Annotated in this window: 55 protein-coding genes and 1 other RNA gene (1 of these 56 cut by a window edge); 21 read left to right on the forward strand and 35 right to left on the reverse strand. The window is 56.6% G+C overall.

What is annotated here, in order from left to right:
* Positions 1–149: 149 nt before the first annotated feature.
* Genes ODJ80_RS05575 through ODJ80_RS05600 form a run of 6 tightly spaced genes read right to left on the reverse strand, consistent with a single transcriptional unit; the run spans position 150 to position 6,919 of the window.
* On the reverse strand, positions 150–1,160 hold the full coding sequence (locus ODJ80_RS05575) for a sugar-transfer associated ATP-grasp domain-containing protein (protein WP_263041275.1): 1,011 nt from the start codon (positions 1,158–1,160) through the stop codon (positions 150–152).
* A 14-nt stretch (positions 1,161–1,174) separates the two neighbouring features.
* The gene (locus tag ODJ80_RS05580; RefSeq protein WP_263041276.1) at positions 1,175–1,387 is read right to left on the reverse strand and encodes a DUF3006 domain-containing protein; all 213 of its coding nucleotides are present in this window, start codon (positions 1,385–1,387) and stop codon (positions 1,175–1,177) included.
* Positions 1,384–2,343: a ComEC/Rec2 family competence protein gene (locus ODJ80_RS05585; protein ID WP_263041277.1), complete on the reverse strand. Its 960-nt coding sequence runs from the start codon at positions 2,341–2,343 to the stop codon at positions 1,384–1,386. Before ODJ80_RS05585 ends, ODJ80_RS05580 begins: the two co-directional genes overlap by 4 nt.
* An 8-nt stretch (positions 2,344–2,351) precedes the next feature.
* Positions 2,352–5,102, reverse strand: a complete 2,751-nt coding sequence (locus ODJ80_RS05590) for an FtsK/SpoIIIE family DNA translocase (RefSeq protein ID WP_263041278.1) — start codon at positions 5,100–5,102, stop codon at positions 2,352–2,354.
* Positions 5,103–5,160: 58 nt separating this feature from the next.
* On the reverse strand, positions 5,161–6,105 hold the full coding sequence (locus ODJ80_RS05595) for an undecaprenyl-diphosphate phosphatase (protein WP_263041279.1): 945 nt from the start codon (positions 6,103–6,105) through the stop codon (positions 5,161–5,163).
* A 43-nt stretch (positions 6,106–6,148) separates the two neighbouring features.
* Positions 6,149–6,919 (reverse strand): ClpP family protease, encoded by a 771-nt coding sequence (locus tag ODJ80_RS05600; protein ID WP_317619869.1) that lies wholly within the window; start codon positions 6,917–6,919, stop codon positions 6,149–6,151.
* A gap of 192 nt (positions 6,920–7,111) precedes the next feature.
* Between ODJ80_RS05600 and ODJ80_RS05605 the strand changes: the two genes are divergently transcribed.
* The 3 genes from ODJ80_RS05605 (at position 7,112) to ODJ80_RS05615 (ending at position 10,177) form a co-directional block, all read left to right on the forward strand.
* Positions 7,112–8,092, forward strand: coding sequence for an AEC family transporter (locus ODJ80_RS05605; protein ID WP_263041280.1), 981 nt, complete (start codon positions 7,112–7,114; stop codon positions 8,090–8,092).
* A 166-nt stretch (positions 8,093–8,258) separates the two neighbouring features.
* Positions 8,259–9,476: an NADP-dependent isocitrate dehydrogenase gene (locus ODJ80_RS05610; RefSeq protein ID WP_178864422.1), complete on the forward strand. Its 1,218-nt coding sequence runs from the start codon at positions 8,259–8,261 to the stop codon at positions 9,474–9,476.
* A 41-nt stretch (positions 9,477–9,517) separates the two neighbouring features.
* On the forward strand, positions 9,518–10,177 hold the full coding sequence (locus ODJ80_RS05615) for a redox-sensing transcriptional repressor Rex (protein WP_263041281.1): 660 nt from the start codon (positions 9,518–9,520) through the stop codon (positions 10,175–10,177).
* A gap of 62 nt (positions 10,178–10,239) precedes the next feature.
* Here ODJ80_RS05615 and ODJ80_RS05620 read toward each other — a convergent pair whose 3' ends face one another.
* Positions 10,240–11,088: a peptidylprolyl isomerase gene (locus tag ODJ80_RS05620; RefSeq protein ID WP_263041282.1), complete on the reverse strand. Its 849-nt coding sequence runs from the start codon at positions 11,086–11,088 to the stop codon at positions 10,240–10,242.
* A gap of 235 nt (positions 11,089–11,323) precedes the next feature.
* Between ODJ80_RS05620 and ODJ80_RS05625 the strand changes: the two genes are divergently transcribed.
* Entirely contained in the window at positions 11,324–12,256 is a 933-nt protein-coding gene (locus ODJ80_RS05625; protein WP_263041283.1) for a S1 RNA-binding domain-containing protein, read from the forward strand.
* A gap of 164 nt (positions 12,257–12,420) precedes the next feature.
* Here the strand turns inward: ODJ80_RS05625 and ODJ80_RS05630 are convergent, their stop codons facing one another.
* Genes ODJ80_RS05630 through ODJ80_RS05645 form a run of 4 tightly spaced genes read right to left on the reverse strand, consistent with a single transcriptional unit; the run spans position 12,421 to position 16,929 of the window.
* Entirely contained in the window at positions 12,421–14,901 is a 2,481-nt protein-coding gene (locus ODJ80_RS05630; RefSeq protein ID WP_263041284.1) for an ATP-dependent Clp protease ATP-binding subunit, read from the reverse strand.
* A gap of 5 nt (positions 14,902–14,906) precedes the next feature.
* Positions 14,907–15,947 (reverse strand): protein arginine kinase, encoded by a 1,041-nt coding sequence (locus ODJ80_RS05635; protein WP_263041285.1) that lies wholly within the window; start codon positions 15,945–15,947, stop codon positions 14,907–14,909.
* On the reverse strand, positions 15,940–16,455 hold the full coding sequence (locus ODJ80_RS05640) for a UvrB/UvrC motif-containing protein (RefSeq protein WP_263041286.1): 516 nt from the start codon (positions 16,453–16,455) through the stop codon (positions 15,940–15,942). Before ODJ80_RS05640 ends, ODJ80_RS05635 begins: the two co-directional genes overlap by 8 nt.
* A gap of 12 nt (positions 16,456–16,467) precedes the next feature.
* Positions 16,468–16,929 (reverse strand): CtsR family transcriptional regulator, encoded by a 462-nt coding sequence (locus ODJ80_RS05645; protein WP_317619870.1) that lies wholly within the window; start codon positions 16,927–16,929, stop codon positions 16,468–16,470.
* A gap of 254 nt (positions 16,930–17,183) precedes the next feature.
* Between ODJ80_RS05645 and ODJ80_RS05650 the strand changes: the two genes are divergently transcribed.
* Positions 17,184–17,312, forward strand: coding sequence for a hypothetical protein (locus ODJ80_RS05650; RefSeq protein WP_263041287.1), 129 nt, complete (start codon positions 17,184–17,186; stop codon positions 17,310–17,312).
* Between the two features lie 108 nt (positions 17,313–17,420).
* Here ODJ80_RS05650 and ODJ80_RS05655 read toward each other — a convergent pair whose 3' ends face one another.
* The gene (locus tag ODJ80_RS05655; protein WP_178864429.1) at positions 17,421–17,684 is read right to left on the reverse strand and encodes a TIGR03905 family TSCPD domain-containing protein; all 264 of its coding nucleotides are present in this window, start codon (positions 17,682–17,684) and stop codon (positions 17,421–17,423) included.
* Positions 17,685–17,817: 133 nt separating this feature from the next.
* Here ODJ80_RS05655 and ODJ80_RS05660 point away from each other — a divergent pair, with 133 nt between their 5' ends.
* On the forward strand, positions 17,818–18,120 hold the full coding sequence (locus tag ODJ80_RS05660; protein WP_263041288.1) for a hypothetical protein: 303 nt from the start codon (positions 17,818–17,820) through the stop codon (positions 18,118–18,120).
* A 28-nt stretch (positions 18,121–18,148) separates the two neighbouring features.
* Here the strand turns inward: ODJ80_RS05660 and ODJ80_RS05665 are convergent, their stop codons facing one another.
* The 7 genes from ODJ80_RS05665 to ODJ80_RS05695 all read right to left on the reverse strand — a co-directional run bounded on the left by ODJ80_RS05665 (position 18,149) and on the right by ODJ80_RS05695 (position 24,159).
* A complete protein-coding gene (locus tag ODJ80_RS05665; protein ID WP_263041289.1) occupies positions 18,149–18,499 on the reverse strand; it encodes a hypothetical protein in 351 nt (116 codons plus the stop codon).
* 4 nt (positions 18,500–18,503) lie between these two features.
* Complete coding sequence (locus ODJ80_RS05670) at positions 18,504–19,352, reverse strand: hypothetical protein (RefSeq protein ID WP_263041290.1); 849 nt, start codon at positions 19,350–19,352, stop codon at positions 18,504–18,506.
* On the reverse strand, positions 19,321–20,385 hold the full coding sequence (locus tag ODJ80_RS05675) for an ABC transporter ATP-binding protein (protein WP_263041291.1): 1,065 nt from the start codon (positions 20,383–20,385) through the stop codon (positions 19,321–19,323). Before ODJ80_RS05675 ends, ODJ80_RS05670 begins: the two co-directional genes overlap by 32 nt.
* Positions 20,386–20,404: 19 nt before the next feature.
* Positions 20,405–20,992, reverse strand: a complete 588-nt coding sequence (locus ODJ80_RS05680) for an HD domain-containing protein (RefSeq protein ID WP_178864434.1) — start codon at positions 20,990–20,992, stop codon at positions 20,405–20,407.
* Between the two features lie 220 nt (positions 20,993–21,212).
* Entirely contained in the window at positions 21,213–22,109 is an 897-nt protein-coding gene (locus tag ODJ80_RS05685; protein WP_317619879.1) for a YitT family protein, read from the reverse strand.
* Positions 22,110–22,232: 123 nt separating this feature from the next.
* Positions 22,233–23,078, reverse strand: coding sequence for a sugar phosphate isomerase/epimerase family protein (locus tag ODJ80_RS05690; RefSeq protein ID WP_263041292.1), 846 nt, complete (start codon positions 23,076–23,078; stop codon positions 22,233–22,235).
* Between the two features lie 28 nt (positions 23,079–23,106).
* Positions 23,107–24,159, reverse strand: coding sequence for a Gfo/Idh/MocA family protein (locus ODJ80_RS05695; protein WP_263041293.1), 1,053 nt, complete (start codon positions 24,157–24,159; stop codon positions 23,107–23,109).
* Between the two features lie 171 nt (positions 24,160–24,330).
* Here ODJ80_RS05695 and ODJ80_RS05700 point away from each other — a divergent pair, with 171 nt between their 5' ends.
* The 4 genes from ODJ80_RS05700 (at position 24,331) to ODJ80_RS05715 (ending at position 26,437) form a co-directional block, all read left to right on the forward strand.
* Positions 24,331–25,041, forward strand: a complete 711-nt coding sequence (locus ODJ80_RS05700; RefSeq protein ID WP_263041294.1) for a nitroreductase family protein — start codon at positions 24,331–24,333, stop codon at positions 25,039–25,041.
* 159 nt (positions 25,042–25,200) lie between these two features.
* A complete protein-coding gene (locus ODJ80_RS05705) occupies positions 25,201–25,557 on the forward strand; it encodes a PadR family transcriptional regulator (RefSeq protein WP_263041295.1) in 357 nt (118 codons plus the stop codon).
* Positions 25,554–26,000 (forward strand): HAAS signaling domain-containing protein, encoded by a 447-nt coding sequence (locus tag ODJ80_RS05710; RefSeq protein ID WP_263041296.1) that lies wholly within the window; start codon positions 25,554–25,556, stop codon positions 25,998–26,000. The genes ODJ80_RS05705 and ODJ80_RS05710 overlap by 4 nt, the downstream gene beginning before the upstream one ends.
* Entirely contained in the window at positions 25,997–26,437 is a 441-nt protein-coding gene (locus ODJ80_RS05715; RefSeq protein WP_263041297.1) for a hypothetical protein, read from the forward strand. The genes ODJ80_RS05710 and ODJ80_RS05715 overlap by 4 nt, the downstream gene beginning before the upstream one ends.
* A gap of 60 nt (positions 26,438–26,497) precedes the next feature.
* On the opposite strand, the gene rnpB is transcribed toward ODJ80_RS05715, so the two are convergent.
* Together rnpB and ODJ80_RS05725 are read right to left on the reverse strand one after the other, a co-directional pair.
* An RNA gene (gene rnpB, locus ODJ80_RS05720) (RNase P RNA component class A) lies at positions 26,498–26,844 on the reverse strand.
* Positions 26,845–26,880: 36 nt separating this feature from the next.
* Entirely contained in the window at positions 26,881–28,335 is a 1,455-nt protein-coding gene (locus ODJ80_RS05725; protein WP_263041298.1) for a nicotinate phosphoribosyltransferase, read from the reverse strand.
* A 129-nt stretch (positions 28,336–28,464) separates the two neighbouring features.
* On the opposite strand from ODJ80_RS05725, the gene ODJ80_RS05730 reads away from it, so the two are divergent.
* Positions 28,465–28,857 carry a helix-turn-helix domain-containing protein gene (locus ODJ80_RS05730; protein WP_317619871.1) on the forward strand — a complete coding sequence of 131 codons (393 nt, stop codon included), beginning with the start codon at positions 28,465–28,467 and terminating at the stop codon, positions 28,855–28,857.
* 103 nt (positions 28,858–28,960) lie between these two features.
* Entirely contained in the window at positions 28,961–30,052 is a 1,092-nt protein-coding gene (locus ODJ80_RS05735; protein WP_263041299.1) for an AI-2E family transporter, read from the forward strand.
* Between the two features lie 76 nt (positions 30,053–30,128).
* Here the strand turns inward: ODJ80_RS05735 and ODJ80_RS05740 are convergent, their stop codons facing one another.
* The 3 genes from ODJ80_RS05740 to ODJ80_RS05750 form a co-directional block, all read right to left on the reverse strand.
* A complete protein-coding gene (locus tag ODJ80_RS05740; protein WP_178864443.1) occupies positions 30,129–31,100 on the reverse strand; it encodes a sugar phosphate isomerase/epimerase family protein in 972 nt (323 codons plus the stop codon).
* Between the two features lie 186 nt (positions 31,101–31,286).
* Entirely contained in the window at positions 31,287–32,885 is a 1,599-nt protein-coding gene (gene cimA / locus ODJ80_RS05745) for a citramalate synthase (protein WP_263041300.1), read from the reverse strand.
* A 2-nt stretch (positions 32,886–32,887) separates the two neighbouring features.
* Complete coding sequence (locus tag ODJ80_RS05750; protein WP_263041301.1) at positions 32,888–33,661, reverse strand: hypothetical protein; 774 nt, start codon at positions 33,659–33,661, stop codon at positions 32,888–32,890.
* Between the two features lie 376 nt (positions 33,662–34,037).
* On the opposite strand from ODJ80_RS05750, the gene ODJ80_RS05755 reads away from it, so the two are divergent.
* From ODJ80_RS05755 to tnpA, 4 genes are all read left to right on the forward strand, one after another.
* Complete coding sequence (locus ODJ80_RS05755) at positions 34,038–34,484, forward strand: cupin domain-containing protein (protein WP_263041302.1); 447 nt, start codon at positions 34,038–34,040, stop codon at positions 34,482–34,484.
* A gap of 15 nt (positions 34,485–34,499) precedes the next feature.
* Positions 34,500–35,537 carry an aldo/keto reductase gene (locus ODJ80_RS05760; protein ID WP_263041303.1) on the forward strand — a complete coding sequence of 346 codons (1,038 nt, stop codon included), beginning with the start codon at positions 34,500–34,502 and terminating at the stop codon, positions 35,535–35,537.
* Between the two features lie 19 nt (positions 35,538–35,556).
* On the forward strand, positions 35,557–36,246 hold the full coding sequence (locus ODJ80_RS05765; protein WP_263041304.1) for a carboxymuconolactone decarboxylase family protein: 690 nt from the start codon (positions 35,557–35,559) through the stop codon (positions 36,244–36,246).
* A gap of 187 nt (positions 36,247–36,433) precedes the next feature.
* Positions 36,434–36,868 carry an IS200/IS605 family transposase gene (gene tnpA, locus ODJ80_RS05770; RefSeq protein WP_263041305.1) on the forward strand — a complete coding sequence of 145 codons (435 nt, stop codon included), beginning with the start codon at positions 36,434–36,436 and terminating at the stop codon, positions 36,866–36,868.
* Positions 36,869–37,224: 356 nt separating this feature from the next.
* On the opposite strand, the gene ODJ80_RS05775 is transcribed toward tnpA, so the two are convergent.
* Positions 37,225–37,809, reverse strand: coding sequence for a Crp/Fnr family transcriptional regulator (locus ODJ80_RS05775; RefSeq protein ID WP_263041306.1), 585 nt, complete (start codon positions 37,807–37,809; stop codon positions 37,225–37,227).
* A 159-nt stretch (positions 37,810–37,968) separates the two neighbouring features.
* On the opposite strand from ODJ80_RS05775, the gene ODJ80_RS05780 reads away from it, so the two are divergent.
* Positions 37,969–38,667, forward strand: coding sequence for an ATP-binding protein (locus tag ODJ80_RS05780; RefSeq protein ID WP_263041307.1), 699 nt, complete (start codon positions 37,969–37,971; stop codon positions 38,665–38,667).
* A 57-nt stretch (positions 38,668–38,724) separates the two neighbouring features.
* Here the strand turns inward: ODJ80_RS05780 and ODJ80_RS05785 are convergent, their stop codons facing one another.
* The 6 genes from ODJ80_RS05785 to ODJ80_RS05810 form a co-directional block, all read right to left on the reverse strand.
* Entirely contained in the window at positions 38,725–38,994 is a 270-nt protein-coding gene (locus ODJ80_RS05785) for a hypothetical protein (protein ID WP_263041308.1), read from the reverse strand.
* Positions 38,995–39,008: 14 nt separating this feature from the next.
* Positions 39,009–40,136: a VanZ family protein gene (locus ODJ80_RS05790; RefSeq protein ID WP_178864545.1), complete on the reverse strand. Its 1,128-nt coding sequence runs from the start codon at positions 40,134–40,136 to the stop codon at positions 39,009–39,011.
* A 4-nt stretch (positions 40,137–40,140) separates the two neighbouring features.
* A complete protein-coding gene (locus tag ODJ80_RS05795) occupies positions 40,141–40,890 on the reverse strand; it encodes a hypothetical protein (RefSeq protein WP_263041309.1) in 750 nt (249 codons plus the stop codon).
* A 40-nt stretch (positions 40,891–40,930) separates the two neighbouring features.
* Positions 40,931–41,743, reverse strand: coding sequence for an amidohydrolase family protein (locus tag ODJ80_RS05800; RefSeq protein ID WP_263041526.1), 813 nt, complete (start codon positions 41,741–41,743; stop codon positions 40,931–40,933).
* Positions 41,733–42,395, reverse strand: a complete 663-nt coding sequence (locus tag ODJ80_RS05805; RefSeq protein WP_263041310.1) for an epoxyqueuosine reductase QueH — start codon at positions 42,393–42,395, stop codon at positions 41,733–41,735. The genes ODJ80_RS05800 and ODJ80_RS05805 overlap by 11 nt, the downstream gene beginning before the upstream one ends.
* A 94-nt stretch (positions 42,396–42,489) precedes the next feature.
* Positions 42,490–43,314: a Cof-type HAD-IIB family hydrolase gene (locus tag ODJ80_RS05810; RefSeq protein WP_263041311.1), complete on the reverse strand. Its 825-nt coding sequence runs from the start codon at positions 43,312–43,314 to the stop codon at positions 42,490–42,492.
* 174 nt (positions 43,315–43,488) lie between these two features.
* On the opposite strand from ODJ80_RS05810, the gene ODJ80_RS05815 reads away from it, so the two are divergent.
* The 3 genes from ODJ80_RS05815 (at position 43,489) to ODJ80_RS05825 (ending at position 46,849) form a co-directional block, all read left to right on the forward strand.
* The gene (locus ODJ80_RS05815) at positions 43,489–43,983 is read left to right on the forward strand and encodes a divergent PAP2 family protein (protein WP_263041312.1); all 495 of its coding nucleotides are present in this window, start codon (positions 43,489–43,491) and stop codon (positions 43,981–43,983) included.
* A gap of 366 nt (positions 43,984–44,349) precedes the next feature.
* On the forward strand, positions 44,350–45,936 hold the full coding sequence (locus ODJ80_RS05820) for a peptide chain release factor 3 (protein ID WP_263041527.1): 1,587 nt from the start codon (positions 44,350–44,352) through the stop codon (positions 45,934–45,936).
* Positions 45,937–45,988: 52 nt separating this feature from the next.
* The gene (locus ODJ80_RS05825; RefSeq protein ID WP_263041313.1) at positions 45,989–46,849 is read left to right on the forward strand and encodes an aminoglycoside phosphotransferase family protein; all 861 of its coding nucleotides are present in this window, start codon (positions 45,989–45,991) and stop codon (positions 46,847–46,849) included.
* Positions 46,850–46,928: 79 nt separating this feature from the next.
* Here ODJ80_RS05825 and ODJ80_RS05830 read toward each other — a convergent pair whose 3' ends face one another.
* The 4 genes from ODJ80_RS05830 to ODJ80_RS05845 all read right to left on the reverse strand — a co-directional run bounded on the left by ODJ80_RS05830 (position 46,929) and on the right by ODJ80_RS05845 (position 54,338).
* Positions 46,929–48,791, reverse strand: coding sequence for a glycerophosphodiester phosphodiesterase family protein (locus ODJ80_RS05830; protein WP_263041314.1), 1,863 nt, complete (start codon positions 48,789–48,791; stop codon positions 46,929–46,931).
* 157 nt (positions 48,792–48,948) lie between these two features.
* Complete coding sequence (locus ODJ80_RS05835) at positions 48,949–52,347, reverse strand: S-layer homology domain-containing protein (RefSeq protein WP_263041315.1); 3,399 nt, start codon at positions 52,345–52,347, stop codon at positions 48,949–48,951.
* A 6-nt stretch (positions 52,348–52,353) separates the two neighbouring features.
* Positions 52,354–53,196 carry a tyrosine-type recombinase/integrase gene (locus tag ODJ80_RS05840; protein ID WP_263041316.1) on the reverse strand — a complete coding sequence of 281 codons (843 nt, stop codon included), beginning with the start codon at positions 53,194–53,196 and terminating at the stop codon, positions 52,354–52,356.
* 299 nt (positions 53,197–53,495) lie between these two features.
* Complete coding sequence (locus ODJ80_RS05845) at positions 53,496–54,338, reverse strand: tyrosine-type recombinase/integrase (protein ID WP_263041317.1); 843 nt, start codon at positions 54,336–54,338, stop codon at positions 53,496–53,498.
* Between the two features lie 184 nt (positions 54,339–54,522).
* Between ODJ80_RS05845 and ODJ80_RS05850 the strand changes: the two genes are divergently transcribed.
* Positions 54,523–56,047, forward strand: the 5' portion of a protein-coding gene (locus tag ODJ80_RS05850; protein ID WP_263041318.1) for a right-handed parallel beta-helix repeat-containing protein. 461 nt of this gene lie beyond the right edge of the window; only the first 1,525 of its 1,986 coding nucleotides appear in the window; the start codon lies at positions 54,523–54,525; the stop codon falls past the right edge of the window.

Below are 56,047 nucleotides of genomic sequence, written 5' to 3' on the forward strand. Positions count from 1 at the left end.
GAACAGGATGGGGGAAAAGTGTAGCTGTTGTTTTGATGCTTTTTCCGTTTCCGCTTTCGTTTCCAAGCAAAAAACCTGCTCTGGCTTAATTGCCGGAGCAGGTTTTTCTACAGGCTGAGACAGCTACGCATGTAGCTGTCTTTTTTATTTCAGATCCCCTTCACAAATTCCCGGAAGCGGGGCAGCATGCCGATCTTATCCGGGGTGTGGGGCGGCATTTGCAGGATGTCATAGCCGGGCAGGTTGTTGCCCTCCACGAACACAGGGCCGTTGGGCGTGATGGCCACGTCCCAACCCACATAGCGCATCTGGGGCACCACCTGAGAGGCCTCCAGGCACATGGCCTTGGCCTCCTCCCAATAGGGGATGGCAAAGCCCTGGATCTTGGTGTGGGTGCGGGGATGCTCCGTATAGGTGTGGCGTGCCTTATCGTAGGCAGGGTACTGGATGACGCCCTTTTCCAGGTCAATGGGGGCGAACATGCCGCCGGAGTGGAGGTTGTCCACAGGCCGGTCGCTGTTGCCGATGCGGATATGGGCATAGACGATGTGGGGGCCCGTCTCGTTGAGCACTGTGACCACCCGCAGGGTGTTGATGGCGTGGGGGTTCATCTTGTTCATGGTTTCGTGCTGCTGGAGCACGTCCTCCACCACGCCGATGCCCTGCGCCTTTAACTGGTCGTACATGGCGTCCAGGCTGGAAAAATCCTTTTTGAAGAGCTTGTTCACCCCAAAGCCGCCGCTGGAGGACTCCGGCTTGACCATCACCGCATCGCGCGTCTCCATAAAGGCTTTGAAGTCCTCTTTGCTGGCCTTGGAGAAATCCAGCCACTGGCGGCCGATGTACTTGGCGAAGGTGGTGTAGAACTCCGTCTTGTTGTCAAAGAAATGGTAGTAGTCCCGGTCATTGAGAATGCGCACCAGGTCGTTGTTCACCTTGCGGGTGATGTAGGTGGCCCGCTGGGCATCAGTGAGGTTGTAGAACTCACACAGCAGATAATCGTTGAAGCCAGCACCATATTTCAGACCGCACTGGATCACATCCGTCAAGATGGCGGCGGAGTTCTTCCCGGTCAGCTTGTGAACTTTCCCCACCGTGCGGAACAGCTCGGCGTAATCCATGTCTTTGACACAGCGCAGAAGGAATTGCAGCTTTCCCATGGTCCTCTCCCCCTTTACCTTTTTTTGCCGCTTCGGCCCGCGCCCTTTTGGCCCGGCTTTGCGGCTTCCTCATCCAGGCGAAGCTCTCCCTCATCGGTGATGGTGAGCACGCTGCCAGCCTTTGCCCCTGCGGGCAGCTCTGGCAATTCGATGGCGAAGAACTTCTGGTCCTTATCGGTGCAGATGGCATATTTGCCCTCTAAACGGTCGATGACAAGCTGTTTCATGGCTTCTCTTCTGTCCTTTCCACTGTGTTGTAAAATTCACTCCAAAGGGACAATTCTTCCCCGTCCCAGGAGAATACCAGGTCCCCATCGGTATCGGTTCGGTAAATCTCAGCTCCCACGCTTTCAAGGCGGAGAAGAGTCTCCTCCCGGGGCAGGTTGCTGTTATCCGGCCCCACGGAAATTGCCGCGTATGTGGGAGAAACCGCTTCCAGAAAACGCTGTGAGCTGGAGCCCGCACTCCCATGATGGGCCACCTTGAGCAGGTCGGCGTCCAAATCCACGCCGGATTTGACCAGGTCCAACTCCGCTTGATATTCAATATCTCCGCAAAACAAAGCAGAAAATCCCAAATAGTCCAGCCGCAGCACCAGGGAACAATCGTTGGTTTCCTCATAGTCCCGCAACGGGCCCAGGACTTCCAGCTTTGTGCCGCCCAGGGAAAGGCTTTCCCCAGGGCGAACCTGCCGCACGGGAACAGCAGAGGATCGAGCCGCGTCTTCTAGGGCCCTGTATTCCAGGGTGCGGCGCATGGCCTCTGGCCAGGGATAAACCACCAGCTCTCCCACAGGGACTTCCTCCAGCACTTGGGAGAGCCCGCCGGTGTGGTCACTGTCCGGATGGGAGGCGATGGCATAGTCCAAGCTCTCTATTCCCAGCCGGAGCAAGTAGTCCACCACCCGGTCCCCGGAGGCAGAGGTGCCCCCATCCAACAAGGCGGCATGCCCTTCACATTCCAGAAGGAGGGCGTCGGCCTTGCCCACGTCAATCATATGAAGGCGCAGGCCCGCCTCCCCTTGGGGGCCGCGAAAGCCGGAAAGCGTATAAGCCTTGGTCCAAAAGGACTGTCCCGCCGGGGCGGCAGAAAACACCAGCAAGCCACATAATGCGCACAGCGCCGCACGGGAGGCCCAGGCACGAAGCAGACGCCCCTTCCCTTTAACGCGTCTCTCCCCCATGGCGGTTTTTACTCCTCTTCGTGGGGGGAATCCCCCTTCTGCATGTTCTTTTCAAGCCACTGGGCGTAGGTCATCAGCACCTGCCGCGGTTTCGACCCCTCGTGGGGACCCACCACACCCAGTTGTTCCAGCTCGTCGATGAGCCGTCCGGCACGGGCATAGCCCAGGCGGAGCCTTCTTTGCAGCAATGAAGTGGAGGCTTGGCCTGCCTCTACCACCACCTTGATGGCCTCGTCGATCATGGGGTCTCCCCCGCCCTCGCTGTCCCCGTTGTCCTCAGACTTGGGATCGCTGGCAGCATTGCGCTCGATCTCCTCGATGACCTTTTCATCATATTCGATGGACTTGGTCTGCTTGACAAACTCCACCACAGAAGAGATTTCCTCGTCGCTGACATAGCAGCCTTGAACGCGAAGGGGTTTCGTCACTCCCACCGGGGCGAAAAGCATATCGCCATTGCCCAGCAGCTTTTCTGCGCCGCCGGAATCCAAGATGGTGCGGGAATCTACGGCGTTAGAAACCGTCAAGGCGATACGGCTGGGAATATTGGCCTTGATCAAGCCGGTCACCACGTCCACAGAGGGGCGCTGGGTGGCCACCACCAGATGCATTCCGGCAGCGCGGGCCAGCTGGGCCAAACGGCAAATAGAGTCCTCCACCTCTTTGGGGGCGGCCATCATCAAGTCGGCCAACTCGTCGATTATAATGACGATCTGGGGCATGGCCGGCATGGGCTGGCCGTTTTCATCCTGATAGCTTTGGGAAGCTGCCAGGCTGTTATACCCCTTCAGGTTGCGGACGTTAAACTCAGAGAAGATCTTATAGCGCTTCATCATTTCAGAGACAGCCCACCCCAAAGCGCCAGAGGCTTTGCGGGGGTCGGTGACCACGGGCACCAGCATGTGGGGCATGCCGTTGTACTCCGTCAGTTCCACCGCCTTGGGGTCGATCATCAGGAAGCGCACCTCATCGGGGCTGGCCTTGTAAAGCATGCTGACGATGAGGGAGTTGATACACACGGATTTGCCAGAACCGGTGGTGCCTGCGATAAGCAGATGGGGCATTTTGGCCAGGTCCGCGATGACGGCCTGCCCGGCGATATCCCGGCCCAAGGCTACGGACAACTTGCTTTTGGAGGACTGGAAGGAGTTAGACTCGATCAGTTCCCGCATCCGCACGGTGCTGCGGCTCTTATTGGGCACCTCAATGCCTACGGCAGCCTTTCCGGGGATGGGCGCTTCAATGCGCACACCGGTGGCGGCCAGGTTCAGCGCCAAGTCATCAGAAAGGTTGGTAATCTTGCTGATCTTCACGCCGGCAGCGGGCTGGATCTCATACCGGGTGACAGAAGGGCCCCGGCAGATATCCAGGATCTTGGTTTGCACGCCAAAGCTTTTCAGGGTGTCCACCAGGATGCGGCCGTTCGTCTGCAGTTCCTCTGTCTCTTGAACAGGGTTGCCGTGGGGGCTTACCGCCAGCATAGTGACCGGCGGAAAGCAGTACGCCTTCGCGGGCTCCGCCGTTTGGTACTGAAGCTGCTGGGCAGGGGTAGCCTCCCTCCGGTCATTGCGCTTCTTCTGCTCCATGAATTTTTCCGTGAGCTCTTTCACGTCATCCGGAACAGCAGGGCCCTCCGGAACGGGAGCCGGGGCTTTGGCGCTTTCCTCCCCTGTTTCACCGGGGGGATCCAGATGGGGAGGATCGGAATGGACGGCTTCCACAGGCGGCGCAGGGATGTGGATTTCCCCAATCTCCTCCAATGCGCGCTCCAGGGCCTGTGTCCCCTCTTCCACCTGCTTCGCGGCAGCGGCCTCTGCAGGCCGTGTGCCGGATGCCGCCTGTTCCACGGAGGGTTCCGCCTCCTCTGGGGAGTCCTCTACGCCAAAGACGGCCTTCAAGCGGTCCAGCTTCTCGTTCTTCTTGGGGGACTTCTTCTTTTCTGGAGGAGGCGGGAACAAACTGGCGGGAGAGTCAGAACGCACAGGGTGGGCGGGCAGCTGTTCCTCAAGGGGGACATCAATGCTGGTTTCCCGCTCCAAAATCAGGCGCTCCTCTTCCCGGCGCAGCCGGGCGCTCTCCAGGCCCTCGCTGACCATATCCACCGGTTTTTTAACCACTCGGAACAGGCCGATAAGCGTGGTGCCGGTGAGAATCATCACCGCCACAAAAAGAAGCAGCACAATGATGATGCGGGCGCCCACACCCCCTGCCGCCCGAAGCAGCGGAAGGCCTAAAAGCCCGCCTACCACGCCGCCGCTGGTCCCTGCATTTTGGGTGTAGAGATATACTATGTATTCCCAAAAGTTCAAACCGTCTGGAATGGATTTCCCTCCAAAGATGAAGCCGGTAGCGCAAAATAACACGATGACCAAGGCGGTCATCCAAACCTTGCCGCTGATAGAGCCGCGAGGCTTTTCCATGGCAGTGATGACTGCCACATAGATCATCAGCACGGGCCACAGCAGCGCCCAGCTGCCAAACAGCCCTAAAATCGCGTTGTGGACCCAGCGCCAGAGATTGTCCCCTGGGATGAGTGCCAGGCAGCCCAGCAGAATGGCGCAGGCAAACAGCACCACTGCCCGAATCTGGTTCTTCTGCCGGATGGCTTCCGCCGTAAGGGGCGGGCTCTGGGTTCCCCTTCCTCCTCGGGAAGTGCTTTTCGCCCCATTCCTTCCTGTGGCCTTCTTTTTGGCGGAAGAGGCTGGCGGGGTCCGCTTTTGCGCCGGCCTCTTCTTCGATGCGCTCTGCTTTGTTGGCAAAAGTCTCCCTCCTTCTCTTCCACAAGCTCACCGGTTTGCCGCCCTCAGGCGGCACGCTTTACAGGGGCAGGCCTGTAAAAAGGTTTTTTCCCACAATATGCTCTACGATGCCCAGAATCGTCACAATGCCTCCTGCAATCAAGGTGTAGAACGCGAAGATCCGCAGCTTGTTGGTGGTGACGATCCACTTGAGCAGCTTAATGGCTAAAAAGCCAACCACAGCCGAGGTGACGATCCCCGCGATAAGCGGGCCAGCCCCCACAGCGCCGGCTTGGTCTCCCATATCCAGCAGGGACACCAGGGCGGCAGCCGCAATGGACGGGATGCCCAGTACAAAGGAATAGTCCAGCGCGGTTTGCTGATTGATGCCCCGCAGCAGCCCCACAGAAAGCGTAGATCCCGAGCGGGAAAGGCCGGGAAAGACGGCGGCCAGGCACTGGGTGACACCAATGCAGATGGCGTCCACGGTATGTATCTTTTTCCGGCCGCTGCTGGTGATTACGCGCCCCGAGCGATCCTTGCGGCGGTGCGTCTCTTTAACGCGCTTATTGGCATGGATGCCCGCAAAAAGCAAGGCGCTGGTGGCAAGCAGGGCCAAGCCCTCAACCAGGATATCGGAATCGGACCCCAGCAGGTCAGAAAGCCCCTTGATGTCCAAGCCAGTGCCGGGGATAGGCAGGAACAGCAAAAACAGGGGCAAAAGCCCAATGGCCAGCATGAAGAGCAGCCGCCGGTCATGATTCATCTCGCTCCACTTGAAATTGCGGTGAGCAATGTCCACGCAAAGGGAGCCAAACTCCTTGATGAGGCGCCAAATCAGCTGCCGGTAGACGAATACCACGGCAACCAGCGTGCCCAAGTGGAGCATAATATCGAACAGAATACCGGGAAGCTCGATGCCAAAAAGGTGTTTTGAAATAGACAGGTGGCCGCTGCTGGAAACTGGCAGGAACTCGGTAGCCCCTTGGATGATCCCCTGGATGATGGCTTCAAAAATAGTCATAAATCTCCTCCTTTTATGTAACGGCGGAAAAACCGCCGGTCTATCACTCTGCTTTCTTTCGTTTGGCGGAGCCTCTCTTCCGCCCTTTCTCCCGGTCAATCATTCTGCACAGGCAGTCCATGGCGTCAGAGAGGGAACCCAAAGAGTCAATCAAGCCCTCTTCCACAGCGTCGGGACCATCGAGCACCGTGCCCACATCCATGACCAGCTCCTGGGTGTTCATCGCCAGGCTCATAAAGCGCTCGGCGCTGATGTTGGAATTCTGTGTGACAAAATTTGTGATGCGGTCCTGCATGCGGCGGAAATACTCCAGAGTCTGGGGAATTCCCAGCACCAGCCCGTTCATCCGCACCGGATGGATAGTCATTGAGGCGGACTCCGCGATAAAAGACCGTTTGGCCGCTACAGCCAAGGGGACTCCGATGGAATGGCCCCCGCCCAGCACAAGGGAAACAGTGGGTTTTTTCATGCCCGCCACCAGCTCTGCCAAGGCCAGGCCCGCCTCCACATCGCCTCCCACCGTGTTGAGAAGCATCAGCAAGCCGTCAATCTGGGGGTCCTCCTCCACAGCCACAATCTGCGGGATCACATGCTCATATTTCGTGGTCTTGTTTTGAGAGGGCAGGATGTAATGCCCCTCAATCTGGCCGATAACTGTCAGGCAATGGATCGTTTTCCCATCACACCGGGTGGTGACAGAGCCGTCTCCCGCCAGGGCGTTCTGGGGTGCGGGCGCACTGATTTCTTCTTCTCCCGCCTCTTCTGCGGCGCTGGCCGCCAGGCGGCGAAGCCTCTTTTCCTCTTCCTTCTTCATGGCAGCATCCTCCTTTACAAAGGATAGTTTGCCAAAAAAGCCGGGGAAACATACTGGTCCTTCAAGAAAAAGGCAGGGCACAGCACGCCTATTTTGTTATTATATCATTTGTTTCCCAGCAGGGCAAGGGAAAGCGCCGTATTTCTTCTTTTGGGGAAGTTTCGTTTGCCTATCCTCTGCTTTAGTGCTATAATGAGATCAATCATTCTGGCAACGAGGAGCGTGGGCATTTTGCTGGACAGCCTGATTCTTTCCCTAGAGATCGTGCTGCCCTTGTTCCTGCTGATGGCGGTGGGCTACGGCATCAAACTCACGGGGATGATGAACGAGACGACCGTCAAGCAGGTGAACAAGGTCATCTTTAAGATATTCTTGCCCTTGCTGGTGTTTGTGAACATCTACGATACCGAGCTGGCAGAGAGTTTTAACTCACAGCTGCTTCTATATGCGGTGTCAGGGGTAGCCATCCAGTTCGTGCTCTCCTTGTGCCTGGCCATCCTGCTGGAAAAGGACAATTCCCGGCGGGGAGTAATGCTGCAGGGCATGTTCCGCAGCAATTTTGTGCTGTTCGGCATCCCGATCAGCACGGCCCTGTTCGGGGATACAGCCGCCGGGTTGGCTTCCATTTTAATTGCTGTGATTATCCCCCTGTACAATGTGCTGGCTGTAATTTCTCTGGAGATATTCAACGGCAAAAAGCCCAACTTCGGAAAGATCCTTCTGGGCATTGTTACCAACCCGCTGATTATCGGTTCGGTGCTGGGGGTGCTCTTTGTGGTGTTCCGCGTTCCCCTGCCCACGCCGGTTTATGACACTGTCTCTCAGATGAAGGAAATTGCCACGCCCCTGGCCTTTATTATTTTGGGCGCCTCTTTCAACTTTGGGGACGTGGGCCGCTACATCAAAGAAGTGCTGATCGTCCTGGGTGCCAAGCTGGTTGCCTTTCCAGCCCTGTTCTTGGGCATTGCCATCCTGCTGGGCTTCCGGGATGCGCCGCTGGCGGTGCTACTGACCGTGTTTGGAGCACCCATTGCGGTTTCCTCTTTCACCATGGCACAGCAGATGGGCGGCGATGACAAGCTGGCGGGACAGCTGGTGGTGTTCAGCTCCATCTTTTCCATTGGCACCATGTTTTTGCTGATCTTTTTCCTGCGGGAAATGGCTTTCCTGTGAGAAAAGCGCTGCTTTTTAGGAAGAATGATGGGAAAATGCATTGACAGAACTTTGCTTTTCGGCGATAATAGAGCACATAGCCCAAGAATGGAGGGCGGCCTTTTGAGTTGTTAGAGAAGGAAAATTATTCCATATCAAAATAATGCGGCAAAGGAGAAGATGGACCATGGCTGAGTTTCAAAAAATACCCATGAAAACACCGTTGGTGGAGATGGACGGCGACGAGATGACCCGTGTCATCTGGAAGATGATCAAGGAGATCCTGCTTCTTCCCTACATCGACCTGAACACGGAATACTATGACCTGGGCCTGGAAAACCGGGATAAGACCAATGACCAGGTGACGGTAGACTCTGCCATGGCCACCAAAAAATACGGCGTGGCGGTGAAATGTGCCACCATCACCCCCAACGCCGCCCGGATGGACGAATACCACCTGAAAGAGATGTGGAAATCCCCCAACGGCACCATCCGCGCCATTTTGGATGGCACCGTGTTCCGCACCCCCATCCTGGTGCGGGGCATCACGCCCTTCATCCCCGGCTGGCGCAAGCCCATCACGATTGCGCGCCACGCCTATGGCGACGTGTATAAGAACGTAGAGGCGCAGGTGCCCGCGGGCGCTAAAACAGAACTGCTGGTGACTAAGGCGGACGGCACAGAGGAAAAATACTTGATCCATCAGTTCGATGGTCCCGGGATCATTCAGGGGCTGCACAACACGGACAAGAGCATTGAGAGTTTTGCCCGCTCCTGCTTTAACTTTGCCCTGGACATGAAGCAGGATCTTTGGTTTGCGACCAAGGACACCATCTCTAAAAAGTATGACCACCGCTTCAAGGATATTTTCCAGGATATCTTCGACAGAGATTACGCCGGCAAATTCAAGGAGGCCGGCATCGAGTATTTCTACACCCTCATCGACGACGCCGTGGCCCGTGTGATCCGAAGCGAAGGCGGGTTCATCTGGGCTTGCAAGAACTATGACGGGGACGTGATGAGCGACATGGTGGCCACCGCCTTCGGCAGCCTGGCCATGATGACCTCTGTGCTGGTGGCTCCTGACGGCACCTGTGAGTATGAGGCTGCCCACGGCACGGTGCAGCGCCATTACTACAAGTATTTGAAAGGCGAGACTACCTCCACCAACTCGGTGGCCACGCTGTTCGCGTGGACCGGCGCCCTGCGCAAGCGGGGCGAGCTGGACGGCAACGAGGCGCTGATGACCTTTGCCGGAAAGCTGGAAGCCGCCACCCTCTCCACCATCGAGTCCGGCGTGATGACCGGCGACCTGGCCTCTATGTCCACTTTGCCCGAGATCAAAAAAGTGGACACGGAAGGGTTCCTCCGGGCGGTGGATGAAAAGCTGCGGGAGATGCTGTAAACTCTCTCCCAAAAAATTTGTTCCACAGGAAGTAACGACACATGAACCAGAAAAAGCAGAACGTCTCTATGTCTGTTATCCGGCGCCTGCCCCGGTATTACAGGTTCCTCAATGAACTGGGGAAAAAAGGTGTAACCCGCGTCTCCTCCAAGGAGCTTTCGGAAAAGATGGGCTTTACCGCCTCGCAGATCCGCCAGGATTTTAACTGTTTCGGCGGGTTTGGCCAGCAAGGGTATGGCTACAATGTGAGCCAACTCTGCGGAGAGATTGAAAAAATCCTGGGCATCCAAAAGCGCCATCCCTGCATCCTGGTGGGGGCAGGCAACCTGGGCAAAGCCATTGCCCGGCACATGCCCTTTGAGCAGCTGGGCTTCACTTTGATCGGCGTATTCGATACAGCGCCCAACGTGATTGGAGGAAAGATCAGCGGCCATGAGATTCTGGATTACGCCGGAATACAGGCTTTTTACCAGGAGAACAGCCCCCTGATGGCCATTCTCTGTATTCCCCAGGTCTATGTAGAGGCGGTATCTGACGAGCTGTATAGGCTGGGAATCCGCTCTTTCTGGAACTTCAGCCATTATGACATCACCATGAAGCATCCGGACGCCATTGTGGAAAACGTGCATATGAACGACAGCTTGATGACGCTTTCCTACAAGCTGGCACAGGCAGAGCAGGATAAGCCCACTGAAGCATAAAGACACAGAAATCCCCCAGACATGCGTTCTGGGGGATTTTGCTATCTTTTTTGCGCCAGAGGTTATTCCGCCTCGTAAGGGACAATTTCAACGGACTGGATGACCATATCCTCCAAAGGCTTATCATTATCATCGGTATCGGCTTGAGAGAGGGTATATACCTGATCCATTCCCTCAAAAACCTGGGCGAACACAGTGTGGCCGCGGCCTGTGGTGGAGTAATACCCATCCAGCGTGGGATTGCCCCCGTGCTCCTCGTAAAGTTTTTTTACGGCGTCTGTCACCTTGTCCATATCCACCCAAGCGCCATAAGTAGAGGTAAAGGCCTCGGGGCTCTGCTCGTACACATCAAAGCCCTGCTGGTAGTAATCCCAACCGGCAGACATGCCTCCCGTGGCGTTGATGAAGAACTGGCTGCCATTGGTGTCGGCACCGGAGTTTGCCATGGAAACAGCCCCATCAATGTTCAGCAGGTTGTCGTTGAATTCATCGGCAAACGGCTCTCCCCAGACGCTTTCCCCGCCGGTGCCGTCACCCTGGGGGTCGCCGCCCTGGATCATAAAGTTTTCAATAATCCGATGGAATGTCAGGCCGTCGTAGTAGCCCTCTAAGGCATGGACTTTAAAGTTGTAGACGGCTTTCGGGGCCTCATCCGGGAAAAAGCGAAGCTTAAAGACCTCTCCGGACTCCATAGTGATGACGGCGATCTCTTCCCCTTCCTCGGGCATGTCCAGCTGATATCCTACCTTTTTGCCGTTATCCTTGGGCTGTAAGGAAGTATCTCCCTGAGAGACCACGCTCTCTGTAGTGCCGATGACAGTGGTAGCGGCGGTGGACTCAGCAGAACCGCAGCCCGCCAGCAGGCAGGCACACAGCAGGGCGGAAACCCCCGCAAAAAATGTACGCTTCATTGTGTTTCTTCCTTTCTTTATCCATGCCGGAGCCATCCGGCGCAGAAAACTGATGCAGAAAATATTGTACTCTAAAAGCGGACAAGATGCAACCTTTCCCCGCGCATTTTCCCTTTCTTGGATGCATAAACATGTTTGTATCACAGGAGGGGCAGGAGGCCGCGCCTGTTTTGGCGGCTTCCCGGGCCCTGGAACTCCCGGCGGTCCGCCCTTGCAGAGAAAGGAAGAACAGAAAATGCAGTTTCATCCGGAAGGCCATTTGATTGACACCTTTGAAAACAGGGCAGCGCTGCAAACGCCTGCTTCCCTGGCAGAGGCTATGCGGGACCAAACCATTTTGGAAGCCAAGGCCATCATGTGCGATTCCAAGCACAACCTGATCGTAGACCTGAAATTTATGCGGGGTCTTATCCCCCGGGAGGAAGGGGCAATCGGCATTAAGGATGGCAGCGTGCGGGATATCGCCATCCTTTCCCGGGTAAACCGGCCGGTGTGTTTTTTGGTGCAGGACTTTATCCGGGATGAATACGGGCGCATTACGGCGCTGCTCTCTCGCCGGGCCGCCCAGGAGAAGTGCCGGGAAGAATTTGTCCGCAAACTCTCCCCCGGCGATGTGATTGACGCCAGGGTGACCCACATCGAGCCCTTCGGAGTCTTTGCAGACATTGGCTGCGGCATCGTTTCCCTGCTGCCCATCGACTCTATCTCGGTCTCCCGCATTGAGCACCCACGGGAGCGGTTCCTGGTAGGGATGGACATTCGCGCGGTGGTAAAGTGCCGTGAAAATGCGAGGGTGACGCTCTCTCACAAGGAACTTTTGGGAACCTGGGCGGAAAATGCCGCTAGGTTTAAGCCGGGAGAAACAGTGGGGGGGATTATCCGCAGCATTGAGAGCTACGGGGTATTTGTGGAGTTAGCCCCCAATCTGGCGGGATTGGCAGAAGTGAAGGAGAACATCTATCCCGGCCAGCAGGCCAGCGTGTTCATCAAAAGCATTCTGCCCACCCGCATGAAGGTGAAGCTCATCCTCATTGAGACCTTTGACCCAGACCCCAAAAAGCCCAGCCCTCCAGAATACTTTTTCCAAGGGGACCACATGGACGAATTTATTTACTCACCCCCTCAATGCGAAAAACATATCGCCACCTGCTTTGGCCCTCGGACTTAAAGCCATCCCTGCCGGAAAAGCCTCTGCACCGCCCATCATGTATGGGCATTGCAAAAAGGCCCCTGATGTAGTCTGCATCCTACATCAGGGGCCTTTTATCTATGGCTCCGTTTTACCGGACTTGTTCCCACCCCAGGCAGTGCCCTTTTATATGGGAATGGATCTTACTGCTGGCCTTCGGCTTCAACAGGCTCGAAGGTGAATTTCCCCTCCGCGTAATCGCAGCGGTAGGTCTTGTTGGCTGTAACAGCCCCTTCCAGCATCTTCTCAGAGATGGGGTCCTCTACCACATTCTGAATGACGCGGCGCAGGGGACGGGCGCCGTAGGTGGGGTCATACCCCTTATCAGCCACGGCCTCTATGGCGGCATCGGTAAAGCTCATCTGGATATCCATATCCTTCAGCTTCTGCTCCAAGGTGGAGAGCATCTTCCGGGCAATCTGCTGGGTATCGTTCTTGGTGAGCTTGTGGAACACAATGATGTCATCCACACGGTTGAGGAACTCTGGCCGGAACAGGGCTTTCAGTTCCCCCATGACCAGCTCCTTAGTCTTTTCAAAGTCCGCTTCGGCAGCGGCCTCTTGGGAGTCGTTTTGAGAGAACCCCAGGCTCTTTTGCTTGTCGGTGATCAGCCGGGCGCCCACATTGGAGGTCATAATGATGACGGTGTTTTTAAAGTCCACCGTTTTGCCCTGGGAGTCGGTGACACGGCCGTCCTCCAAAATTTGCAGCAGGATGTTGAACACATCCGGATGGGCCTTCTCGATCTCATCGAATAGCACCACGGAGTAGGGCTTGGTGCGCACGGCCTCTGTCAGCTGGCCGCCCTCGTCAAACCCCACATACCCGGGAGGGGAACCCACCAGGCGGGAGACAGTGTGCTTTTCCATATACTCGGACATGTCGAAGCGGATCATGGCCTTTTCATCGCCGAACATGGCCTCAGCCAGGGCCTTGCACAGCTCCGTTTTACCTACGCCGGTGGGGCCCAGGAAGATGAAGGACCCGATGGGCCGGTTTTTATCCTTCAGGCCCACGCGGCCCCGGCGGATGGCTTTTGAGATGGCGGTGACGGCTTCCTCCTGGCCGATAACACGCTTGTGCAAGGTTTCCTCCAAGCGCAGCAGCCGCTGGCTCTCCTCTTCCGTCAGCTGGGTGACGGGCACCCCGGTCCACATGGAGACAATATCCGCAATGTCGCCGGGGACCACCACGCTGTTGCTCCGCTCGTTTTTAGAGGCCCACTCATCCTTGGCGCGCTCCAGCTGCTCTTGCAGTTCTTTCTCTTTATCCCGCAGGGACGCGGCGCGTTCAAAGTCCTGGGCATTGACGGCGGCAGCCTTGTCGATCTCAATGTCCTTAATCCTCTTTTCCAGGTCCTGCAGGTCCTCCGGCGCGGTGAAGGTGCGCAGCCGCACCCGGGAGGCCGCCTCGTCGATCAGGTCGATGGCCTTGTCGGGGAGATACCGGTCCGCAATATACCGGGAGGAGAGCTTCACAGCAGCATCAATGGCCTCATCGGTGATGGTCACCTTGTGGTGGGCCTCATACCGGTCTTTCAGACCCTTCAAAATCTGGACAGCCTCTTCCTCTGTGGGCTCCCCCACCATGACGGGCTGGAACCGGCGCTCTAGGGCGGCGTCCTTTTCAATGTGCTTGCGGTACTCGTTGATGGTGGTGGCGCCGATGACCTGGAAATCACCCCGGGCCAGGGCGGGCTTCAAGATGTTGGCAGCATCCGCCGAGCCTTCGGCGGAACCGGCGCCGATGATGGTGTGCAGCTCGTCAATGAACAGGATGACATTGCCGTCCTGCTTCACCTCGTCAATGGCGCTCTTGATGCGTTCCTCAAAGTCGCCGCGGTACTTGGTGCCGGCCACCATGCCGGTCAAGTCCAGGGACACCAGGCGCTTGTTTTTTAGCAGTTCCGGCACTTCACCCGCTTGGATTTTCAAGGCCAAGCCCTCGGCCACAGCGGTTTTGCCCACACCGGGCTCGCCGATGAGCACGGGGTTGTTTTTCGTGCGGCGGCACAAGATCTGGATGACCCGCTCGATCTCGTTCTGGCGGCCAATGACAGGGTCGATCTTGCCTTGGGCGGCCAGCTGGGTCAGATCCCGGCCGAATTGATCCAGGGCCCGGCCTCCCTGCTGCCCCTCTTCCCCATTGGCAGGATGGGACTGCCCCTGGCTGTGGAGGGAAGCGTTGTTCAGCATGGAAGAGAGCTCGGAGACGATGCGGTTGGGGTCGGCTCCCAAAATCTGCAGGAAGCGCATGGCGTAGCTCTGGCCATCCTCGATGATGGCGATAAGAAGATGCTCGGTGCCCACATACGCATTGTGAAGCTGCGCCCCTGCCACGGCCGCCACTTGCAGGATACGCTTGGTGCGGGGGGTGAACTCCTCTGTGGAAAGCGCAGTGGGCTCTCCTGTGCCAATGCGTTCCCGGATGAGCTTCTCGTAAGCCTCTGCCGTTACGCCCAGCTTATTCAGCACGGTGTAGGCCACGCCGGTTCCTTCCTTTAGCAGGCCCAGCATCACATGCTCGCTGCCCACATAATCGTGGCCCAGCTCCTCCGCAGAAGAGATGGCCAGGTTCATGGCATTGTTCGCCTTTTCAGTAAAACCATTGAAACGGTATTTCATAGCGTTCACTCCTTTATCTTCGCGCACACCTCTCGGGCCATATCCGCCCGAAGCACGTCGCGCTGTGTTTCATCCAATTGTTTGCCCGCCCTTGCCATCAGGGTGGCTGGCTGCGCATTCACCATCAGGGCGTTGAGCTCCTGGGTGGTGACGCCTTGCAGCACCCCGGTGGAAAGGCCCAGGCGTATATAGGAAAGCAGCTCCATAAACTCGCTGCTGGAAAGGACGCGGGCGCTTTTCAGGACACCCGCAGCCCGGTCTATCTTATCCTGCCAGGCAATTTCCTCACTCATCTGCGCCCTGGCCTTACGCTCCTCTTCCATCAGCTGTACCGTGATGGACCGCAGGTTCTCAATAGCCTCATTCTCGCTGAGGCCCAAGGTGATCTGATTGGAAAGCTGATATAGCGCCCCTATGCTTTTGCTTCCCTCTCCGTAGGTGCCCCGGATGGTCAGGCCCAGCTTGGAGAGATTGGAGGCGATACGGGGCATTGCGCCGCTCTCTGTCAATCCCGGAAGGTGCAGCATCACGGAGGCACGCAGGCCAGTGCCAAGATTCGTAGGGCACTGGGTAAGGTAGCCCAGCTCTGGGTCGAAGGCAAAATCCAGGTTTTCACTGAGCAGGGTATCAATGCGGTCAGCAGTCTCGGCGGCCTCCTTCAGGGAAAACCCCTCCCGCAGGACCTGAATGCGCAGGTGGTCCTCCTCATTGACCATGATAGAGATGCTCTCATCCGCCGAGATGAGCACCGCTTTGCCCCGGCGGTCCGCAATAAACTCAGGGCTTACAATGTGGCGCTCTACCAGGGAAACGGCTTCCTCCTGGGTGGTATTCTCCAAGGGGACAAACCGAAACTCCTTTGAGAGGATGCTGTTCCCAGAAAGCAGGGCGTCTTTCACCTGCCGCTCCACAGCCTCCCGCTGGCTCGCCGAAGCCCGGGCCGGAAAGGGATACTGCTTGAGATTTCTGGCCAGGCGCACCCGGGTGCTGACCACCACGTCGCCGCAGCTGCCAGCCTTTTCATACCATTTTGCAGTCTCAGTCATGGCTTTCCATCTCCTTGATTTCATCCCGCAGAACAGCGGCGGTTTCAAAATCCTGCTTCTCAATGGCCTGTTTCAGCAGGCGCTTTTTTTCCTCCAGGGGAGATTCCTGCACAGGCATCATCTGGTGTCCCCCCGTTGTAATGCGCAGGGCAGAGCCGCCGGGGACTTTCCCCTTGTGGCGGGTGGTGCCGTGAATGCGCTGAATGAGGGGGATCAGCTGGCTGCGAAAGGTTTTATAGCAGCCGGCGCAGCCGATTTTCCCTGTGCGGGTGATCTCTTCAAAGCTGGCGCCACAGGTGGGGCACCGTGTCACCTGAGAGCCGCCTTGGGCATTTCCCCAAAAGCCCCCCAACAGGTTGCCCAAATCCATGCTCCAACCGGAAAACAGGTTGTTGTATCCCTTCTGCTTGGCGCAGTCCGGGCACAGGTGGAATTCCGTCAGCTTCCCATTGACAATCGTTTTAACATGAGTGGTAGCAGTCTTCTTTCCGCAGGCTTGACACAGCATATCCATCCCTCCTTATTGGGTTCTGGTGGTTAACAGCATATTTTTGTAAATCGACGCCCGGACAGTGTCCCGGATTTCTTTGGGCACAGCGGCCAAGGCGTGTTCCGAACAGGCAGCCCGGATAAGGCCTGCCGCGCTTTGGTCCAGCATGCCATTTTGCAGCAGATTGCTTGTCATTGCCCGTGCCGTGGCGGCGTCCAGGCTGTCCCCCACACTGTTGACAATGTGCATGATCATATCTGACCGGGAGAGCCGCATGCGGGTAATGCGGATATATCCTCCTCCGCCCCGCCGGCTTTCGACAATGTATCCCTGCTCCGGGGTAAAGCGTGAGGTAAGCACATAGTTGATCTGGCTGGGGACACACCCCAAATAGCTAGCCAGCTCATTGCGCTGAATCTCTGCCGTTCCGTTCTCCTGGTTGAGCAGATCCAAAATATAGTTTGCCACGCTGTCGCTGATACGCATTTTCATTCACCCATCCTTACGCAGCTGTTTCTTGTCTTTGACTTTCTTTGACTTTAATTATACCAACTTCCCGCCGGAAATCAAGGTCAAAGAAAGTCAATCCGGATCATTGGGGAGACTCATTCTCTTGTTTTCTCCCTCTACCTCATGTTTTCTCTTGAAATCTAATTTTTAAAATTTTGATTTGGTAAAAAATGAAGGCTGTAACACTTTTCCCCGTACGCCATAAGATAGAGTGTAACTTGAAAGGAGGCTTTTCCATGTGTAACGGAAACTGCACTTGGCTCATCATCATCCTCATTCTGCTGTGCTGCTGCGGCGGCAACGGGTTTGGCTTTAACGGCAACAACGACTGTGGCTGCGGCAACTGCGGCGGCTGCGGCTGCTAAAGCTCCCTTTGGCTGAGAGGATGCCGGGCTTAACAGCGTAACGCCCGGCCTACAAAAAGCCCTTCCCCCTCGTTCTGAGGTGGGAAGGGCTTTTTCTTGTGGATTCACTTACAGGGTGATGCGGCCATCTTCTACGGCCTGAGAAAGGGCCTGCGCCAGCTGGTCCGGGCAAGAGGTGGGCCTAGCGCCGCAATGGATGCCCTGGCAGCGCTCCAAATACTCCTTGACCTTCATCCCTTTGGCTAGAGCTGCCACACCTTGGGTGTTTCCGCTGCAGCCGCCGGTGAACTTAACAGACTGGATCACGCCGTCCTCCACAATAATGTTGATTTGGCGGGAACATACGCCCTTGGGCGTGTACTGTATTTCCATAGCCTTCGCTTCCTTTCCTGTGTTTTTGCATGTCTTTATTTAATGTATCAAATTTAAAGCATGTTGTCAAGGAAACGCCTTGCGTTCCTCAAAGGGGTGTGCTAGAATGGGGCAAAAGAGAGGAGTTAAGGAAATGGATTCCATTTTGCTTTTGCTGATTGGCGTTTTGGGCATTGGCGGAGGCGTGATGAATTTTTTGGGATACATCACGGCCTCCCCAAAAGGCAGGCGCAAGGTCCCCGAAGAGTTTCGGCGGGTATATGGCCGCTGCGTGGGCACCGGAACCGCCTTGATCGGCGCTGCATTTTGCGCCGTGGGCATCCTGCGGTGGATCGCCTATTCAGAACAGACGGAGCTCATCATCCTCACCGTGGGGGTCATCGCAGGCGTGGCCCTGATCCTCTACGGGCAGCTGCGCTACAACCGAAGGTTCTAATTAAAGCCGCTGTTTACAGCGGCTTTTTCTATTCCTTCTCCAGAAAGGTCAGCTCGGTTCCATAGTGCTCGAAAAAGGCCCTCCCATCCAGCACAATGGAGAAAAAGGGGGTGAATTTGTTGTAGGCCTCCCGGTCCGTGGGCCGCTCTAAAGTGAGGAGCATGTGGCGGAAAGCGTCAGTCACCGGACCTTCCACCACAACGCCTCCCTCCCACTCCGCCGGTTTGAGGCTCCCATAGCCCAAGGCGAGCCGGGTCCAGGAGCACTCGTCCTTCCAGCAGTGGAGCTCGAAGCGCTGGGCGCGCCCTAGGGCCCTTGAAAGCAGGGAGCGCCACTCCTGAAAGGTGAGCTGAGAGGCATCCTGGTTCCAGACATCCATGTCCTCAGCCCTCCGGGGAACGGGAAAGCAGGCATTCCGGCTGGAACTGGCGGCTGGTCAAATTGAACAGGATGACGGAAAGCACTCCCAAACCTACCGCAATAGCGATCAGCAGCGGGGCCGTAACACGAAAGACACCTGTAAACTGAATCAGGTAAAGCAGAAGCAGGGGCAGAAGCAGGTAACCCATGGTCTGCAAAGCCTCTCCCGCGCTGTGCACCCGGCAGAGCTCCCAGCTGACGAAAACCACCGAGAACAGCGCCACGGCAGGCATTACCAGCACCAAGCAAGCAATCCACTCCCAATTGAGGAAATAAGGCGCCCCCATAAAGAGATCCGCCACAGAGATGGAAATGGCAAAGGCAATAAACGAGAGCAGGGAAATCAAGATGGAGAGCAGAGTGCAGCAGGTTACTTTGGCATGCAGCAGAGAGCGCGTATCCATAGCAGAAAGCATCAGTGTCTCCAAGGTACCCCCTTCTTTTTCCCCCACCAACACCTGGGAGGCTGCCACTACGGAGCACATGACCGGCACACAGAGAAAAAGCATTGGGCACAGCAACGTGGTAAAAGCCGCCATCCACTGCTGGCGGGGGCCATGTCCCTCCAAGCCGTGGAGCATGGCAGCCAGCCGTTCCGGCATTGCCAAGGATTCCTCCGTGGGCAAAAAGCTGATGGCCACTGAGTAGAGAAGGGGCACCAGCACTACCAGTACTACCGGCAGGAGCATCAGCAGGGCACGGGTCCCTTTATTGCGCCAAATGGCCCCTAAATCCTTTCCCACCAGGACAATCTCTGCCGAGGAGAAGATGCGGTGCAGGTCAAACCTCCTCTTCGGAGCTGCCTGTTTCAAGGGCGCTTCCCTCCCCCGCTCCGGGGCGTTCTTCCGGTGTGCAGCTCCCCTGGGTGAGCTCTGCGCTTTCTTCTCCGGAGGCTCCGTCCTCAGGGGACGTTTCTTCTGCCGTTCCATAGGGTTCCAACACCTTCCTTCTCCCGCCATCCAGCCAGGCGGAATAAATCTCTCGCAATGTGGGGCGGAGAAGCCTGGCCTCGTAAAGGGGAATCCCCTCCCCCACCGCCTGGGCGATGATTTGGCACATGGCTTCCTCTGTCTCGATCTCCTTTTCCCAAACATTTCCTACGGGATGGAATCCTGCCGGAGCAGGATTCCCTTCTTGCGTGCAGAGCTGTGCCCGGTATCCCACCCCCGCACCTTTCCGCAGGGATTCCACATCGCCCTTTGCCAACAGGACGCCCTGTTTCAACAAGGCGAAGCTCTGGCAGAGCAGTTGTGCATACTCCATATTGGAGCAGCACAAAAACAGGGAGACGCCCTCTTCCTGGGCCACACAGCCCATCAGCGCCTGAATGGCCTCCAGGCTTTCCTGGTCCATGCTGCTGGGAGGCTCATCCGCCAGCAGGATTTGCGGACGGTGCATCAACGCACGGGCCAAGGAAGCGCGGCGGAGCACCCCTGTGGGGAGGCTCTCTACCAGCAGATCCCTCCCCTCCCAAATATCCAGCTTATGCAGAAGGAATGAGGAACGCTCCAGGGCGTCGTTGTCATCGAAGCCGTGGATCCCCGCAAAAAAACGCAGGTTCTCCCACAGGGTCATTTTTGCATAGAGCCGGGCGGAATCCAGCACGGTGCCTGCTACCGCGTGGAGCCTTTGGGGCTCGTATGTGGGTGAAAGCCCCAGCACCGTGCACTCTCCAGAGGTGGGATTGGCTAAACCGGACAGCAGGCGGATCAGCGTGGTTTTCCCCCAGCCCCGCTGCCCCACACAGGCAAACGCCTGGCCCTGGGGCACCTGAAGGTTCAGGCTCTCCAGAACAGGGCGGCCTCCATATTCTTTTGTCAAATCGTAGGTGACGATGGCGTCCATAGAGCCTTCCTTTCCCGGCTCAGTGCCGGACCTCTGAGGTGCCGTGCTCCATCAGATAGGTTGCCTCCAAATCGGCAAGGTGAAGCTTCACCGCCAGGGGGTAGCGGTCGAACGCGGTGCTGATGGCAAAGCTTCCCCCTTTAACCGAGTCATCAAAGCCGCCCATGTGCCAGCGGATAGCCATGGCCTCGGCAGGCTTCAACCGCACGAAGCGCTCGATGAGGTAGACGGATTTCTCTCCGTGGCCATAGGGGAATGCGTCCTCGACTGTGTAGAAAGGCCGTTTCTCCCACTGGCCGGTCTCGTCGTTTTTCACGTTGCGGGTGGAGATTTTATAGAACTGGGCCTTGCAGATATCATGGAGCAGGCCGCACAGGGCGAAGCTCTCCTCGCTGTCCCCTTCCTCAAAATACTTTTCCCGCAGCACTTTATACACGTTCAAGCTGTGCATGACCAAGCCATATTCACAAGCGCAATGAAACTTGGTGCTGGCCGGCGCTGTAAAAAAATCCGTGTTCTCCAGCCACTCCAGCAATTGGTCGCCGCCCCGGCGGACGACATGCTCTTGAAAGATGGCCCGAAATTCCTCTTTATATTGATTTTCCATGCAGGTCCTCCATCCATTTCGGGCAGGGACAGGACCCTTCACCCTTTTCTACAAGGATACCATAAAAACCGCCAGTTTTCAATTTTTCTCAAAAGAAAAGCAGTCCCGCCCCCTTTCTCTGCGGCCCGCCGAAAAGGAAAGACAGCGCCTTGCTCAATCAAAAGCGCGGCGCTGTCTTTTATGATACTGCTATTTTTAGAAAACGGCCTTTGCGGGCGGCTCAATCGGAGCGGAAGCCCTTGCCGATGATCTCGCTGGTATTGGTGATGAACATGAAGGAGTGAGGGTCGATTTGCTTGCACTTCTGGCGCAGGCGCACAGCCTCTCCCCTGCGGACTGCTGTGAGCACCACTTTCCGGTCTTGGTGGGAAAAAGCCCCCTCGCCATCTACCACGGTGGAGCTGTGGTGCAGCTCTTGGATGATGTAATCACAGATTTCCTGGGGCTTTGAGGTGACAATGGAGAAAAACTTGCACAGGTTGATGCTCTCGATGACGGAATCCACCACAAAAGCCTTGAGAAACAGGCCCAGGATGGAGAACATGCCCGTCTCCACGCCGAAGAAGAAAAAGGAGGCCAGAGCAATCACGCTGTCACTGGCAAAAAGGGCCTTGCCAATATCGGAAATGCCCGTGTACTTCTTTAAAATCATTGCCACAATATCCGTCCCGCCGGAGGAGGCGTTGTAGTTGAACATCAGCGCAGAGCCCACCGCGGGAAGCATCATGGCAAAGCACAGCTCCAGAAGGGGCTGGTTCGTGAAGGGCCCATTCATGGGAAACAGGCGCTCCAAGGCCCAAGTCTCAAAGGAGTACATCAGGCTGCAATAGGTCGTCCAAAAGCCGAACTGCCGGCCCAAAAACAGATATCCCAGCACCAGCAGCAAAATGTTGATCACTGCCATCAGGGTTGCCGTAGAGATGCCAGGAATGAGGCTTCCCAGAATAATGGAGATACCGCTGACACCGCCCGTGGAAAAATTGTTGGGCAGCTTAAAGAAGTATACTCCCGTTGTCAATAACAGGACTCCCAGATTTACCAGCAAAAACGCTTTCAAATTTGCCCTGGTCAGTATAGGTGGACGCTCCTTCGCCCCGGCATCTTTTGCCATATCCATCGCCTCCAAATTTCTGGTTTCCCCTTCAAACCCCTGCGATTCTACCACAGAGGAAGGGGTTTTTCAACCATTTTTACGAAAAAACACCTCCGCCATTTTTTGCGGAGGTGTTTTTGCCAAAAATCAAGCCTGAAGCTGCTCCTGCAGGAAGCGGACGGCCAGGGCGATATCTGCCGCCGGGTCGTCGCCCACCTCCCTCTCGATGGTGAGGAAGCCGGTAAACCCAATGTCATCCAGCGCCTTCAGGTAACTGGGGAAATCCACATCCCCTTGGCCCAAAGGCAGCTCGATGTAGGAGGCGTCGTTGAGCATATCGCTCTCAACCATGCCGTAAAGGACCTCTGGGTCCACATAGTGGAGGCGGCGTCCGTCCTTGGCGTGGGTGTGGACGATGTAGTCCTGCAAGGTGTACACCGCCTGCACCGGGTCATCCCCTGTGACCATGACGAAATTGGCGGGGTCCAGGTTCACGGCTACGCCGGTGGAGTGGAGGCCATCCAGAAAGCTCTTTAGGGTTAGGGCCTTCTCCGGTCCCGTTTCAATGGCGAAGTGGGCCTCCATGGAATCGGCATAGGCGGCCAGCACGCCGCAGGCCTCCTGCATGATGGCGTACCGGGGATGGGCCTTATCCTCCGGTACCACGCCAATGTGGGTGGTGACCACATCGGTTTCCAGGTCCTTGGCCAGGTCTAGAATCCGCTTGGACTCCTCAATGAGCTCTGGATTCTTTTCCGGGTCCCCAAAGCCGTGGCCCAGATCCCCGCACAGAGCGGAGACCGTAAGGCCATGGTCCTTTACAGCTTGAAGAAACTCCCGGCGGCGGGCGGGGGTCATCTCTCGGGGGGACATCTCCCCGCGGGTGGCATAGACCTGAATGCCCCGGGCCCCCACGGCCTGGGCCTTATCCAGCGCGGTGTTCACATCGGTGCGGAAGGAATCCAGCATGACGCCAATGGGAAATGGATACATATTCCATACACTCCTTTATACAGTAAGATCACTCCAGCACAATCTCCCGGTGCTGCTCGGCGGAATCATAGATGGCCTGCATCATTTGAGCGGTGACGATGACCGTGTCGATGTGAGAGGGCAGCTTCTCCCCTGTTTTAATGCAGTTGATAAAGCCGTCGATCTCATTCTGGAACATATCGCGGGTCTGGAATTTGGGGGTATAACTGACCAGGGCGTTGTTCTCCGTGGTGTAGACGGTGAAGTCCGCGCCGTACTGCAGGCGGATGCCGCCCTTATCGCCCATAAAGTCGATGTAGCGGTCCTCTTCCCCGATGTTCTGGGCCCAGGCGCCGTTGATAGTGATGACGGGGCCGGAGGTGCGGACCATGCCGGTGACGGAATCGTCCACATCGTAGGTGCCGTCATACTGGGGAGGGCCGGCCCACATATCGGTGTAGACATAGTTTTCCATGTCTTTGCCCAGCTTGCAGAAGGTCTCTCCGGTGACGGTCTTGACCTTGGGGTCGCCGCAGCAGTACATGACGATATCCAGATAGTGGACACCCCAGTCGATGAGGGCGCCGCCGCCGGCGATGGCCTTGGTGGTAAAGGCGCCGCCCAGGCCGGGGATGGAACGATGGGCCCGGAAGCTGACGTACACATGGTGGATGTTACCCAACTTTCCTTGGTCGATGTACTCCTTGATGCGGTTGACGCCGTCGTTGAAGCGGTTGACCACACCGATGTTCAGCACCTTGCCGGTCTCATGCTGGACCTTCTGCATCTCCAACGCCTCCCCGTAGGTGCGGGCGGCGGGCTTTTCGCACAGCACGTTCTTCCCGGCCCGGAGAGCGTCCATGGTGATGGTGGGATGGACGTTGTTGGGCGTGCAGACGGAGACGGCCTCCACCTCTGGGTCGGCCAGCACATCGTGGTAATCCACCACAGCGGTGCCGCAGCCGTACTTCTCCACGGCGGCCTGGGCCCGCTCAGGGATGATATCGCAGAAATACTTGATCTCCGCTTCGGGATTCTTCATATAGGAGGGGATGTGGGCGGCATTGGCAATGGTGCCGCAGCCGATAACAGCGACTTTCATGGTTTTCAATACACTCCTTTGCTTTGTAAAGCCTGTGGCTGAGGACATTATACCCCAGTCCCACGGGATTTGCAATTCACATTTCAAAAAAGCCAGGGGCTTTGCTGTTTACATTCCCTGGCGTTCCATGCTATACTTTACCCAGATAAAACATTTTGGGAGGGACCGCCTATGAACGAGACGTTGGAACTGATGATGAAGCGCAAGTCCGTGCGGGTCTTTGAGGAAAAGCCCATCGGGCCGGAGGAAAAGCAGGCCATTTTAAACGCCGCGATGCGGGCTCCCACAGCGGGGAACTCCATGCTTTACTCCATTTTAGATGTGACGGACCAAACCTTAAAGGACAACCTCTCTGAAACCTGCGACCACCAGCCCTTCATTGCCAAGGCCCCCATGGTGTGGGTGTTCCTGGCGGACTACCGCCGGTGGGTGCGGAAATTCCAGCAGGCCGGATGTGAGAACATCCCCAACCCCCGCCTGAGCGATTTGATTCTGGCCACCAACGACACGGTGATCGCCGCCCACGCCGCCTGTATGGCCGCTGAAAGCCTGGGGATCGGCTCCTGCTATATCGGGTACATCATCGAGCAGTGGGAGGAACACCAAAAGATGTTCCAGCTGCCCCAGTTTGTGGCGCCGGTGTCCATGCTGGTGTTCGGCTATCCCACCCAGCAGCAGAAAGACCGGCCCCAGACCAGCCGCTTCCCCCAGAAGATGATCGTCATGGAGAACGGTTATCACGACCTGACGGAAGAGGAACTCCAGGAATTTTACCCGGACGACAAGGCGCGGGCTTTCTATAACAGAAAGTATATCTCCGACTTCGCCCTGGAGATGGTCCGGTCCGCCGAGGAGATCTTGAAAAACTGGGAAGGAAAATAAACGCATAGCAGGACTAAAAAAGGACGCTGAAACCAGCGTCCTTTTTTGTGGGATGCCCCGCCCGGTTTTCTCTTCCCCTCTTGACTTTTCCCCCAGGAGAGACTATACTATTGCCATACTATTTAGTATTGCTAAATAGTGAAAGAAAGGAGGTCTTCCATGGAGGGAAAGTATCTCCAGCAATTCAAAAAGGGCTCTTTGGAGATGATCCTTTTGTGCCTCATCGCCCAGAAAGAGACTTACGGTTATGAACTGCTGACACAGCTCAACGAGCACGGGGCCGGAGTACTGGGCTATGCCCGGGAGGGGACGATTTACCCCATCCTCTACCGCCTGCAGGAGCAGGGCCTGGTACAAAGCCGCCTGGCCAAGGCAAAGGCCAATGGAGGCACAAAGAAGTATTACTCCCTGACCCCGAAAGGGAAAGAGACTCTGGGGGAGCTGGTGGCGTTTTGGGAGGACTATGCCCAATGCGTTGATGGATTTATTAAAAGCTATAAGGAGGCGGAAGTGTGAAGCAGGAGTACATACGGCAGGTGGGGCGCAGGCTTCGCCTGCGCAGAAAGCAGAAAACCGCTGTGCTGCGGGACTTAGAGGAGATCTTTGCCTCCGCCTATGAGCACGGGGAGACAGAGGAACAGGTCATCCAGCGGCTGGGGCCTCCCTCAGAGTACGCCGCCAGCGTGGAAGGGCAGCTGCCCTCCAAGGGGAACGGCCTTCTGTGGGCAGGGCTGGTAGTATGCCTGCTGGTGTGCCTTGTGTCCATGGGGCTGTTCGCACTGGCGCGGCAGGCGTGGGTGCCGGAGGAGGCCATCGGTTTTGCCCAGGGGACCACGGGAATCCAGGTGGCCGGGGGATTCGGCCTCTCCCCTCTGCTGTTGGCCTTGGCAGGCCTTGCGCTGGTGCTGGCCGTGTTTTTCCTCTGGAGACTGGCTCGCAGAAAGAAGGGTGAGCGGTGAAAAAGAAAGCAGCTGTCCTGGGGTTGGCTCTCGCACTGGTGGTCCTGCTCTATAGTGCCCAGGCATCTCAGCCGCTCCGCATCGAGGACCGCGCTTGGAATATGACGCTCCTTTTGAACGGGGAGGGCAACGTCTTGGCCTGTGGGCCGGACTTGGCGGAGATTTACCCGGACACGGAAGTGCTGGCCCTCTCTTGCCAAGCCAAAGATGGCCAGCTGCGGCTGGCCCGGACAGATTCCAGCGAAACAAATACAGGGGTCTACCGCCAGACAGACCGGACGCAAGCGGGCCGTCTCTACGAGGTGGAGGTGAAGGATCTGGGATGGGGGTACGGCTCCTGTTCGTTCACAAACCCAAAAACCGGGGAAACCGCACCCACCTTGGTGCTCACTTTCCCGCGGGACTACACCCTGTATTTTACTGGAACAAAACCATGAAAAAAGCCCTGGAGGAAGTCCCTCCAGGGCTTTCGCAATGGGGTCTCCCCCTTACGTTCCTGTGTGACCAGGCCTATAAGCCGGGTTCTGTCGTGGACAGTCATCTATCTTGGCCGGACGTTGCCGTCCGGCTCACGCCACCTCCTCGGAACGCGCAGGGCTACGCTGAATGTTCCTCCACGGTGTTGCTTCGGATAGGGTTTACAGGGCCCCGTGGTCTCCCACGGGCCGGTGAGCTCTTACCTCGCCTTTCCACCCTTACCGGGTAAAACCCGGCGGTATATCTCTGTTGCACTTTCCCTGGGGTCGCCCCCGGCGGCGGTTAGCCGTTATCCTTGCCCTGGGAAGCCCGGACTTTCCTCAGGCGGAGGGTTTCCCCCCTCGCCCGCGACTGTCCAGCCTGCTCACACGGTGACTATTGTAAAAGAACAGGAAGCTCCCTGTCAATAGTTTTTTTCAGAAAGCAGCCGGTTCTTCTCATCCCACAGCTTTTGGGACAGGTCTACGTAGTAGTTGTGGGGGTTCTCAAAGCGGGTGACCTCTTCCCACAAATTGTCCACCTGAGCCATGCAATAGGCCTTGATGGCCTTCAGGGCACGGGGCGTATAGACACATTCACCGTTTTTGAAGATAGGCTGCAGCAGGGAAACCGCTGTAAAGTTCTCCACGGTCTTGCGCTTCCAGGTGTGGTCGGGGTCGAAGATGGTATAGGGCTTCTCATCGTCGATGACCTCATCGTGCAGGGTGATCACATCGGCGATGGCCTTGTCGGTCTCCCGGTCGAAAAGCCGCCACACGCTCTTAAAGCAGGGGGTGGTGATTTTGGAGACGTTCTCGCTAATCTTAATCTTGGGGGTGATGTTGCCTTCCGGATCCTCCACGGCGGCCAGCTTGTACACCCCGCCGAACACAGGCTCGGAGGAAGAGGTGATGAGCCGCTCGCCCACACCGAAGGAGTCCACCTTGGCGCCCTGCATCAGCATATCGCGGATGATGTACTCATCCAGGGAGTTAGAGGCGCAGATGGGGCAGTCCTCGAAGCCGGCGTCATCCAGCATTTTGCGCGCCTTGCGGGACAGGTAGGTGATATCACCGCTGTCGATGCGGATACCCGCGGGGCGGAAGCCCTGGGGCACCAGCACTTCGTTGAAAACCTTGATGGCGTTGGGCACGCCGGACTTCAGCACATTATAGGTGTCCACCAGCAGCACGCAGTTGCCGGGATAGGACTGGGCATAGGCTTTAAAAGCCTCATACTCGCTGGGGAACAGCTGCACCCAGCTGTGGGCCATGGTGCCCAAAGCAGGAACACCAAACATTTGGTCGCTGATGGTGCAGGCGGTGCCGGCACAGCCGCCGATATAGGCAGCCCGGGCTCCATACATGGCGCCGTCGAATCCCTGGGCCCGGCGGGAGCCAAACTCCATCACCGCCCGGCCCTGGGCTGCCCGCACGATCCGGTTGGCCTTGGTGGCAATGAGGCTTTGGTGGTTGACGCAGAGGAGCACCATGGTTTCTACAAACTGGGCCTGAATGGCCGGGCCCCGCACGGTGACAATGGGCTCGCCGGGGAAGATAGGCGTGCCCTCGGGGATGGCCCAAACATCACAGGAAAATTGAAAGTCCCGCAGATAGTCCAAAAACTCCCGGCTGAAGATATGCTTGGAATGGAGATACTGAATGTCCTCCTCTGTAAAGCGCAAGTTCTTCAAATAGTCCACCAGCTGCTCCACCCCTGCCATAATGGCAAAGCCGCCGTTATCCGGCACCTTGCGGAAGAACATGTCAAAATAGCAGATGGTGTCCTGATAGCCGTTGGCAAAGTATCCGTTCGCCATCGTCAGCTCGTAAAAATCGGTCAGCATGGTCAAGTTGGGTTCCTGGTAGCTTTTGTTCATGTTCACACACCCTCTGTGTTCAGTCCGGCGTAAGAGGCCGTCTTTTTTCCCTTTTATTATAACATTTCCAGGCCAAAAGTACAGGGAAAGTTTTACTTTCCGTCTATAAGTAAAAAGATATTTCCTTTTATGAAAAAATTTGTGAAAGTTCTGGCGCTTTTTCCTGAGAAATTAAAAAATGGCATTGATTTTTTCCATGGCTTTTTTTATAATGTAGAAAAGATTTTCATATTATGTATACTGCTGAGGGAGGTGGGAAATGGCATGCGGCTGCGTAATCAGCCCTTGGGCAACAAAAACCTAATCGGCGCCAGGGTGGAGGCGGCGCGGAAAGAACAGGGCATGAAGCAAAAAGAGCTGCTGGCTCAACTGCAGGTGCGGGGCGTGGACTTAAACGCCTCTGGGCTTTCCAAGCTGGAAGGGCAGATCCGCTTCGTCACGGATTTTGAGCTTTTGGCCCTCTCCGAGATATTGAATGTCTCTGTGTATTGGCTATTAACAGGAGAAGAAAGAGAAAAGTAAGGGTCCCGCACCTGAAATGCGGGACCCTTTTTTGGTCTAAAAGGGGTATAGCCTTCCTAAACTGCCCATACTATAAGGGAAAAGCGGAAAGGAGGGTGAACCCATGTTCCAAGCAAGCCGATGGAAGAGGTTGGCGCCGCTGGCCCTGTTTTTTGCCGGGTATTCCCTGCTGTTCTACCTCTGGGTAAAGACCTTTCTGTACACGCTGCCCTTTCTAGCGGGGTTTCTTATAGCTTTGGCCATTCAGCCCCTTGCAGGTTTTTTCCAAGAGCGCCTGCGCATACCCCGGGGAGGCGCGGCACTGGCCGCCACAACGCTTGCCCTGGTTGCGCTTTGCGGCAGCCTGGCCTTATTGGGCGTGTTGGCTGTGCGGGAGCTCACCGCTTTCTTAACCAGGGCTTCTCAAACGGGGTTTGCGGAGTTTTCCCAACCCGTGGCCGATTTTTTGGAACAGGCGGAGGGCTTTTTGGGGCAGCTGGATCTGTCATTTTTAGAGCGCCACCGGCAGGAGCTGCTGGACGCGCTACAGAACAGCATGGAACTGGTGACAGCCTGTGCGCGCGCAGCGCTGGACCTGGTGACCTCTCTGCCCACCGTGGTGACGCTGGTGATTGTGACTGTCTGCGCGGCCTTCTTCTTCACCCGGGACATGAAAGGGTTCCTGTCCTGGGGACGCGGTTTCTTCTCTGACGGAGCGGCGCGCCATGTCAGCGCGGCGGTGAAAAATTCGGGAGGGGCAGGACGGAAATATGTGCTCTCCTATCTGTTTCTCTATTTTCTCACCTTTTGCGAGACTTGCGTGATTATGGCGGTACTGGGAGTTCCCTACCCCCTGATAACCGGACTAATCGCCGCCGTCGCGGATGTGCTCCCCGTGTTGGGACCCGGCATGGTGCTGGCCCCGGTGGCAATCTATCAGCTGCTGGTAGGGGAATATGCCCGGGCCCTGGGAATTCTCATCGGCTGGCTGGTGATCGTGTGCATCCGGCAGGTAGTGGAGCCCCGGCTGGTATCCTCCACTGTGAAGATCCACCCGCTGGCTTCCTTAGCCGCCATCTACTTCTCGCTGGTGGCCCGGAACCTTTGGGTGCTTTTTTATGTGCTGGGGCTGTGCAGCCTGTACGCCGCCTTCCGTGAAACAGGGGCCCTGCCTCCCCTGTCGGAGCCGCCTCTGGAAAAAAACGGCCTTAAGTAGGACGCGTTCCTTTTCCGCCGGATAGAAAAGGGCCTCTCCGGCTTTCCCGGAGGGGCCCTTTTCGGTTGTATCGAGTTTATACCCAGCGCAGGTCCGTCATCTTATCTTCAAAGGTGATGGCGCGCTTGAGCACGTCGCAGGCCTTGACCAGGCCCTCGTTCTTGCTCATCAAGCTGTCCTCATGCTCGATGGACAGGACGTAGTCGTAGCCCACCAGGCGCAGCTGGCTGACAAAGTCCTTCCAGAACAGCTCATCATGGCCGTAGCCGATGGAGCGGAAGATCCAAGAGCGGTGGATCTCATCGGTGTAGGGACGGGCGTCCAAAGTGCCGTCGATGGGGGCGTTGATGGGGTCGATCTTGGTATCCTTTGCGTGAACATGGAAGATGGCCTCGCCGCCCAGAGCGCGGATGACCTTGATGGGGTCCATACCCTGCCAAATCAAGTGGCTAGGGTCCAGGTTGGCGCCGATTTCCGGGCCCACCGCGTCCCGAAGCTTCTTCAGGGTATAGGTGTTATGAACGCAGAAGCCCTGATGCATCTCCAGAGCGATCTTGTTCACGCCATGGGCTTTTGCAAAGGCCACAAAATCCTTCCAGTAGGGGATGAGCACCTCATTCCACTGCCAGTCCAAAACCTCCAGATACTCGGGGGGCCAAGCACAGACCACCCAGTTGGGGTTTTTGCTCTCGGGGCAGTCACCCGGGCAGCCGGAGAAGCAGTTGATCTGATGGATTCCCAGCTTTTCGGCCATGAGCACGGCATTGTGCATATCGTCATCAAACTGCTTGGCCATCTCCTTGTTGGGGTGGATGGGGTTTCCATGGCAGCTGAGGGCGCTGATTTCCAGGCCAGAGTCCGCGATCGTCTTGACGAACTCGTTGAACTTCGCCTCATCGTGAAGCAGAACGCCGGGATCACAGTGATCCTTGCCAGGGTAACCGCCGCAGCCGATCTCTACCATCTGGGCACCCAGGGACTTGAAGTAGGCAAGAGCCTCCGGCAGAGGGGTCTCGCCGATGACATTGGTGAGCACACCTAATTTCATTGGAAAATCACTCCTTTTCTGAGCTGTGGGGACAAGCTCCCCGCTCAATTTCATTATAGAGATTCCTCTGTGAAAAAGCAACGATATTTTAGAAATTTTCTTGTCAAGAGGGGCGTTTTGAAAAAGGGGGCGCTTCTAAAACAGAAAAAAGGCGGAAGCCGGATAGGCCCCCGCCCGCACCATCGCTTATGGCAAAGAGGCAGCATCCTCTTCCCCATTTTTCCGTGCCGCCTTTAAAAGGAGGTATTCCATGGAATCCTCCAGGGCTTTCCAGCTGGCGGCCACCACGTCCCCGGAGACACCCACTGTGGTGAAGGCGTCCTCCCCGTCGCTGGAGGTAATGAGCACCCGAACACCCGCAGCGGTGGCACTCTTGCTGTCCAGCACACGGACCTTGTAGTCTGTCAGCTTAACCTGGGAAAGCACCGGGTAAAAAATCTCCAACGCCTTGCGAAGGGCCTGGTCAAGGGCGTTGACAGGACCGTTGCCCTCGGCGGCCATAAGCTGGATCTCGCCGCCAACCCGGACCTTTACCGTAGCGCTTGCACCCCGGTCACGGCCTTCGCTGTAATCGGTGTAAATGTGGTAGTACAACAGCTCGAAAAAGGGTGGGAAGGGCCGCAGGCGCTTGCGCACCAACAGCTCGAAAGAGGCGTCCGCCCCCTCAAACTGGTAGCCTTGGGATTCCAGCGTTTTCAATTCGTGCAGCAGGGTCCGGGCCTCTTGGGAGTCCACCCCCACATGGGGGAAGATGCGCTTGACCTTCTCCAGCACCACCGCGCGGCCAGAGATCTCTGAGGCGGGAAAGCGCCGGGCGTTGCCCACCAGGTAAGGGTCCACATGCTCAAAAGAGCGGGGGGATTTCAGCACCCCGGCGGCATGCATTCCAGCCTTGTGGGCAAAGGCGTTTTCCCCCACATAGGGCATCCAAACGGGTACATCCACATTGGCGATAGCCGCCAGCTCCCGGACCCGGTGGGTCAGATGAAGCAGCTCCTCCTGGGGGATGCAGGGGATGCCAAGCTTTAGCTGCAAATCGGGGATGATGGAGGAGAGGTTGGCGTTCCCGCAGCGCTCTCCAAAGCCCAGCAGCGTCCCCTGCACCTGAGAGGCGCCAGCCTGCACGCTGACAATGGAATTGGCGGTGGCCATGCCGCAGTCCTCATGGAAGTGGACCGCCACCGGCACGGAAAGGCGGCTGACCACCTCTCTGACAATGCGCCCGGCTTCCTGAGGGAAAACGCCGCCGTTGGTATCGCACAGGCAAACGATGTCCGCCCCGCCCCGCACAGCTGCGCGCAGCGCCTCCCAGGCAAAATCCGGATCATCCTTCCAGCCGTCAAAGAAGTGCTCCGCGTCAAAAATCACTTCCCGGCCATGGGCTTTCAAAAACCGGCAGCTCTCTTCGATCATCCGGAAATTTTCCTCATAAGATGTTTCCAGCACCCGGTCCACATGGAATTTCCAGCACTTGCCAAACACACAGCAAACAGGCGTCTGGGCAGCCAGCACCGCCGCCAGGCTTTGGTCCTCCTCTGGGGCGGTATTTTTCCTGCGGGTGCTGCCAAAGGAGACAAGGCGTGCGTTTTTTAAGGAAAGGCCCGCTGCCCGCTGGAAAAACTCCGCGTCCTTTGGATTGGAGCCCGGGTTGCCAGCCTCTACATACTGAACGCCCACCTGGTCCAGCAGGCGCACCGCCTGGAGTTTATCCTCTAAAGAAAAGGTCACCCCCGCGCCCTGGGCGCCGTCCCGCAGGGTGGAGTCAAAGATCGTTACCGGACCCATGTTCATCCCTCTTCCACAGCAGTTTCACCATTGATCTTTTCATCGTTTCGGATGCGCTCTAACAGTGCCAAGGAGGCGCTGTGATACTCCATATCCTTCTCCTTCTTTTCGATGGAAGAGCCCTCAGCGGCCCGCACGGAAATACGCAAACGCCCGAACAGCTCCGTGAGCACCTCGGCGTCATAGGAGTCCTCCTCGGTTGTTTGCGGCACAAATTCCGCAAAGCCTTTCAAGTCATTCCAGGAGACCATGGCGTTTTCATAATCCTTGGCATCTTCTGGCATAGCTGTGCCGTCATTATACTGGAAAAAGCCGTCAAAGGAATCCTCCAGGGAGTTGAACGCCACCTCATCGTGAAGGTAAATCATCGCTTCGTTGGTGGAGGCCTCCCCCATAAAGCGCACCACAGAGGCCTGTTGGATCTGATAATCTATCGTATCCGAATCCGAAAATACATAGTTGGAGATAACCACCTTGACCTGGCCGTCCCCGTTGCGGTCGTCCGCGTACTGGGCAATGCACGATTCCAGCTGCTGCTTGCCCACATCGGGCATGGAGTAAGAAGTGAGAAGGCCAATGGTGTAGTCCGGCTCCACCTGGGAGACCAGGGAATAGATCAGGCTTCCCACCATGGCAGCGGCTATAATGCCCACCAGCAAATGGCGCTTGTGGTAATACCACCAGTTTTTTCTCTTGTCCTTTGCCGTGACCAGTTTGATCTCATTGTCATGGATGGTATCTTCTCCTGCGTTCAGCAGGTACCTTTCTCTTGCCATAACGCGCGCTCCTTTTAATCGTAAAATTCTATAAAAAGCCGCGGCCTCTCACCGCGGCCAGGACAAAATCTCCTCCACAGAACATCCCCTCGCTGCCGGCGGTATTCGAGCCTGGCAGCATTTCAAAATATTTTAGCATATTGCACAAGGTTTTTCAAGCCTGGCCCCGGGGACCTTTCCCTCATTTTCACCCGGAACGGCAAAAGGCTTCCCATGCCTTTTGCGTATAAAAAGCGATACAATATAGGCAGTGGACAGGAATGGGAAAGGAGGAGTAAAATGGCATTACAGTTTGAGTAAAACATGGGAACCCCAGCAGGACCCACTTAATTTACAACGCCCTTCCGGGCGCCGCCAATCAAGGAGGAACCGTGCCATGAAAACTTTGGATCGAGAGCTCTTCAGCCGCCAAAACCTATTTGGCCTGGGGGCGGAAAATACCGCGTTTGCCCCATTCTTTCAGGGGACATCTTACCTCAATCCCCTGACAAAGCCGGGAGAGAGCGCTGTCTTTCTGGCCAACGTGACCTTTGAACCCGGTTGCCAGAACAACTGGCATATCCACCACGCCAAAAGCGGGGGCGGGCAAATTCTTATCTGCACAGCGGGCAGCGGATGGTATCAGGAATACGGCAAGGAAGCCGTGAGCCTGGAGCCAGGAACTGTCATCGTCATCCCGCCGGAGGTGAAGCACTGGCACGGGGCCAAGGCGGACAGCTGGTTCTCCCACATTGCCGTTGAGGTCCCCGGCGAGGAGACGAGCAACGAGTGGCTGGAAGCCGTGAGCGAAGAATCTTACAGCCGCCTGGGAACAAACGAGTAAATGGAGGAAGCCGCAATGAAATACGCAAAACTTGGCAACTCTCAGCTGAAGGTCTCCCGCATCTGCATGGGGTGCATGGGATTTGGGGACGCCCAGCACGGGCAGCACTCCTGGACGCTGGACGAGGGGCACTCTCGCGAGATCATCAAACGGGGCATCGAGCTGGGGGTGAACTTTTTTGACACCGCCATCGCCTATCAAAGCGGCACCAGCGAGCAGTATCTGGGGCGGGCTCTGAAGGATTTCGCCCGCCGGGAGGACGTAGTGGTGGCAACCAAGTTCCTGCCCCGCACGCCAGAGGAGATCGCATCTGGCGTCAGCGGCCAGGAGCACATCCAAAAGATGATTGACAAGAGCCTGCAGAACCTGGGCATGGACTATGTGGACCTGTACATTTACCACATGTGGGACCACGCCACTCCCCTCTACGACATCATGGAGGGGCTGAACGATGTGGTGAAGGCGGGCAAGGCACGGTATATCGGCATCTCCAATTGCTTTGCCTGGCAGCTGTGCAAGGCCAACGCCCTGGCGGAAAAGGAAGGCTTTGCCAAATTCGTGTCCATCCAGGGGCATTACAACCTGCTCTTCCGGGAGGAGGAGCGGGAGATGGCGCCCTTCTGCCGGGAAGAAAACATCGCCATGACGCCCTACAGCGCTTTGGCGGGCGGGCGGCTTTCCAAGCATCCGGGGGAGACCTCCAAGCGCCTGGAGGAGGACAGCTACGCCAAGCTGAAGTACGACGCCACCGCCCAGCAGGACGGCCTCATCATCGCCCGGGTGGCGGAGCTGGCGGAAAAACGGGGCGTCTCCATGACGGAGATCTCCCTGGCATGGCTGCTGCAAAAGGTCACCGCCCCTGTAGTGGGGGCCACCAAGCTCCACCACATCGAAGGGGCCGCCAAGGCCGCGGAGCTGGAGTTGACCCCGGAAGAGGCCGCCTATCTGGAAGAGCCCTATCTCCCCCACAAGCTGGTGGGGGTCATGGCCCAGAACACGGCGGCATCCGCAGGGGAAAAGCACGTTTGGTCCACAGGGGACCAAAAAATTTGAAAAAAGGAGCGGATAAGCCATGTTTGACTTTTGGAAAAACGATCCGGAATTTGCGGAGCGGTTTGAGCACTTCGCCTTTGAGGAAGTGGTGAACGAGCCCGGCCAGCAGCTGGATGCCGCCACCCGCCACCTGGCCATCCTGGCCACCTTGCTGGGCTGCCAGGGCATCGACGCCTTCCGGGAAGAACTGCCCGCCGCCCTGGACAGCGGCGTCACCCCCGTGATGGCCAAGGAAGTGGTCTATCAGGCGGTGGATTACCTGGGAATCGGCCGTGTAATGCCCTTCCTCAAGGCCGCAAACGAGGTTTTAGAGGCAAGGGGCGTAACGCTGCCTCTGGAGGGACAGGCCACCACCACTCTGGAGGACCGGCTGGAAAAAGGCGCCCAAGCCCAGGCGGACATTTTTGGGCCCCACATGCTGGAAGCCTGGAAGCAGGGTACCATCAACCGGTGGCTGGCAGCCAACTGCTTTGGAGATTATTACACCCGCACCGGGTTGGATTTGAAACAGCGGGAAATGGTCACCTTCTGTTACCTGGCCGCCCAGGGCGGGTGCGAACCTCAGCTCACCGCCCACGCCAAAGGCAATATGAATCTGGGCAACGACAGAGAGTTCCTCACCAAGGTGGTGTCCCAGTGCCTGCCTTACATCGGTTATCCCCGAAGCCTGAATGCTATTGCCTGCATCAATAAAGCGGCGGAGGGATAAGCTGCTCTTTTAAAGAAAATGGTAGCGGGTCATGCACCCGCTGCTTTTTTGTATTTAGAAAACCACTCGCTAGGCGAGTGGTTCCAGAAAAGGCTTCTGCCGGAGGATGTACAAAGAAAAACTCCCTTTGCTAGAATAGGAGTGCGGTCTGGCAACTGCACAAAGAAGCAAAGGGAGGCCATTCGAGATGAATGACATCAATAGTTTATCGCATACGAGATGGAATTGCAAATATCATATCGTGTTTGCGCCAAAATACCGGAGAAAGGTATTTTACAAAGAGAAACGACGGGAAGTGGGAAAGATCCTGAGAGAGCTGTGCGAGTGGAAAAAGATAAAAATAGTAGAGGCAGAAGTGTGCCCGGACCATGTGCATATGCTCTTGGAGATACCGCCGAAATACTCCGTTTCAAGTTTCGTGGGATTCCTGAAAGGGAAGAGCAGCCTAATGCTGTACGAAAGGTTTCCGGAGCTGAAGTACAAATACCGGAACCGGGAGTTTTGGTGCCGAGGGTACTATGTAGACACGGCAGGGAAGAACACGAAACGGATCGCGGAGTACATCAAACACCAGCTGGATGAAGACCAGATGGCGGAGCAGATGACGATGGGAAACATCTAAGCAAGGAAGGCCCGTTTACGGGCGGCAAGTAACAGGATCGCGGCTGGCAGACCGTACCAACGCGCTGTGCGCGTGCCGCTAGTAACAAAGGGCTTTGCCCGTCTATGAAATACCCCCGGCTTCGCCGGGGGATTTTTATTATTCTTGGAAGTTTTCTTGGCATCATCCCCACAGACCGGCGGTTCTAGCGAGGGTTTCCGCATATTTTCCCCACTTTTGCTTAATCTCAGATTTTCAAGCAGCGCCAATTCAAGGGATTTGTGACACTATGCCTCTATGTTTTTAGAAAAACATCGCGTGTTTCACCACTAAGCGCTCATTTCATCTCGTTTTTCACAACGAAATTCCCACTTTTTCTATAGGCTTTCGGGAAGGCGCTGGAGCAGGAACCGGTTTTTGTAAAACTCCAACAGGCCCTCATCCCGCATGCGGCCCAGTTCTTTTGAAAGGGCGCTGCGGTCCACATTGAGGTAATCCGCCAGCTGCTGCCGGTCAAAGGGGATGGAAAAGGCGGAACTGCCTGCCTCCACCGCCTGGGCGGAAAGATAGGTCAGCAACCTGCCGCGGATGGTCTTGGCGTTGGTGCAGAAGATCCGCGCGGAAAGGGCCCGATTCTTCTGGGCAAAGATATACACCAGGTTGCCCAGGAGCTTCCTCTGCCAAGTGCTGGACGCATATCTCTCCTTCAGCAGGCCTGACACATTGATGGTGAGGATTTGGGAGTTCTCAGCAGCGACCGCGGCCACTGGCAGGGGGCCGCCTGTAAGGGCATAGGTTTCTCCAAAGACCTGCCCGGCACCCACATGGCTTAGGATGCTGCGGTCGCCCCACAGATCTACGCTCTCAATGCAAACCCCTCCTGAAAGAACCACACCCATCTCGGCAGCAGGCTCACCCTGGCGGAAGATGGTGCGGCCTTTTTCATAAAGTCCCCACTTCATTGAACAAGCCGATCCCATCCGGAGCCATTCCTCTTCTGTAATGCCTTGAAAAACAGATGCCTGCGGAACGGTCATAAAAAGCCTCCTTTTGTTGTTATTACAACGGAATTATTTCTTTTAGTGTACTATACTGTTGGCAAACAGACAAGGAGGATTCCCATGATTCGGAAGATCATTCATATCGACGAGGAAAAATGCAACGGCTGCGGCGCCTGTGCCAACGCCTGCCACGAGGGGGCCATCGGCATGGTGGACGGCAAGGCGAAGCTCCTGCGGGATGACTACTGCGACGGTTTGGGCGACTGCCTGCCCGCCTGCCCCACTGGGGCCATCACCTTTGTGGAGCGGGAGGCCGCCGCTTACGACGAACAGGCCGTGCTTGAAAACAAGAAGAAGGAGCAGCCCGCCCCGTTTATGGGGTGCCCCGGCCATGCTGTGAAAGCCTTCCAACGGCGCGCCCAGGCGGAGGCCCCTGTTTTCCGGGGAGAGGCAGAGTCGCAGCTGGCCCAATGGCCCTGCCAGATCAAGCTGGCGCCTGTGAAAGCCCCTTACTTTCAAGGGGCCAAGCTGCTCATCGCCGCGGATTGCACCGCCTATGCCTACGCCCGCTTCCACGAGAAGTTCATGCGAGGCAAAGTGACCCTTGTGGGCTGTCCCAAGCTGGACAGCGTGGACTACAGCGAGAAGCTGACGCAGATCATCAAGGAAAACGACATTCAAAGCGTTACGGTGGCGCGCATGGAGGTGCCCTGCTGCGGCGGGCTGGAACAGGCGGCCATCACCGCGCTGAAGGACAGCGGCAAATTCATTCCCTGGCAGGTAGTGACCCTCTCTACTGACGGGCGAATTTTGGACTAACTAACAAGCAAAAAGGAAGCCGGGCAGGCAAAATGCTCTGGCTTCCTATCTTTTTTGTCAAAGGGCGGCATACCTCTCTTCCAGCCAGTCCCGGGCCTGCTCAAGGCCCTCCTCGGAAAAGGGGAAATCGCGTCCCTCTTTTTCCTGGGCCTTCTCAAAGCAGACATCCTCCTGCCAGGCATAGACGTGAAACAGGGCGGCCTCTTTGTCCGGCGCCACATAGTAGCGGAGCAGCAGGCCCTTTGCCTCTTCTTTGACCTTTTCTCCGGCATAGAGGTTTCCCTCATCAAAATAATGGAATTTCTGCACTTCCAATTGGCGTTCCATCTTTTTCTCCTTTCTTACTTGCCGGATTCCGGCGGTGACAGGGGCTGGCGTAAGACTGTGCTGGCAAGGCGTGTGCCCGAAAGCCTGCCGTAGAGATAGTCCCTCCCAGCACGGGAGGAGCGGTTCATCGCGGTTTCTAAAAGCAGGGCAAAGATGCCTGCCAAAAACCAAAGGGCCACGAGAAACAGCTGTACCAGCTCTGAGCCCAGCGGCATCCAGGAAAGCAGGTGGGCCACGCCCCAAAAGGCGTAGGAAAACGCCACCAGCAGCCCATACCGCAGCAGGCAGCGCCACAGCAGCACCCGGGTGCCATCCCCATTGACCACGCAAATTTTGGTCAGGCGTTTTCCCAGGCTTTTTCCTCCGCAAGCCCATTGGAACAAGCCAAAGTACAGCAGATATGCCACGGGAAAAGCAAAGGGCACTGAAAAAGCCGCTAGCAGCGTATAAAAAAGGGAGACAAAAATCATATCCACAAACAGGGAAAGGCACCGGCGGGTAAAGGTGACCCTCTCCCCCTTTTGGTAGGATCTCTTGTCAATCCCGTCGCGGTCTGGCAGGACCTTCATCAAGGGGCCCGTAAGCACATAGCCCAAAAATCCGCCCAGGGTATTGCAGATCAAGTCGTCCACATCGAACAGGCGGTAGGCGCGGGGGTAAATGCCGTAGAGCCCGGAAAGCTGCGTGAGCTCAAAGAACAGGCTGACCCCAAGCGCAAGGAGCACAGAAGGGAAAAGCCTGCGGCGGAAGTAATAGCGCAGGTAAAATCCCAAGGGGACAAGCAGGGCAATATTAAACACAAACTGCAGTGTAAAATTTGAAAACAGGGCGGGCAGATAGGTAGCGGGGCGCGCCAGCTGAAAGCCGGTCTCCTTTGCGAGGTCCCGGAAAAAGCTGAAAGGCATTAGCTGGACGCTGGGACCCGTCATCTGGGCCACTGCCTCTTGGCTGGGCAGGGGCAGGATCACCAGGAAATAGGCGCACAGGGCGTAGAGCACAAAGGAATAGCTGAGGAAAAAACGGGCAAACGTCATGCTGCCGTACTTCCGGTAGTGGTGGATGAGAAAGGGCAACGCTATCAAAGCGGCGGCAAAGGGAAACACCAGCACCGCCTGCCACACCACCCGCAGGTAGGATTCCATACATTCATTTCTCCTTATTCAAAATGGGGGCCGCCGTTTGCGGCCCAAAGCTGCCGGGCGGGCTCACCCGGCTGTATAAATAGGCCCCGCCCCGCTTTCCCACCTGCCGGATGGCCCCCCAGGCCCGCAGGGCCCGGATTGCGAAGGATGCCTTTTTTGAGGAGAGCCCCACAGCCTTTCCCAGCTCTTTTGCGGTAAAACAAAGGGGCAGCTCGGGCGGCAGAAGCCTGGAACAGTCCTCCGGGCCCCGAACCCACACCTCGTCCAACAGGGCCAGGGGGATACGGTCGAACCGGGTGGAGCCCCGCTTCCCGCCATTGCCCCAACCGTTTAAGAGGCGGTATTCCTCCACCTCTAGAAGCAGCACGCAAACCTGAAGGCCGGGCTGGAAAAGAAGCTCTCCCAAGGAGGAAAGCTCAAACAAAGCCTGCCCCGCCGTAGGCTTGGCAGGGCTCTTCCGGCGGGGGGTGGGCTCTCCCCCTTCGGATATCCAGATCAGCCATTTTATCGCGGGGACGGGATAGACCACCGTGACCGGGGCCTGTTCCAAAAAGGCTTTTAATTTCGGGCGCAGCTTATAAAAAGAGCGGGTTTGTATCTCAACAATGCCGCTTTCCGTAAGGGCATCAGCCACATAAGGCCCCACCCGCACCTCACACTTGCTGGGGTCGGGCTGAAAATAGGCCTTGAGCACGCGGTGCAGCGTCTTCTCCCCCAAGGTGCCAATTCCCTGCAGCAAGGGTTTCTGTGCCAACGCCTTCCGGCAGGCCTCTTGAAAACGGGCTTGATCCACCTTATTCAGCCAAGCGGAACAGCCGGGCAAAGTTCTCAAAAAGCATCTTCCGGTTGTCCTCCTCCCCGTAGCCCAGGGCGAAAAAGCGCTCCAGCTCCTCTTTGGGGGACCACATGGGGAAATCTGTACCAAACATGGTGTGGTCCACACCGAAGTGCTCAATACTCTTTCGGGCCTGCTCTGGGGTGACAGCGAACAGGGAGCTGGAGGTGTCGATGTACACGTTGGTGCCGGAAAGCTCCCGGCGGGCGTCCTCCCATTCACTGTAGCCTCCCAAATGGGCGGCAATGCAGGTGAAATCTGGGATTTTCTGAATGACATTCATCAGCCGGCGGGGCGTGGAGAAATCCGTGCGGCTGTCCCCGGTGTGGAACAGGACGGGCAGCCCCCGGCGGTGGGCTTCCTCATAGACGGGGAGCATCTTCGGGTCGTCGATATAAAAATGCTGGAAATCCGGGTGGAGCTTAATGCCCCGCAGCCCCCGGCGCTGGATATCGTCCATCTCCGCCTGAATATCGGACACGTCCTGGTGCCAGGCAGCCAAGCCGGTGAACTGGGGGTACTTGCGGCACTTGTCCTCAATAAACTGGTTGATGGAGCGGACCTGCTCCACTTTTGTGGCCACAGAACACACCAAAAACCGGTCGATACCGGCCTGGGCGCCCCGCTGGGCCAGCACATGGGGCAGGCCCACGTTCTGCATGGGGATGTGGTAGAAATCCCCCACAGAGCCCGTGGCCTTTTCCGCGATCTTTCCGGGATAGATGTGGGCGTGGGCATCCGCTGTGGGATAAAAGACGCCCTTATGAAACACTGGCAAGCTGATCCTTCCTTTCTTTCTCCCGCTGGCGCTGTGCCCTGGAAAAGGCGCAGCCGCAGTAATCCTGGCGATACAAACCGTACTCCTTAGAAAGCTCGATCGAGCGTTTGTAGCCGTCCTTCTTTTTGAAATCAGAGGGCAGGTGTGCCACCCCGTATTTTTCTCCCAGCTCTTCCCCCAGCTGATTCAAAAGCCGGGCATTCTTCATGGGGGAAATGGTCAGGGTGGTAGTGTAGTACTCAAAGTGAAGGCGCGCCGCCTCTTTCGCGGCATACTCCAGCCGCAGGCGGAAGCAGGCTTCGCAGCGCTTCCCCCCTTCCGGCTCCCCCTCTAAGCCGCAGGCAGCTTCTACAAAAGCCTGCCCATTGTAGCTGCAGGGGAGCAGCTCCACCGGGTGGGCAAAATGCATTTGAGAGACCAGGCGGCGCAGCTCCGCCTCTCTTTTCTCGTACTCCTCATAGGGGGCAATATTGGGATTGTAATAGAGCAGCGTGATGAAGAAATACTGAGAGAGATATTCCAGCACCGCGCTGGAACAGGGGGCGCAGCAGGCGTGCAGCAGCAACCTGGGCACACTCCCCTTCTGCTGAAGCCCCTGAAGGAGCTTCTCCAGCTCTTTGCTATAATTCCGGCTTGGTCCGGCCAACTGCCGTCCCTCCTTTCTGCGAACGCCTCTTCTGCTTCAAACAGTTATTTTCAAGTGTAGCACAGCCGTTTTCGGATTGCAAGGGCGTGACTTTTTACTCTGCCTGTCCGGGCTGGTCCTCTTCTTGGACCAGGCCCAGCCGGACTATGCCGTGGTAGACCCCATCGTGCTCGTTGTCCGGCGCATGAAGGGGGAAACGGGCCAAAAGCGCCTGCGGCGCATTTCCCATCAGGAAGCCGCAGCCAACTGCCTCCAGCATGTCCACATCGTTGTAATTGTCCCCAAAGGCAGCCGAAGCTTCTACGGGGAGCTGCCAAAGCGCGCAGGCCCGGCGGACTGCGGAAGCCTTACTGACGCCAGGCGCCATAACCTCCAACAGAAAATCCGCGGAGCGAACGATGGTATAGGCAGGGAATTCCGTTTTCAGCTGCTCCTCTAACCGCCGGACCTCTTCTGGCTCGCCGATGCATTGAAGCTTGTGAACCTGGTCCCGGCGCAGGGAATCCATCCCTCCCTCCTCGGCCTGTACCTTGACGATGGACGCCTCCCGCAGAATGCGGGGGTCCTGTGTGTCCTGCGCCAGCCACTGGTCAAAGGAATAGATGCTCTGCGCCATATCAAAAGGGCTTTCCTCCACAAAGCGCAGGATGCGGCGGGCCTCCTGCGCCGGAAAGTCCTGATGAAACAGGAGGGCGCCCGATTCATCCAGCATAAGAGCGCCGCTGTAGCACACCACTGGGCAGCGCAGCCCGTTCTCCCGAAGGATTGTGGCTACGCCCGAGGGGCTGCGGGCGGAAACAATGACAAAAGGGACGCCCTGCCGCTGAACCGCCTGGATGGCCGTCCGGTTTAAGGGGGTGAGCTGGTGCCTGGAATTGAGCAGGGTGCCGTCCACATCGCTGAAAATAACCTGTACCATCCTGAGAAGCCCGCCTTTCTGGAAAAAACTTGATAATTGTGCTCTATTCTTTTTCTTCAGTATAACACAGCAAACGGAGATTTTCCACTTGCTTCAAGGGGATTTTGGTTGACACCCCTTGGTGAATAGGGTATGATAAACACAGTCATCCGTACATCTATGAGGAGGGAAACCGTGGACTTCTCTTTTTTCCTATCCAACCCCTTAATCAATGTAGGGCTGGTCTCCTGGCTGGCGGCCCAAGGCATCAAGACGATTTTAGACGCGGTAAAGCACCGCTCCTTTAACAAGCAGCGGCTGGCCGGGGCCGGGGGTATGCCCAGCTCCCATTCAGCGGTGTGCTGCTCGGTGGTGCTGACCTCCTATTTCCTCTACGGGTTCCAATCCCCCGTGTTTGCCCTTGCTTTCATTGTGGCGCTGATCGTGATGTATGACGCCACCGGTGTGCGTTGGGCGGCAGGCTTACATGCCAAGGCCATCAACCAGATTGTGGAATATCTGGACAGCGGCGACGTGAACGACCAGGAAAAAGATCTGAACGACCTGATCCCCAAGCTCAACGAATCTTTAGGGCATCGGGTGATCGAGGTAATCTGCGGCGCTCTGCTTGGCGTTGCCATTGCGGTAATCGGCCAGCTTCTCCGCCAGGGCGGCGCACATCTGATTTGAAAAAAGGAAAAGAGCAGCCCGGGCAAGTGTTTTCTGCCCGGGCTGCTTTTGTTGGTTTTCCAAGGCTTCCACGCTTTACCTGCGGCGCCATAGGGACACCAGCCAGGAAAAGAGGATTGCCAGCACCACATAACCACCCAAAACGAATAGGTACACACGGCCTCCCCCCTCTATAAAAATACGCAGAGGCTGTTGTCCCCTATTCGCGGAAAAGCCTTGTGTTTCCGGCTATGCTATGGTATAATATTTCAGTTTTGACCAGATCTTGTAAGTCCTTGTAAAGCGAGGGAAAACCCATGTAGCCTGCCCGCCCTTTGTTTTGGATATTCTAGCGAAATTGAGAAAGGATGGCTTATTTTGCCTGATATGAAAAGCGAGATCCAGCGCCGGAGAACCTTTGCCATTATCTCTCACCCCGACGCCGGTAAGACCACTTTAACAGAAAAGTTCCTGCTCTACGGCGGCGCTATCACCCTAGCGGGCATGGTAAAGGGAAAGCGGAACTCCCGCCACGCGGTCTCCGACTGGATGGAGATTGAAAAGCAGCGCGGCATCTCTGTCACCTCTTCCGTGATGCAGTTTCAGTATGACGGTTACTGTATCAACATTTTGGACACCCCCGGCCATCAGGACTTCTCTGAGGACACTTACCGCACCCTGATGGCTGCCGATTCCGCGGTGATGGTTATTGACGCCAGCAAGGGTGTGGAGGCCCAGACCCGCAAGCTCTTTAAGGTGTGCGTCATGCGGGACATCCCCATCTTCACCTTTATCAACAAGATGGACCGGGACTCCCGCAGCCCCTACGACCTGCTGGACGAGATCGAGAAGGAGCTGGGCATTGGCACCTATCCCATGAACTGGCCCATTGGCTCTGGCATCGACTTCAAGGGCGTGTACGACCGGGAGCGGAAACAGGTGCTGCAATTTGAGCCCGACGGCGACAACGCCGGCCGCAAAGAGGCCCGGGAACACGACTTCTCCCTGGAGGACGAGGGCCTGCGGGCCGCTATCGGCGACAGCCTCTACGAGACCTTGCAGGAGGATGTGGAGCTCATCGACGGGGCGGGCTATGACTTTGACTTGGAGAAGGTGCGCCACGGCAAGCTCTCCCCGGTGTTCTTCGGCTCGGCCCTGACCAACTTCGGCGTGGAGCCTTTCCTGGAGAGCTTCTTGAAGCTGACCACCCCTCCCCTGCCCCGGAACACGGCCCAGGGCGTGGTGGACCCCTTTGACCCCAACTTCTCCGCTTTTGTGTTCAAGATCCAGGCCAACATGAACAAGGCCCACCGGGACCGCATCGCCTTTATCCGCATTTGCAGCGGCAAGTTCGAGAAAGGCATGGAGGTGGAGCATGTCCAGGGCGGGCGGAAGATGAAGCTCTCCCAGCCCCAGCAGCTGATGGCCCAGAGCCGGGAGATTATCGAGGAGGCCTACGCTGGCGACATCATCGGCGTGTTCGACCCGGGCGTGTTCTCCATTGGCGACACGCTGTGCGCCCCTGGAAAGAAAATCGCCTTTGAAGGCATCCCCACCTTTGCCCCGGAGCTGTTCAGCCTGGTGCGCCAGAAGGACACCATGAAGCGCAAGCAGTTCGTCAAGGGAGCCACCCAGATCGCCCAGGAGGGCGCCATCCAGATCTTCCAGGAGATCGGCGCCGGCATGGAGGAGATCATCGTGGGCGTGGTGGGCAGCCTGCAGTTTGACGTGTTCCAATACCGGATGGAGAATGAGTACAACGTGGATATCACCATGCAGACGCTGCCCTACTCCTATATCCGGTGGATCGACAATGAAGAGATCGACCTGAAAAAGCTGAACCTGACCTCCGACACCCGGAAGGTCCAGGACATGCGGGGCCGCTACCTGCTGCTGTTTGCCAACCAGTGGAGCATCAACTGGGCGCTGGAGCACAACGAGGGGCTGCAGCTCTCGGAATTCAGCCGGAATTGATAAAAGCACTGCCGGGGGCTTTCCCCGGCAGTTTTTGTCAGGAGGGACGGAGATGGACTTTTCTCGGATGGAAGAGGTGCGGGCCGGATGGTCCGGGGACAGGAAATACCACGCCTGGGACAACGGCGGCCAGGAGTATTTTTTGCGGCTCTCCCCGCCGGAGAAGTGGAAGAAGGCCCAAAGAGCCTTTGCCCTGCAAAAGAAGGCCTTCCAGCTGGGGCTGCCGGTGAGCGAGCCCTTAGAGCTTACCCAGGAGGACGGCCAGGTGCGCTTTGTGGAGCGGTGGCTCTCCGGCCGGATGGCGGAGGACGCGCTGCCCGCCTTGCCCCAAGAGGAGCAGTACCGCTTGGGGCGGGAGGCAGGCCGGGTACTGCGGGCTTTACACGGCTGCCCCGCCCCGGCAGAAGCAGAGGACTGGGAGAGCCGGTTCAACAAGAAGCTGGACCGGAAGATCCAACTGTATCGGGAATGTCCTTTACAGTACCAAAACGGAGAGGCGTTCATCCAGTATATGGAGGAAAACCGGGAGCTCCTTCGGGGGAGGCCCCAGTGCGCCCAACATGGAGATTACCACGCGGGGAATATGATGCTCTGCGAGGGCAGGCTTTTCGTCATCGACTTTGACCGCCCTGACGTAGGCGACCCCTGGATGGAGTTCAACCGCATCGTCTGGAGCGCCCAGCTCTCCCCCGCCTTTGCCAGGGGCACGGTGGACGGCTACTTTGACGGGGCGCCGCCGTTGGCGTTCTGGAAGCTGCTGGCCCTGTACATCGCCAGCAATACCTTGGGCTCTTTGCCCTGGGCCGTGCCCTTCGGAGAGGAGCAGGTGGCCATTATGCGGGAACAGGCAGCCCAAGTGCTGGACTGGTACGATGGAATGCAGCGGGTGATCCCCAGCTGGTATATCATTTAGCCGGCAAAAGTCCGCGATAAAAAAGCTCGGAGAGTTGTTTCTCCGAGCTTTTTTACTGTGTTGCGGGAAGTCCCGCTCTTCAACGCTCCTCCAAGCTGCCGCCTGGAAAGGCGCTTTGATAGCGGTGGTGGGTGGATTCTCTGTATGCATCCACCACCTCCCGCCCCAGATCGGGGAAGTCTGTAATCAAGCCGGTAACGCCCATTTGCAAATACTGGAGCATCCGGTCTGTGTCATACACGCTCCAAACATAGACAGGCAAGCCGCTGTTCCGGGCCAACCGAGTCATCTGATAGGAAACCATGGACTCCTCCACCGCCAAAAAGTCAATGTCATACTGCCAAATACCCTCATCCAGATCGCCGCTGGAGGCATAAGCGCAGTACCCCACCCACCATTCGGGATGAGCTTGCTGCAGGGCCGCCATACTGGCATAGTCCTGTGACATAAACATCAACCGCTCTCCCAGGCCGGATTGCTCCACCAGGGAAAGAACCGCCTGGGTCAGCGCAGCGGCATTGTCCTCCGCCGGTTTCAGCTCTACCAACAGCCCGGTGAGTGAAGGGGACTCTGCCAGCAGTTCCAGCACCCCGGCAAAGGTGGGGATATGCCCTCCCTCCTTCGCAAAGCCTGTGGGGTACAGTTCCAAACTGGTGAGCTCCTCTGCGCGCAGGCTGCCCACATTGAGGTTTTGTCCCGCCAAACGCCAGAGGCTGGCATCGTGGATGACTACAGGCACCCCGTCCGCGGAAAGCTGCACATCAATTTCCGCGTAATCCGCACCGCGTTCAGCCGCGGCCCGAAAGGCGGCAAGCGTGTTCTCCGTCTCGTAAATGCAACCCCTGTGGCCAATCACCGCCGGAGGGTGGACAAGATCCGGCGGGGCGCTCCCCGCGAACATCCAAACGCCCGCCCCCAGGCAGAGCAGAAGGGCCGCGATCCGCACTCTCCACCGTTTCCACTGGGCCAGAAGTCTTTGGCCCAGGCATCCAAGCCGCCTGCGGAGGATTTCTGCCAACAGGGCGGCATCTCCCTGCCAAGCAGGGGCCGCCGCAATGCAGAGCTCCCGCTGGGGATCCATCACAGCCAAAAGCAGCCGCACAAAAAGGGCCATAGCCGCCGTATCCAGAAGGGCCCGCACCACCCAGTAGGCAAGGTCAATGGGAAAGGCCTCGGAATAGAGAAGATTGCGGAAAAAGGCTGCATCAAAGTCAACCAGCCCCAAGCGGTTGCGCCGCCAATACTGGGCAATGCGGGTGAACACCCCCAGCCACAGCACGACAGCTCCCACCACGGCAGGGCCTCTCCAATCCAGGCGGCCGTTTCGCCAGAACGCGCGGCGCCATACCTTCAGGCTCTCCTTGGCCGCAGAGAAGAGGCGCTCCCGGCGCAGAGCCATAAAGAGGGGCACAAACAGGAACAACAGGGCCAAGAGGTATAGAATGGTTGGGATGGCAATTAAAGCCGCCCTCCCCAGAACATCATAGCGGCGCAGCTCGCTGTAGATAAACTCCGGAATGGATAAGGTGGTGATGAGGCTGTTCACATATCCAAAACCAGCCAGAGGCAGCAGCGCCAAATAGAAGACGCCCGAAACCGGAAGCGACCAACCCCTCAGCGCACCCAGACTCCACAGGGAGCCCCACCACAACTCCCGCCAAGTGAAATCCTGGCCCTGGCGGGTAAGGGCCGCAATGCGGATGACCGTAGAAAGCTCCCAAAAGACAAAGGCCGTGGCTGCCGCGGCCACCAGCAGCAACACCACCACGCCTGCTGGACTGACAAAAGCAAAGGCTGCTCCGTTGTTGAAATTCAAGCCTTCCGATGCGGCGTAGATGCGGTAAATCCCTCCCAACACCGGGTAAACCAGGCAGATGGTGAGCAGCTTGCACACCGCTTCAAATTTGAGGATCTCCCCCGTTGTACGCAATAGGCTTTTCACACATTTTCCTCCTGTGGGCTCGGGCCGCCTATGCGGCCCCTTAGTCTCAGCAACGTATTATACCACAGGGATTCCCCCGCACGCAAGAAGCCCCGCCCGGGAGATCTGCAGCCAGAAAAAGGACCCCTTTCGGGGTCCCTCTCCTGCTTGCAAGCACTTATTTCAGTTCTGTCCAAGTTTCCACGTTGGTACTGGGTTTGGTATATGTATGGCTGTTGGTAGCCTCTACAATGTGGTAATAGCCCCAATGGGTGGAGGTTACATCGCTGAAGGCGTTCAATTCATCCGCGTGCCCGGCGACAAACTCGCGGTCCGCGAAGCGGCCCAGCATCTTATTGACGATGGATGTCACCTCTACGCGGGTGATCCAGTTTTCCGGCCGGAACGTACCGTCTTCATAGCCTTCAATCCATCCATACTGGATAGAGCCCACCACGGCCTCATAGAACCAGTCGCCGCTGTGCACATCGGAGAAGATGTTGGTCCCATCCAGGGCACCCTTGGTAAACTTCATAGCCATGGAAGTGAATTCCGCGCGGGTGATGGAGCGCTCTGGCTCAAACCGGTTCTCCCCTACGCCGGAGATGATCCCCATACTGGCCAGGGTATTCACGGACTTCGCATACCAAGCGTCCGCGGGCACATCCTCAAAGGAGGCGGTGATGGCCACATTCTTGTCCACCAGCAGGTTGTAGAACATCTGGGCAACCTCTGCGCGGGTCATGTTCTGGTCAGGGCCAAAGGTCCCCTCGGGATAGCCAAAGAGGTACTGGTTGTGGTTTTCCGTATCCAGCAGGTCCGAGACACCCGTGTCATCCGGGTCAGCGGGCTCAGAAGGGGTGACAGGGGGAGTGACGGGGGTCTGGGCTACCACTTCCACCACGGCGGGAGCGGAAGGCACAGTGACTTGCGTCATCCCTACCTGGCCGCTGAGCACGGCCGAAGTAACCAACTGGTCGCCAGCCGTTAGCGTTATCCCATCTGCCGTTTCAGCGGAGAAATGGAAAGTGTATCCATCAAGTTTATCCGCAGAAACCGTCACCGTCAAGGTATGGGTATCAGAATCATAGTTAGCATCGTTAGCATCGGTACAGGTCAGATTGCTGTCGAGCACAAAGGTAAGGGTGAAGTCACCCACATTTGGTTCTTGGTCCAACATGTTTTTCAAGCTACCACTGATTGTATAGACAGCCTGGTATTGGAAAGTATGGCTGTCCTCCCCTTCTGTCACTTGGGTGGGGGAGACGGTCAATGCCAGTGTGCCGTAGTCTTCTGTGGGCTGTACCAGGCCCACCACATAGCCGTTTGTTTCTCCGGCAGGCACGGCGAAGCGCCAGGTATCGCCGTCTATGGTTACAGCGTATACGGCGGCTTCAGCTTCGCCGGCTACATTACCCTCTGGGTCTGTGGGCATTACCAGGGCGTAAACGGGTAATTGTGCATTGTCTTTGGTAAGCCCGTTCAGCTCCCAGGTTTCATTGCTTGCAGACTGGGCCCAGAAGGAGGCAATCAATTTATCTTTCTCCCAGCCCAGGTTTTCAGAGGCGGTTTTCAAGGCAGTTTCCCCATTTGCGCTGGCGTTGCCCAGTTTCACACCCTCTCTGGGGCGCTCAATGGTATAGTCGTAGCTCTGCATATAAATGCTTTCTTCGCTTAAGGTAACGTCATCGGAGATGGTGAGGTAGCGGGAGATATTTGCAGTTCCTGATGAAGTTACTGTAACATCGTTAGGAGTACCTCCTGAAGCAGTATAATCGCCAGTAGTAATAGTGGCATTCATTACATTATCTGAAATATTTCCGCCTTTAATGACTACTACTCCATTACTGACAGTTAATCCTCCTCCTATGCCGTTTGTAGCATTGTTTGAAATATTACCATTCTCCATTGTAAATGTGCCGCCAGAACCTACATCCACACCTGCACCAACAGCATTTGATAGGAGATTATCTGGTGTGTAACTGACATTATTGGAAATATTCCCTCCTTCCATAATAAAGGCACCATTTCCAATATATACAGCACCATTTCTCTCACTATTAGTCCGTGTAGCCGTATTATTGCATATTTCAGCACCATCGTATAAATAGGCAGTTTTACCACTTTGATTGTTTGATAGGCAAATTGCAGAAGCGGATTGTGTGCTGTGGTTATGATTTATTTTTCCATAAATATGAACCACAGCCCCGTTTCCTTGTACATATACAGCTCCGTAATTAACGGTGTTATCATGGATGTAAGCATTAGAGCCAATCGTACAAATCATAGCCGTGTCAGGATTACCAGATAAACTAGAATTTAGATGAATAACTTGGGTATTTGTGAAACCATATAGTTCTCCATCTATAGTCGCCTCCGAAAACTGAAATTGTTGAACCGCCTTCGTACTCAGGCCATAGATTTTTGCTCCATTTTGCATTCTAAATTTGCTTTTCTCTTCTGCATTATTACCGATAAGATAGACGGCACTAGCTCCAGTAACTTCACTTATTTCACAGTTTTCCGTGATGACGGCAGAAGCCATATTACGAAGATAGATAGCTGTTCCGTTGTTCCCTTGCCACATACTACTGTTACCAGTAATGCCGCTAATTGTACCGTCCACTGTAACATCAGACCCGGCACCGTCTTCATAAATGGCCCGGCCATTCATGTTTTCAATGGAAGCGCCTTCCTGCATTTCTACTTTGCCGGACTGCACCCATACAGCACCGGCGGGGCCGTCGCTATCCGTCGCACCTTTGATCCGGGTGTAAGTATCAGAGTCGCAAATTTTACTGCCGGACTCCATGACCAAGGTGCCGCCGGACACACGCACGGCGCTCATACCGCCATAGTTCTGCAAGACCGCGCCATTTCCCAAGGTGATGGTGGCATCACCGCTATAAGTTGCAATGATGGCGTCCTGGACAATCTCAAAGTTGCTAACGTTCGTTTCGCCAACTGTAGTGGAGCCGGGGTTGTTATCTGGATTCCCGTCGCCTACGTTGCCGCCCCTGCTGGCGTCCACCTGCACGAAAACAGGGTTCGCTGCAGTGGCGTATGGAGCTTCGCCTGTATAAGTATAAGCCATGATATGTCCGTCATTCAGAATGATATTCTCTAGGGTCAGGCTGGCGCTATTTCCCACCTCAATCAAAGCAGGGTTATAGCCACCCCGGGCCATGTCTTGTACGGGATCAACACTTTCATTCTCATCAATGTGGCTCAAGTTTTTACCACGGAAGATGGTATAAGGGGTCTCCGCACCGGGGGCGCTGGTGATGGTAATATCGCCAGTCCAGAACCGGGCGCACTCCGACATTGTCAAATTGGACATGACATAGATGGTTGCGGAATTTTTTTTCGCCGCCTTCTCCACCGCCTTTGCCAAAGTGGCATAGGGATCTTCTTGCGAGCCTGCTCCATTGTCATTGCCATTAGCACGGACGTAGACCGCATTGGTGTCCACTGCTTCAGGCGGGTCCCCCGGCGAGGTAGCCCCAGCCAGGACAGGCAGCAGAGCACACAACAGCACCGCGATACAGAGAATGCTTAAACGTTTGTAAGTTTTCATCAAGATTCACCTCAATTTGTAAAACGAAGTAACTTCACTGGTTTCCTTCCAACCCACACGAATTTGTTCTTGTTCCACCAAACGCTGGTGGGCCTGTTCGATGAGAACCGCCACATTTTGCTGGATGCCCCGGAGGGTCTCTTGATAGAGCTTTCGCAGGCAGCGAGGGTTGCATTTCTCAGGAGACACCCTGGCAGCCCCGGCCAAACGCTGCACCAAAGCTGTGACATTGGTGCGGCTCAAGGGCTTACCATTCCGAGTGACAAAGAGAGAGCCGTGGCTCACCCCTTTTTTTCCGGCATAACTCAGCAGTTCATCGCACAAGCTGGGAGGCAGGCTGACCAACTGCTTGTGCAGCAGCAGCCGTCCCTCCTGAACAGCCTCCACAGTGACCTGGGGCAGGTCCTGCACGCGAACCCCTGTGCAGGCAAACACCTTTACAAGCAGGTAAGCCTGCTCCTTTCCCAGCGCTCGCGCGGCAGACAGCAGCCGCAGGTATTCGCTGCGTGTCAGCTCTGGCTGCACCTCTTCCGTATTGGGCCAAGGGGGAGGCTGCGCTTGATACTTCCACAGCTCCAAAAACGCAAGCAAGCCATTTACAGAGGAAATCCGCAACTTTACCGTGCTTGGCATCAGCCCCTGGGCCAAGAGCTTTTCCCGCCAGCGGGCCGCGCTGTCTGGCCGGATTTCCCCGCTTGGATACTCTTTGAAAAAAAGCTGCAGGTTTCGCCGGTAAGACTGGATTGTCCCAGAAGAGTACCCCTTTCCGGCCAGCCTGGCCAGATAGCTCTCCATTTGCTCGGGAGTGACGCGGACCGCTCCTGCTTTCACTTCTGCCGCTGGATTCACACATATCACCTCCGTTCCATCGTTTGCTGACAAATTTAATAGATTGTCTCTATTCGGCGGAGGAACTAGCCAGAGTTAAGCTGTTGGGCAGTAAAAAAGGCCCGCTGGGAAACCAGCAGGCCAAAAAAGCGCGTATGAAATCAGGCCGGATAGAACCACTGCCTCTGCCGGCCTACTTTTTTATGTACATTTTTTAGGGAAGGCATTGCGTTTCCGAAATGAACGTGTTAAAATAAGCTCAAATTTATATAGTTAGTTGTTCTTTTTTGTTTAACTACGAGACAATCTATTAAATTTATCTAGTAGACTAAGTGAAGCCGCTCTAGCTGGCGTTCGTGCTCCGTACTGGTAGAAATGAGGTAAATGCGGGTGGTTTCAATGCTGGAATGGCCAAGGACATCAGCCAGCTTGGCGATATCGTGGCTCACCTGGTAAAACGCGCGGGCAAAAAGGTGCCGCAGGTTATGGGGAAAGACCTTGGTGGCCATCACTCCCGCAGACCTACAGAGTGATTTCATCTCGGCCCAGATCTGCTTTCTGGAAATGGGACGGCCGCTTTTGGTGCGGAATATGGCGCCAGAGGCGGTTTTCTCTTTATGGGCGAACTGAAGCAGTTTTTTCCGCAGCCTGCTGGGAATGAGAATGGTGCGGATCTTTCCCTTTAGGCTGATCTCCGCCCTGCCAGCCCGGACTGCTTCCACAGTGAGATGCTCTACCTCGCTGACCCGGATACCTGTGGCGCAGATGGATTCCATGAGCAAGGCCAGGCGTTCCCTGCCCTGGCTGCGGGCGGCAGAGAGAAGGCGGGCATACTCGCTGCGGGTCAGTTCCCTGCGGTTTTCCCGGAACATGCGCCGCTGGATGCGCAGCGACTTTACCCTGCATCCGTGCCAGCCAAGAAACGAGAAAAAACGGTTTAACGGCACCAATATGGTATTGACGGTTCCTGGCGCGTAACCCCTGGCAAGCAGATGAGCTTTCCACTTGGCAGCCAACTCTCTGGTAACGTCCGCCTCTCCCGCCCATGCGGCGAACGCTTTGATATGGCGCTGGTAGTTTTCAATGGTGCCGGCACTGCGCTCTTCCTCCCGAAGAAGCTGAAGGAACAAATAAATCTTTTCTGGTGTAATCGTGTACGTCATTGCCTGTCTCCTTTCTTGCTTTTCTTGCTTTTCTTCCATTTTACCTCATTGGAAAGGAAATATCCGAAAGACAACTCTCGTGCGCTGGATTTTCCCTTCCTCCGCTTGACAACGAAGGCCGGATGCAATACCATAAGCTCATCCCCTATTTTAGGGAAATCGCTGCGATATGGAGGAGTTTGCCATGAAAATTTACGTTTCCGCCAAGGCTTGGCGGGATGGGGACGGCTCTCAAGCCCGGCCCTTCAAGCACATCAACGATGCCGCAAAGATCGCCCGGCCCGGCGATGAAGTGCTGGTGGCCCCCGGAATTTACCGGGAATATGTGGACCCGGTAAACGCCGGCACAGAAGAAGCCCCCATCACCTACCGGAGCACAGAGCCCCTGGGGGCTGTCATCACCGGCGCGGAGGAGATTAAGTCCTGGCTCCCCTACGAGGGCAGCGTGTGGATGGCGCGGATACCCAACAGCCTTTTTGGAAGCTACAACCCCTACACCACCTATGTGTATGGCGACTGGTACTTCGCCAGGCGCTCTAAGCACACCGGCTGCGTGTACTTAAACGGGAAGGCCCTGTACGAAGCGGACAGCCTGGAGGCCTGCCTGAAAGGGGAGGTATATGAGTGCTCTTGGGAGCCGGAAGCCTCTGTCTACAAGTGGTATGCCCAGCAGGAAGGGGACGAGACGGTACTCTACGCCAACTTCCAAGGGGCAGATCCCAACCGGGAAAACGTGGAGATCAACGTGCGCCGGGAGTGCTTTATGCCCTCTAAAACCGGGGTGAACTACATCACCGTCAGCGGGTTTACTGTCACCCAGGCGGCCACCACCTGGGCCCCGCCCGCCGCCTATCAGGATGGGATGATTGGCCCACACTGGTCCAAGGGGTGGATTATTGAGGACTGCGACATTTCCAACTCCAAATGCGCGGGCATCTCCCTGGGCAAATACTACGACCCGGACAACGACCACTACTTCACCACCAAACATGTGAAAAGCCCCACCCAGATGGAGCGGGACGCCGTGTGCCGGGGACAGTACCACGGCTGGCTGAAGGAAAAGGTTGGCAGCCACATCGTGCGGCGGTGCAACATCCATCACTGTGAGCAAGGAGGCATCATCGGCCGGATGGGAGGCGTGTTCTCCCTTATTGAGGACAACCACATCCACCACATCAACAACATGATGGAGCTGGGGGGCGCGGAGATTGCCGGCATCAAGATGCACGCCGCCATCGACGTGGTATACCGCCGCAACTACATCCACCACTGCACCATGGGCATTTGGTGCGACTGGGAGGCCCAGGGTACCCGCATCACTCAGAACCTGTTCCACGACAACCAGCGGCCCGCCTTTGCCAAGCAGCTCAAGGGCGGCATGATGAGCCAGGATATCTTTGTGGAGGTGGGCCACGGCCCCACCCTCATCGACAACAACATCCTCCTCTCGGAGGCCTCCTTGCGGATGGCCACAGAAGGGGTGGCCATGGTCCACAACTTGATCTGCGGCGCCCTGACCTGCGTGGGCGGCGGCACCGGCCCCCGGTACACCCCCTACCACATCCCCCACCGGACAGAGGTGATGGGCTTTATGACCATCCTTCACGGGGACGACCGATTCTACAACAACATTTTCGTGCAGAAGTGGCCCGCCGCCCCCTTTACAGTGATCCACGACAGCGACGATGGCCAGGATGAGGAGAACCGGG

Origin of the sequence: Acutalibacter sp. LFL-21 (assembly GCF_025630755.1) — a bacterium.
GTDB classification, from domain to species: Bacteria; Bacillota; Clostridia; order Oscillospirales; family Acutalibacteraceae; genus Acutalibacter; species Acutalibacter stercoravium.

Coding starts and splice junctions, on each gene's coding strand:
- ODJ80_RS05640 (WP_263041286.1), bottom strand. CDS start 16,455: ATGCTGTGTCAAGCCTGCGGAAAGAAGACTGCTACCACTCATGTTAAA.
- ODJ80_RS05790 (WP_178864545.1), bottom strand. CDS start 40,136: ATGGAATCCTACCTGCGGGTGGTGTGGCAGGCGGTGCTGGTGTTTCCC.
- ODJ80_RS05740 (WP_178864443.1), bottom strand. CDS start 31,100: ATGAAATTAGGTGTGCTCACCAATGTCATCGGCGAGACCCCTCTGCCG.
- ODJ80_RS05655 (WP_178864429.1), bottom strand. CDS start 17,684: ATGGAAATACAGTACACGCCCAAGGGCGTATGTTCCCGCCAAATCAAC.
- ODJ80_RS05835 (WP_263041315.1), bottom strand. CDS start 52,347: ATGAAAACTTACAAACGTTTAAGCATTCTCTGTATCGCGGTGCTGTTG.
- ODJ80_RS05645 (WP_317619870.1), bottom strand. CDS start 16,929: ATGAAAATGCGTATCAGCGACAGCGTGGCAAACTATATTTTGGATCTG.
- ODJ80_RS05665 (WP_263041289.1), bottom strand. CDS start 18,499: ATGGATGTCTGGAACCAGGATGCCTCTCAGCTCACCTTTCAGGAGTGG.
- ODJ80_RS05615 (WP_263041281.1), top strand. CDS start 9,518: ATGAACCAGAAAAAGCAGAACGTCTCTATGTCTGTTATCCGGCGCCTG.
- ODJ80_RS05650 (WP_263041287.1), top strand. CDS start 17,184: ATGTGTAACGGAAACTGCACTTGGCTCATCATCATCCTCATTCTGCTG.
- ODJ80_RS05820 (WP_263041527.1), top strand. CDS start 44,350: ATGAAAAGCGAGATCCAGCGCCGGAGAACCTTTGCCATTATCTCTCAC.
- ODJ80_RS05575 (WP_263041275.1), bottom strand. CDS start 1,160: ATGGGAAAGCTGCAATTCCTTCTGCGCTGTGTCAAAGACATGGATTAC.
- ODJ80_RS05705 (WP_263041295.1), top strand. CDS start 25,201: ATGGAGGGAAAGTATCTCCAGCAATTCAAAAAGGGCTCTTTGGAGATG.
- ODJ80_RS05695 (WP_263041293.1), bottom strand. CDS start 24,159: ATGAAAGTCGCTGTTATCGGCTGCGGCACCATTGCCAATGCCGCCCAC.
- ODJ80_RS05755 (WP_263041302.1), top strand. CDS start 34,038: ATGAAAACTTTGGATCGAGAGCTCTTCAGCCGCCAAAACCTATTTGGC.
- ODJ80_RS05635 (WP_263041285.1), bottom strand. CDS start 15,947: ATGACTGAGACTGCAAAATGGTATGAAAAGGCTGGCAGCTGCGGCGAC.
- ODJ80_RS05610 (WP_178864422.1), top strand. CDS start 8,259: ATGGCTGAGTTTCAAAAAATACCCATGAAAACACCGTTGGTGGAGATG.
- ODJ80_RS05605 (WP_263041280.1), top strand. CDS start 7,112: ATGAGATCAATCATTCTGGCAACGAGGAGCGTGGGCATTTTGCTGGAC.
- ODJ80_RS05675 (WP_263041291.1), bottom strand. CDS start 20,385: ATGGACGCCATCGTCACCTACGATTTGACAAAAGAATATGGAGGCCGC.
- ODJ80_RS05580 (WP_263041276.1), bottom strand. CDS start 1,387: ATGAAACAGCTTGTCATCGACCGTTTAGAGGGCAAATATGCCATCTGC.
- ODJ80_RS05810 (WP_263041311.1), bottom strand. CDS start 43,314: ATGGTACAGGTTATTTTCAGCGATGTGGACGGCACCCTGCTCAATTCC.
- ODJ80_RS05765 (WP_263041304.1), top strand. CDS start 35,557: ATGTTTGACTTTTGGAAAAACGATCCGGAATTTGCGGAGCGGTTTGAG.
- tnpA (WP_263041305.1), top strand. CDS start 36,434: ATGAATGACATCAATAGTTTATCGCATACGAGATGGAATTGCAAATAT.
- ODJ80_RS05845 (WP_263041317.1), bottom strand. CDS start 54,338: ATGACGTACACGATTACACCAGAAAAGATTTATTTGTTCCTTCAGCTT.
- ODJ80_RS05625 (WP_263041283.1), top strand. CDS start 11,324: ATGCAGTTTCATCCGGAAGGCCATTTGATTGACACCTTTGAAAACAGG.
- ODJ80_RS05760 (WP_263041303.1), top strand. CDS start 34,500: ATGAAATACGCAAAACTTGGCAACTCTCAGCTGAAGGTCTCCCGCATC.
- ODJ80_RS05690 (WP_263041292.1), bottom strand. CDS start 23,078: ATGTATCCATTTCCCATTGGCGTCATGCTGGATTCCTTCCGCACCGAT.
- ODJ80_RS05700 (WP_263041294.1), top strand. CDS start 24,331: ATGAACGAGACGTTGGAACTGATGATGAAGCGCAAGTCCGTGCGGGTC.
- ODJ80_RS05600 (WP_317619869.1), bottom strand. CDS start 6,919: ATGAAGAAGGAAGAGGAAAAGAGGCTTCGCCGCCTGGCGGCCAGCGCC.
- ODJ80_RS05825 (WP_263041313.1), top strand. CDS start 45,989: ATGGACTTTTCTCGGATGGAAGAGGTGCGGGCCGGATGGTCCGGGGAC.
- ODJ80_RS05585 (WP_263041277.1), bottom strand. CDS start 2,343: ATGGGGGAGAGACGCGTTAAAGGGAAGGGGCGTCTGCTTCGTGCCTGG.
- ODJ80_RS05660 (WP_263041288.1), top strand. CDS start 17,818: ATGGATTCCATTTTGCTTTTGCTGATTGGCGTTTTGGGCATTGGCGGA.
- ODJ80_RS05730 (WP_317619871.1), top strand. CDS start 28,465: ATGAAAAAATTTGTGAAAGTTCTGGCGCTTTTTCCTGAGAAATTAAAA.
- ODJ80_RS05620 (WP_263041282.1), bottom strand. CDS start 11,088: ATGAAGCGTACATTTTTTGCGGGGGTTTCCGCCCTGCTGTGTGCCTGC.
- ODJ80_RS05775 (WP_263041306.1), bottom strand. CDS start 37,809: ATGAAGTGGGGACTTTATGAAAAAGGCCGCACCATCTTCCGCCAGGGT.
- ODJ80_RS05630 (WP_263041284.1), bottom strand. CDS start 14,901: ATGAAATACCGTTTCAATGGTTTTACTGAAAAGGCGAACAATGCCATG.
- ODJ80_RS05735 (WP_263041299.1), top strand. CDS start 28,961: ATGTTCCAAGCAAGCCGATGGAAGAGGTTGGCGCCGCTGGCCCTGTTT.
- ODJ80_RS05595 (WP_263041279.1), bottom strand. CDS start 6,105: ATGACTATTTTTGAAGCCATCATCCAGGGGATCATCCAAGGGGCTACC.
- cimA (WP_263041300.1), bottom strand. CDS start 32,885: ATGGGTCCGGTAACGATCTTTGACTCCACCCTGCGGGACGGCGCCCAG.
- ODJ80_RS05680 (WP_178864434.1), bottom strand. CDS start 20,992: ATGGAAAATCAATATAAAGAGGAATTTCGGGCCATCTTTCAAGAGCAT.
- ODJ80_RS05785 (WP_263041308.1), bottom strand. CDS start 38,994: ATGGAACGCCAATTGGAAGTGCAGAAATTCCATTATTTTGATGAGGGA.
- ODJ80_RS05780 (WP_263041307.1), top strand. CDS start 37,969: ATGATTCGGAAGATCATTCATATCGACGAGGAAAAATGCAACGGCTGC.
- ODJ80_RS05725 (WP_263041298.1), bottom strand. CDS start 28,335: ATGAACAAAAGCTACCAGGAACCCAACTTGACCATGCTGACCGATTTT.
- ODJ80_RS05685 (WP_317619879.1), bottom strand. CDS start 22,109: ATGGATATGGCAAAAGATGCCGGGGCGAAGGAGCGTCCACCTATACTG.
- ODJ80_RS05750 (WP_263041301.1), bottom strand. CDS start 33,661: ATGGCAAGAGAAAGGTACCTGCTGAACGCAGGAGAAGATACCATCCAT.